At 41.8% G+C, this 57,671-nt stretch carries 52 protein-coding genes, 1 tRNA gene and 1 pseudogene (2 of these 54 running past the window's edge); 15 read left to right on the top strand and 39 right to left on the bottom strand.

Translation table 11 applies throughout. The annotated features are described in order from the left end of the window. The 8 genes from HUE98_RS04435 to HUE98_RS04405 all read right to left on the bottom strand — a co-directional run. Window positions 1–290: the 5' end (the start) of a putative ABC transporter permease subunit gene (locus tag HUE98_RS04435; RefSeq protein WP_241422659.1), read on the bottom strand. 1,378 nt of this gene lie to the left of the window's left edge; only the first 290 of its 1,668 coding nucleotides appear in the window; the start codon lies at window positions 288–290; the stop codon falls past the left edge of the window. Continuing rightward, complete coding sequence (locus HUE98_RS04430) at window positions 277–1,011, bottom strand: ABC transporter ATP-binding protein (protein WP_241422658.1); 735 nt, start codon at window positions 1,009–1,011, stop codon at window positions 277–279. The genes HUE98_RS04435 and HUE98_RS04430 overlap by 14 nt, the downstream gene beginning before the upstream one ends. Window positions 1,012–1,125: 114 nt before the next feature. Continuing rightward, window positions 1,126–2,565, bottom strand: a complete 1,440-nt coding sequence (locus HUE98_RS04425; protein WP_241423499.1) for a nicotinate phosphoribosyltransferase — start codon at window positions 2,563–2,565, stop codon at window positions 1,126–1,128. A gap of 153 nt (window positions 2,566–2,718) precedes the next feature. Further along, window positions 2,719–4,167, bottom strand: a complete 1,449-nt coding sequence (locus HUE98_RS04420) for a sensor histidine kinase (protein ID WP_241422657.1) — start codon at window positions 4,165–4,167, stop codon at window positions 2,719–2,721. Next, the gene (locus tag HUE98_RS04415) at window positions 4,167–4,865 is read right to left on the bottom strand and encodes a response regulator transcription factor (RefSeq protein WP_241422656.1); all 699 of its coding nucleotides are present in this window, start codon (window positions 4,863–4,865) and stop codon (window positions 4,167–4,169) included. Before HUE98_RS04415 ends, HUE98_RS04420 begins: the two co-directional genes overlap by 1 nt. A gap of 283 nt (window positions 4,866–5,148) precedes the next feature. Next, window positions 5,149–5,280, bottom strand: coding sequence for a hypothetical protein (locus HUE98_RS17570; RefSeq protein ID WP_277623705.1), 132 nt, complete (start codon window positions 5,278–5,280; stop codon window positions 5,149–5,151). Window positions 5,281–5,413: 133 nt separating this feature from the next. Then, window positions 5,414–6,196, bottom strand: coding sequence for an ABC transporter permease (locus tag HUE98_RS04410; RefSeq protein WP_241422655.1), 783 nt, complete (start codon window positions 6,194–6,196; stop codon window positions 5,414–5,416). Further along, complete coding sequence (locus HUE98_RS04405) at window positions 6,189–7,115, bottom strand: ABC transporter ATP-binding protein (protein ID WP_241422654.1); 927 nt, start codon at window positions 7,113–7,115, stop codon at window positions 6,189–6,191. The genes HUE98_RS04410 and HUE98_RS04405 overlap by 8 nt, the downstream gene beginning before the upstream one ends. Before the next feature lie 229 nt (window positions 7,116–7,344). Here HUE98_RS04405 and HUE98_RS04400 point away from each other — a divergent pair, with 229 nt between their 5' ends. Genes HUE98_RS04400 through HUE98_RS04390 form a run of 3 tightly spaced genes read left to right on the top strand, consistent with a single transcriptional unit; the run spans window position 7,345 to window position 9,779 of the window. Beyond that, window positions 7,345–7,851, top strand: coding sequence for an RNA polymerase sigma factor (locus tag HUE98_RS04400; RefSeq protein WP_241423498.1), 507 nt, complete (start codon window positions 7,345–7,347; stop codon window positions 7,849–7,851). Next, the gene (locus HUE98_RS04395; RefSeq protein ID WP_241422653.1) at window positions 7,852–8,313 is read left to right on the top strand and encodes an anti-sigma factor; all 462 of its coding nucleotides are present in this window, start codon (window positions 7,852–7,854) and stop codon (window positions 8,311–8,313) included. Window positions 8,314–8,318: 5 nt separating this feature from the next. Then, window positions 8,319–9,779, top strand: coding sequence for a polymer-forming cytoskeletal protein (locus HUE98_RS04390; RefSeq protein ID WP_241422652.1), 1,461 nt, complete (start codon window positions 8,319–8,321; stop codon window positions 9,777–9,779). A gap of 96 nt (window positions 9,780–9,875) precedes the next feature. Here the strand turns inward: HUE98_RS04390 and thiM are convergent, their stop codons facing one another. The 3 genes from thiM to HUE98_RS04375 all read right to left on the bottom strand — a co-directional run bounded on the left by thiM (window position 9,876) and on the right by HUE98_RS04375 (window position 12,780). Continuing rightward, complete coding sequence (thiM, locus tag HUE98_RS04385; RefSeq protein ID WP_318036542.1) at window positions 9,876–10,679, bottom strand: hydroxyethylthiazole kinase; 804 nt, start codon at window positions 10,677–10,679, stop codon at window positions 9,876–9,878. A gap of 576 nt (window positions 10,680–11,255) precedes the next feature. Continuing rightward, window positions 11,256–11,519, bottom strand: a complete 264-nt coding sequence (locus tag HUE98_RS04380) for a YkuS family protein (RefSeq protein ID WP_241422650.1) — start codon at window positions 11,517–11,519, stop codon at window positions 11,256–11,258. Window positions 11,520–11,607: 88 nt separating this feature from the next. Next, window positions 11,608–12,780: a M48 family metallopeptidase gene (locus HUE98_RS04375; RefSeq protein WP_241423497.1), complete on the bottom strand. Its 1,173-nt coding sequence runs from the start codon at window positions 12,778–12,780 to the stop codon at window positions 11,608–11,610. A gap of 227 nt (window positions 12,781–13,007) precedes the next feature. Here HUE98_RS04375 and HUE98_RS04370 point away from each other — a divergent pair, with 227 nt between their 5' ends. After that, window positions 13,008–13,448: a YaiI/YqxD family protein gene (locus tag HUE98_RS04370; protein ID WP_241422649.1), complete on the top strand. Its 441-nt coding sequence runs from the start codon at window positions 13,008–13,010 to the stop codon at window positions 13,446–13,448. A 76-nt stretch (window positions 13,449–13,524) separates the two neighbouring features. Here HUE98_RS04370 and HUE98_RS04365 read toward each other — a convergent pair whose 3' ends face one another. Beyond that, on the bottom strand, window positions 13,525–13,776 hold the full coding sequence (locus HUE98_RS04365; protein WP_241422648.1) for a hypothetical protein: 252 nt from the start codon (window positions 13,774–13,776) through the stop codon (window positions 13,525–13,527). A gap of 531 nt (window positions 13,777–14,307) precedes the next feature. Then, the gene (locus tag HUE98_RS04360; RefSeq protein ID WP_241422647.1) at window positions 14,308–15,681 is read right to left on the bottom strand and encodes a sodium/glutamate symporter; all 1,374 of its coding nucleotides are present in this window, start codon (window positions 15,679–15,681) and stop codon (window positions 14,308–14,310) included. A 342-nt stretch (window positions 15,682–16,023) separates the two neighbouring features. Here HUE98_RS04360 and HUE98_RS04355 point away from each other — a divergent pair, with 342 nt between their 5' ends. After that, entirely contained in the window at window positions 16,024–16,338 is a 315-nt protein-coding gene (locus HUE98_RS04355; RefSeq protein WP_241422646.1) for a hypothetical protein, read from the top strand. A 227-nt stretch (window positions 16,339–16,565) separates the two neighbouring features. Here HUE98_RS04355 and queC read toward each other — a convergent pair whose 3' ends face one another. Continuing rightward, window positions 16,566–17,240 (bottom strand): 7-cyano-7-deazaguanine synthase QueC, encoded by a 675-nt coding sequence (queC, locus tag HUE98_RS04350; RefSeq protein WP_241422645.1) that lies wholly within the window; start codon window positions 17,238–17,240, stop codon window positions 16,566–16,568. Window positions 17,241–17,463: 223 nt separating this feature from the next. Between queC and HUE98_RS04345 the strand changes: the two genes are divergently transcribed. Beyond that, window positions 17,464–18,315 carry a Gmad2 immunoglobulin-like domain-containing protein gene (locus HUE98_RS04345; protein WP_241422644.1) on the top strand — a complete coding sequence of 284 codons (852 nt, stop codon included), beginning with the start codon at window positions 17,464–17,466 and terminating at the stop codon, window positions 18,313–18,315. Window positions 18,316–18,474: 159 nt separating this feature from the next. On the opposite strand, the gene HUE98_RS04340 is transcribed toward HUE98_RS04345, so the two are convergent. The 12 genes from HUE98_RS04340 to HUE98_RS04285 form a co-directional block, all read right to left on the bottom strand. Continuing rightward, window positions 18,475–18,879 (bottom strand): HEPN domain-containing protein, encoded by a 405-nt coding sequence (locus HUE98_RS04340; protein WP_241422643.1) that lies wholly within the window; start codon window positions 18,877–18,879, stop codon window positions 18,475–18,477. After that, on the bottom strand, window positions 18,872–19,198 hold the full coding sequence (locus HUE98_RS04335) for a nucleotidyltransferase domain-containing protein (RefSeq protein WP_241422642.1): 327 nt from the start codon (window positions 19,196–19,198) through the stop codon (window positions 18,872–18,874). Before HUE98_RS04335 ends, HUE98_RS04340 begins: the two co-directional genes overlap by 8 nt. A 173-nt stretch (window positions 19,199–19,371) precedes the next feature. Beyond that, complete coding sequence (metA, locus tag HUE98_RS04330; RefSeq protein ID WP_241422641.1) at window positions 19,372–20,304, bottom strand: homoserine O-acetyltransferase MetA; 933 nt, start codon at window positions 20,302–20,304, stop codon at window positions 19,372–19,374. A gap of 54 nt (window positions 20,305–20,358) precedes the next feature. Beyond that, on the bottom strand, window positions 20,359–20,778 hold the full coding sequence (locus HUE98_RS04325; protein WP_241422640.1) for an RrF2 family transcriptional regulator: 420 nt from the start codon (window positions 20,776–20,778) through the stop codon (window positions 20,359–20,361). A 198-nt stretch (window positions 20,779–20,976) separates the two neighbouring features. After that, window positions 20,977–22,230: an ABC transporter permease gene (locus HUE98_RS04320; RefSeq protein ID WP_241422639.1), complete on the bottom strand. Its 1,254-nt coding sequence runs from the start codon at window positions 22,228–22,230 to the stop codon at window positions 20,977–20,979. A 413-nt stretch (window positions 22,231–22,643) separates the two neighbouring features. Then, window positions 22,644–23,948 (bottom strand): TRAP transporter large permease, encoded by a 1,305-nt coding sequence (locus HUE98_RS04315; protein WP_241422638.1) that lies wholly within the window; start codon window positions 23,946–23,948, stop codon window positions 22,644–22,646. Next, complete coding sequence (locus HUE98_RS04310) at window positions 23,936–24,505, bottom strand: TRAP transporter small permease (RefSeq protein ID WP_241422637.1); 570 nt, start codon at window positions 24,503–24,505, stop codon at window positions 23,936–23,938. The genes HUE98_RS04315 and HUE98_RS04310 overlap by 13 nt, the downstream gene beginning before the upstream one ends. Before the next feature lie 34 nt (window positions 24,506–24,539). Beyond that, window positions 24,540–25,613 (bottom strand): TRAP transporter substrate-binding protein, encoded by a 1,074-nt coding sequence (locus tag HUE98_RS04305; protein ID WP_241422636.1) that lies wholly within the window; start codon window positions 25,611–25,613, stop codon window positions 24,540–24,542. A 317-nt stretch (window positions 25,614–25,930) separates the two neighbouring features. Next, the gene (locus HUE98_RS04300) at window positions 25,931–27,424 is read right to left on the bottom strand and encodes a UDP-N-acetylmuramoyl-L-alanyl-D-glutamate--2,6-diaminopimelate ligase (RefSeq protein WP_241422635.1); all 1,494 of its coding nucleotides are present in this window, start codon (window positions 27,422–27,424) and stop codon (window positions 25,931–25,933) included. A gap of 92 nt (window positions 27,425–27,516) precedes the next feature. After that, window positions 27,517–28,611 carry a lipid II:glycine glycyltransferase FemX gene (locus HUE98_RS04295; RefSeq protein ID WP_241422634.1) on the bottom strand — a complete coding sequence of 365 codons (1,095 nt, stop codon included), beginning with the start codon at window positions 28,609–28,611 and terminating at the stop codon, window positions 27,517–27,519. A 3-nt stretch (window positions 28,612–28,614) separates the two neighbouring features. Then, the gene (locus tag HUE98_RS04290; RefSeq protein ID WP_241422633.1) at window positions 28,615–29,613 is read right to left on the bottom strand and encodes a spermidine synthase; all 999 of its coding nucleotides are present in this window, start codon (window positions 29,611–29,613) and stop codon (window positions 28,615–28,617) included. A 47-nt stretch (window positions 29,614–29,660) separates the two neighbouring features. After that, window positions 29,661–29,736 (bottom strand) — tRNA-OTHER (locus HUE98_RS04285). Window positions 29,737–30,106: 370 nt separating this feature from the next. On the opposite strand from HUE98_RS04285, the pseudogene HUE98_RS17960 reads away from it, so the two are divergent. From HUE98_RS17960 to HUE98_RS04255, 7 genes and pseudogenes are all read left to right on the top strand, one after another. Next, window positions 30,107–30,643 (top strand): annotated as a pseudogene (locus HUE98_RS17960) (pyruvate ferredoxin oxidoreductase subunit gamma); the annotation flags it as partial. A 90-nt stretch (window positions 30,644–30,733) separates the two neighbouring features. Then, window positions 30,734–30,991: a 4Fe-4S binding protein gene (locus HUE98_RS17955; protein WP_407080300.1), complete on the top strand. Its 258-nt coding sequence runs from the start codon at window positions 30,734–30,736 to the stop codon at window positions 30,989–30,991. Continuing rightward, window positions 30,991–32,178, top strand: a complete 1,188-nt coding sequence (locus tag HUE98_RS04275; protein WP_241422631.1) for a transketolase C-terminal domain-containing protein — start codon at window positions 30,991–30,993, stop codon at window positions 32,176–32,178. Before HUE98_RS17955 ends, HUE98_RS04275 begins: the two co-directional genes overlap by 1 nt. A gap of 124 nt (window positions 32,179–32,302) precedes the next feature. Then, a complete protein-coding gene (gene porB, locus HUE98_RS04270) occupies window positions 32,303–33,331 on the top strand; it encodes a pyruvate synthase subunit PorB (RefSeq protein WP_241422630.1) in 1,029 nt (342 codons plus the stop codon). Between the two features lie 124 nt (window positions 33,332–33,455). Continuing rightward, window positions 33,456–33,944 carry an NADH-quinone oxidoreductase subunit NuoE family protein gene (locus HUE98_RS04265; protein WP_241422629.1) on the top strand — a complete coding sequence of 163 codons (489 nt, stop codon included), beginning with the start codon at window positions 33,456–33,458 and terminating at the stop codon, window positions 33,942–33,944. Between the two features lie 36 nt (window positions 33,945–33,980). Then, on the top strand, window positions 33,981–35,834 hold the full coding sequence (locus tag HUE98_RS04260) for an NADH-quinone oxidoreductase subunit NuoF (protein ID WP_318036519.1): 1,854 nt from the start codon (window positions 33,981–33,983) through the stop codon (window positions 35,832–35,834). Window positions 35,835–35,865: 31 nt separating this feature from the next. Next, window positions 35,866–36,588: a 2Fe-2S iron-sulfur cluster-binding protein gene (locus tag HUE98_RS04255; protein ID WP_241422628.1), complete on the top strand. Its 723-nt coding sequence runs from the start codon at window positions 35,866–35,868 to the stop codon at window positions 36,586–36,588. Between the two features lie 181 nt (window positions 36,589–36,769). Here HUE98_RS04255 and HUE98_RS04250 read toward each other — a convergent pair whose 3' ends face one another. After that, on the bottom strand, window positions 36,770–38,422 hold the full coding sequence (locus tag HUE98_RS04250; RefSeq protein WP_241422627.1) for a carbon starvation CstA family protein: 1,653 nt from the start codon (window positions 38,420–38,422) through the stop codon (window positions 36,770–36,772). Window positions 38,423–38,677: 255 nt separating this feature from the next. Here HUE98_RS04250 and HUE98_RS04245 point away from each other — a divergent pair, with 255 nt between their 5' ends. Then, window positions 38,678–39,439: a hypothetical protein gene (locus HUE98_RS04245; RefSeq protein ID WP_241422626.1), complete on the top strand. Its 762-nt coding sequence runs from the start codon at window positions 38,678–38,680 to the stop codon at window positions 39,437–39,439. Window positions 39,440–39,510: 71 nt separating this feature from the next. Here HUE98_RS04245 and HUE98_RS04240 read toward each other — a convergent pair whose 3' ends face one another. From HUE98_RS04240 to HUE98_RS04215, 6 genes are all read right to left on the bottom strand, one after another. Continuing rightward, window positions 39,511–40,956 carry a LuxR family transcriptional regulator gene (locus HUE98_RS04240; protein WP_241422625.1) on the bottom strand — a complete coding sequence of 482 codons (1,446 nt, stop codon included), beginning with the start codon at window positions 40,954–40,956 and terminating at the stop codon, window positions 39,511–39,513. 168 nt (window positions 40,957–41,124) lie between these two features. Then, a complete protein-coding gene (msrA, locus tag HUE98_RS04235; RefSeq protein WP_241422624.1) occupies window positions 41,125–41,670 on the bottom strand; it encodes a peptide-methionine (S)-S-oxide reductase MsrA in 546 nt (181 codons plus the stop codon). 511 nt (window positions 41,671–42,181) lie between these two features. Further along, entirely contained in the window at window positions 42,182–44,371 is a 2,190-nt protein-coding gene (locus HUE98_RS04230) for a DNA topoisomerase III (protein ID WP_241422623.1), read from the bottom strand. A 97-nt stretch (window positions 44,372–44,468) separates the two neighbouring features. Next, window positions 44,469–45,758, bottom strand: coding sequence for a HAMP domain-containing sensor histidine kinase (locus HUE98_RS04225; RefSeq protein ID WP_241422622.1), 1,290 nt, complete (start codon window positions 45,756–45,758; stop codon window positions 44,469–44,471). Further along, window positions 45,755–46,429 (bottom strand): response regulator transcription factor, encoded by a 675-nt coding sequence (locus HUE98_RS04220; protein ID WP_241422621.1) that lies wholly within the window; start codon window positions 46,427–46,429, stop codon window positions 45,755–45,757. The genes HUE98_RS04225 and HUE98_RS04220 overlap by 4 nt, the downstream gene beginning before the upstream one ends. A gap of 36 nt (window positions 46,430–46,465) precedes the next feature. After that, window positions 46,466–50,242, bottom strand: coding sequence for an efflux RND transporter permease subunit (locus tag HUE98_RS04215; RefSeq protein ID WP_241422620.1), 3,777 nt, complete (start codon window positions 50,240–50,242; stop codon window positions 46,466–46,468). A gap of 386 nt (window positions 50,243–50,628) precedes the next feature. Here HUE98_RS04215 and HUE98_RS04210 point away from each other — a divergent pair, with 386 nt between their 5' ends. Continuing rightward, window positions 50,629–51,735 carry a GGDEF domain-containing protein gene (locus tag HUE98_RS04210; RefSeq protein WP_241422619.1) on the top strand — a complete coding sequence of 369 codons (1,107 nt, stop codon included), beginning with the start codon at window positions 50,629–50,631 and terminating at the stop codon, window positions 51,733–51,735. 80 nt (window positions 51,736–51,815) lie between these two features. Here the strand turns inward: HUE98_RS04210 and HUE98_RS04205 are convergent, their stop codons facing one another. From HUE98_RS04205 to HUE98_RS04180, 6 genes are all read right to left on the bottom strand, one after another. Next, window positions 51,816–52,346, bottom strand: coding sequence for an NUDIX domain-containing protein (locus HUE98_RS04205; RefSeq protein WP_241422618.1), 531 nt, complete (start codon window positions 52,344–52,346; stop codon window positions 51,816–51,818). Window positions 52,347–52,479: 133 nt separating this feature from the next. Then, window positions 52,480–53,277 (bottom strand): ATP-dependent sacrificial sulfur transferase LarE, encoded by a 798-nt coding sequence (larE, locus tag HUE98_RS04200; RefSeq protein WP_241422617.1) that lies wholly within the window; start codon window positions 53,275–53,277, stop codon window positions 52,480–52,482. 58 nt (window positions 53,278–53,335) lie between these two features. Continuing rightward, window positions 53,336–54,097, bottom strand: coding sequence for a nickel pincer cofactor biosynthesis protein LarB (gene larB, locus HUE98_RS04195; RefSeq protein ID WP_241422616.1), 762 nt, complete (start codon window positions 54,095–54,097; stop codon window positions 53,336–53,338). Window positions 54,098–54,119: 22 nt separating this feature from the next. Further along, complete coding sequence (larC, locus tag HUE98_RS04190) at window positions 54,120–54,839, bottom strand: nickel pincer cofactor biosynthesis protein LarC (protein ID WP_241422615.1); 720 nt, start codon at window positions 54,837–54,839, stop codon at window positions 54,120–54,122. A 232-nt stretch (window positions 54,840–55,071) separates the two neighbouring features. Continuing rightward, window positions 55,072–56,325 carry a nickel pincer cofactor biosynthesis protein LarC2 gene (larC2, locus tag HUE98_RS04185; protein ID WP_241422614.1) on the bottom strand — a complete coding sequence of 418 codons (1,254 nt, stop codon included), beginning with the start codon at window positions 56,323–56,325 and terminating at the stop codon, window positions 55,072–55,074. A gap of 118 nt (window positions 56,326–56,443) precedes the next feature. Then, window positions 56,444–57,671, bottom strand: the 3' portion of a protein-coding gene (locus HUE98_RS04180) for an FAD-dependent oxidoreductase (protein ID WP_241422613.1). The gene runs 326 nt beyond the window's last position; only the last 1,228 of its 1,554 coding nucleotides appear in the window; its start codon lies off the right edge, out of view; it ends in the stop codon at window positions 56,444–56,446.

Here is a 57,671-nt window from a genome sequence, read left to right as displayed (position 1 = left end):
TAAAAAGCAGACATTACATAAAAAATTCCCATAAATAAAACCAATATACTAGAAGCCACCAGACCTGAAGTCAGCACCACCTGGGTCTGACCCAACGGTACCGCAACCTCATACATCATTTGGAGAGCATTTAAATACAGATAAAAAAGCGGCGCTATACCCAGGATTACCACAAATATTATTCCTAAGCCCCCCCAAAATTTCTTTTTACCCTTCTGCCGATACCAGTTCATGGCCGATAAACCGAAGTTAACCTTTAACTGTATATTAATCAATTTAAACATGTTCATCGCTTGTCAACTCCAAAAAGATTTTCTCCAGTGATTCCCTGCTTTGTGACTGCTGCTTTAGTTCCTCTAAAGTCCCACAGGCGATAAGCCTGCCCTGATGTATTATTCCTATACGGTGACACAACTTCTCAGCCACCTCCAGCACATGAGTAGAGAAGAAAACAGTATTCCCCCGGCTGCAGTGTTCCCTCATATGCACTTTTAAGTTGTTGGAAGATTTTGGATCCAGTCCCACCATTGGCTCATCCAAAATGAAGACCTGGGGCTCATGCAGCAGCGCCCCGATCAGCACAATTTTCTGCCGCATTCCATGGGAGTAACTGCCGATTAAATCATTAACCACACCGGTCAACCCAAAAAGCTCCAGTAAATGTGAAACCCTTTCCTTTCTCTTCACCCCCGGCACCCGGTATATATCCCCTAAAAAGTTCAGATACTCCACCCCTGTTATCTTTTCATACACCTCTGGGTTATCCGGGACAAAGCTTATAGACTCCTTCACCTTCAGTGGATCACTTTCCAGATCAAATCCGTTGACTTTAATCGTGCCCTTATCAGGTTTTAGTAATCCCACCATCATCTTGATGGTGGTGGTTTTCCCCGCCCCGTTGGGACCTAGAAAACCAAAAATTTCTCCGGCATTAACCTTTATATTTAGATCATCTACTGCTTTGATTTTACCCCTGTTATAACTCTTTGAAAGTTGACTAATTTCTATCAATCTAAAAACCCCCTCACATATTACTTATAATTATACAAGGGTGCCGAGGAAACAGCTTTCTGGCACGCCTTTGCTTTCAATCCTTCTAATACCTAAGTCCCCTTGGCAGTGCGACTATAAAGAATAATATTTGATTAGTTCATTTTTTACAGCCCAAAGTCTGGGAGACAGGTTTACATGGTAACTTTGAGGGTTTTCCAGTTCCAGAAGCTCTTCCCTGAGGTTGTCTACCTGCTGCAGGCAGTAATCCCTGATAGAATTGATATGGGGACTTTTATAAATACATTTTCCTTGTTCTAATATTTTAACGGCTAATTTCTTGACATAGAAATCAGAAGAAATCTTTTTCATACAATTGTCTTTAGTAGAAAAATATTGATATGATTTGGAGTTATCTATTGTTTCTGTATTGAGAATTATTACATCGAAAATCGCTTTATTTGTTTTTCGATCAAACAACCTGTACACCTGCTTAGGGCAAGGAGTAATAATCTTTCCCTGATTTTCACTTAATTTAATTTTTGGAACAATATTCCCCTTTTTGTCTTCAACCGCAACTAATTTATAAACACCACCAAATACGGGATCCGACTTTGCTGTAATCAAATTTTCTCCTACACCCAATATATCCAGCCTGGCTCCCCGGGATATGAGATCACCAATAACCTCTTCATCCAGAGAATTTGAAGCCATAATAGCACAGTCTTGAAAGCCTGCCTCATCAAGCATAGTACGTGCCTCTTTAGAAAGATAAGCAATATCTCCACTATCAATTCTAATTCCTTTTGGCCTGAATCCCTTTGGAACAACTTCTTCTTTAAAAACCCTTATTGCATTTGGAACCCCGGACTTTAAAACATTATAAGTATCTACAAGAAATACACAATTAGCCGGATAAGTCCTGGCATAAGCTCTAAAAGCGTCAAGTTCATTAGTAAACAGCTGAACCCAACTGTGTGCCATAGTTCCATAGACAGGAATATCATATTCTTTTTCCACAAGAGTACATGCCGTCCCTATACAACCCCCTATATAAGAGGCTCTTGCTCCCAAAACTGCTCCAGCATAACCCTGCGCTCTTCTTGAACCAAATTCAATAACGGGTATCCCCTGTGCAGCTCTAGTTATTCGATTCGCTTTAGTAGCAATTAATGACTGGTGGTTAACAGTAAGAAGAAGCATGGTTTCAATGAGCTGCGCTTGAATAATGGGTCCGCTTACCATTACCAACGGTTCATTAGGAAAAACAGGAGTACCTTCTGGAACTGCCCACACATCACAAGAAAATTTAAAGTCCTTTAAATAGTTTAAAAAACTTTCTGAAAAATTTTTTCCCCTTAAATATTCAATGTCTTGGGAAGAAAAAGAAAGGTTTTTCAAATAATCAATTAGCTGTTCTGTCCCTGCAAATATGGCAAAAGCCCCATTATCGGGATTTTTCCGAAAAAACATGTCAAAATATCCTGTTTGGCTGTTTAAACCCTGTTCATGATATCCATTTGCCATAGTAAATTCATAAAAATCAGCAAGCATTGTAAAATTCATTTCTCTCATGCCTGGATATTCCATTTTCACAACACCTCATAGTCTTTAAAATAAAAATTCCCTTAAGGACTTTTTCAAACTTTTTCAAAAATTTTATCGAAAAAGCAGTATAATATTTAAGCGTAAATAAGCATTATTATCATTTTAGCATTTCAAAAAAAATCATTGTTTAATATCCATCACAAAAGGTAGGGTGAATATGAAAGCTGCTCCCTCTCCCAACCTGCTTTCCACCCAAATCTCCCCTCCATGTTCCTCCACAATGTGCTTACAGATGGCCAATCCCAGGCCGATTCCTCCATAATCCATAGATCGGGATTTCTCCCGCCGGTAGAACTGGTCAAATAGATTAGACAAATCATCCTGGGGGATTCCGGGTCCATTGTCCCTGATGGTAATTTTTATAAAATTATCCTTTATCACTGCATCCACTTCTACCCTTCCACCCTCTCCAACCACATATCTTCGGGCGTTTTGCAGTATATTATCTAATACCTGAGATATTCTGTGTTCATCGGCCAATAATTTCACTCGGGGCAGGGGCCTATTCACCATCAGGTCCACCGGGTGTCCAGCAAAATCAAACTCCGACACTTCCAGTATATTTTCCAGCATTAACCTACTGTCCAGCTCTTTCATTTCCATGGTCAGTTTACCCAACTCCAACTGAGAATACTGGAAAAGGTCATCAATTAAATGATCCAATTTACTGGTTTTATCCCGGATTACCGTCAGGTAGCGCTGAAACATTTCCGGGTCTTTAACAATGCCGTCCTGCAGTCCCTCTACATAGCCTTTAATGGAGGCGATGGGGGTCCGAAGGTCGTGGGAAATAACTGCCACCAGTTCTTTTCGGGAACGGTCATAAGCTTCCTGCTTTTCCAAGGATTTTTTAAGGTCCTTTCTCATGATATCAAAGGCCTGACAGAGACGGCCCAGCTCATCTTCTTTGCAGTAGTTAATTTCAAAATCCAGATTTCCCCGGGAAATACTATCGGTAGCATCCCCCAACTCCTTTAATGGCTCTAATATGCCTCCAGAAATAATTCTTGAAAAGTAATAAATCAAAAGCACCAGAAGTGCCAGACCAACCAGCAGTCCAAATACAATAGAGGACAATATTCTGGTTACTACCTTCTGAGATAACACTTCATTCAAGTCAAAGCTCATCACCGCGGTAGCCAGCACCTGGCCTTCTACCACTATAGGATAGCTGGACCTCTCTATGTTGGCTTCCCGGGTGGAGTCCTCCTCAAGGCCAACCAACCTGGCCAGATTTAACTGCTTATGACTGAGAGAATTTTCCAGGCTTTGAGAATCAAACAAGATTTTACCTTCATGGTCCAGCACCTGCAGCCGCTCATAATCCTCCAGCAGAGGACCAACAGCCCCGCCGAAACGATCATAATTACCTATATCACGAAAGTTTTCCCTAACTGCGTTCATCACCAGGGTCTGGTTGTCCTCCATCAAGGCAATTTTCTGCATTTCCGGGTTTCTCACCACCATAATGTTTAAAAAAATAAAAATTAGGGTGCCGGTAATCACCAGAGGAATTAAAAACACCAAAATAAATGACGTTATTAATTTTGAACGTATCCCCAATTTCATCATTTCCCTCCAGTAAATTTATAGCCTACTCCCCACACCGTTTTAATGAAAACAGGATTTGACGGATCCGGCTCCATTTTTTCCCGGATTCTCCGGATATGAACCGTAACGGTATTGATATCCCCGTAATCATTAAAGCTCCACACCTTATCAAAAATTTGCTCCCGGGTCAACACCTGGTTGGGGTTCTGAGCCAAGTAGCCCAGCAGCTCAAATTCTTTGGCCGACAAGAAAATACTCTTCCCAGCTAAAGTCACCCCATAACCCTTTAAATCGATTTCCAGGTCACCAAAAAAAAGCTTTTCTATTTGCTTAGAATTGGCTGACAAAGTGGTAAATCGACGCAGTTGAGCCTTTACTCGAGCTACCATCTCACCAGGGCTGAAGGGTTTGGTCATATAGTCGTCCGCTCCCAAACCCAAGGCCAGAATCTTATCCACATCACTCTTTTTAGCGCTGACCATCAGGATGGGAATGTTGGACTCCTCCCGTATAATACGGCACACTTCCGTACCATCCATTTTAGGGAGCATAATATCTAACACCACCAGATGGGGATTTTGCTCCCTGAAACAGTTCACCGCCTCTTCGCCATCAAAAGCCAAAAATACTTCAAAACCTTCTGCCCGAAGATAGTCTCGAATCAGCTGTGCAATTTCCTTTTCATCATCCACTACTAATATTTTTTCCTGTGTCAAACCTATTCACCTGCTTTACTTTTTTTAACTTGTGATCGTAACTGCTCAATGAAAGAATAAAATGATTATTTGTGAAAGCCATAAAAGACAAAGGAACGGTGTCTATTGGCTTACCTTGTTTTCTTTGATAAACGAAAGGCCGCAATTTAACCGTCCCATGCCTCACCAGTGCTGACCTAATAGTAATTACACTTATATTTTAACACAGGAGTAGTTCAATTTAATCATTTGAAATCTCAAAGCTTATAAGTTTTTCATAATATGATTGCTTTAGTTTACTCCTTTAGTTTTCTTCCATCAACCTGTTCACTTTCTCCTTCAGCACGTCTACTTCTTTTTTCAGTGCTCCTGCCTGCGCTAATGCCGCCATTGCAAAAACAAAAGCTATGGGTGCCAGTAGTCCAACAAATTCCATCTTCTTTCATCCTTTCACTCATTTATTTTTCAGTAGACAGCCTTTCCTTTAGCTATCTATTGAATACTCTAGTTTATTATATTAACGAATATAAATCCCTGCCAGATATACTAATTTTTTGCAACCTGACAATTTAATACAATATATCTTTTTTCTTAAAGGTTAAATAGTTTATCACTGTAAACACCAGGATGTAGACCCCGATTACTACTAAATTCCCTACCAATTCTTGAGTGTCCAGCACAGCCGTTAAGGCCAGTCCGCCCATATAGTAATAAGTATTTAATATGAACGGCTGCAGTTTCTCAAAAAAACCACCGGTGAACAAAAGCATAAAATGGATTCCTATAGCGGCTCCTATAGCCACCCCGCTGTTGGCAAACATCATGGAAAAAAACAGGATGATAAAAGCATAAGCAATGAAAGGGATCATGGTCAGAAAATAAAATCCCAAGACTTGGGTTACACTTTCCACCACAAACATCTGCTCCCCAATAATAACCTCCTGCTCCCAACCGAAGATCAGTGTCCCTGCGGCATATCCCCCCACCAGGGTAACGGCCATCAGGACTACCACCATCACCACTGCTGCTGCCATTTTCCCTACCAGCAGTTCATCCCGGCTGATGGGCCTTAAAAGGGGCAGTTTCAATGTCCCGTCTCTGTACTCATCGGCGATCAACCCAACCAGGAGCACTACCAGCATAATGGGAAGGATAGTGTCTGTGAGGTTAGTTAATAAAAAAACCGGGAAAATTTGACCATCCATGTGCAGCTTGTGGGCCTCCTCCATGCCATTCATGACATTGACTCCCACCGCCAGCATAACGCTGATTCCCATGAGCACCAGAAATGTCACTAACACTTTCCTGCTTGTAAACAATTTGTATAATTCGAATTTGATTGTTCTAAGCAATTTGTTCCCCTCCTTGAGTCAATTTAATGAAATACTTCTCCAGGCTTTGGTTTTCCGGTATAACATACTGAACTGGAACGCCTCCATGCACCAACCTTCGAATTAATTCTTCAGAATATCCCTTGTCTACTTTCATTCGAATTCCTCGCTCTGTGCTGCTGAAATCTCTGGCAAAACCCGTATTTTCCAGCACTTTAACCGCTTTCTCTCTGGAGGAGGTCAGCACTTCCACCGCTTCATAATCTTTCTTCAATAGTTCCTGCACTGTCCCTTCAGCCAGTTTTCTCCCCTCTTTTAAAATCCCCACCTTGTTGCATATCTGTTCCACCTCATGCAGCAGGTGAGAAGATATGAAAAAGGTGATGTCCTGTTCCAGGGAAAGCTGGACAATCATCTCTCGAATTTCTTTCATCCCCTGGGGATCCAGCCCATTGGTTGGCTCATCTAAGATTACCACCTCCGGTTGATTCAACAGTGCCATGGCAATTCCAAGCCTCTGCTTCATCCCCAGGGAATACCTGCTCACCTTATCCCTGCTCCGGTTTTTCAGACCTACCATTTCCAACACTTCATCCACTTTTCCCGGAGGTAAGTCGGAATAAAGCCCGGCCATCAATTTTAAGTTCTTATAACCACTATAGTTTTGGAAAAACTTAGGTGTTTCCACCACTGCGCCCACCTTGCGAATGGCCTTTTTAAAATCCTTATTAATGTCATACCCGTTTAAAGTAATGCTGCCCTGGTCCAGGCTGATTAAACCCAGAATCATCCGTATGGTGGTTGTTTTGCCGGAACCGTTTGGCCCCAGGAAACCGTAAATATCCCCTTTCCTAACAGATAATTCCACCCCATCAATAATTTTTTTCTCTCCGTACGATTTGTGAAGATTTTCAATTCTTAAAACTACGTCATTCTTCATACTGTATCGCCTCCTATATTTAATATTGCTCCTTAACTTTCTACGATCTATTATAAAATCCAATCCTTACATACCACTTATAAAGTTATTAACAAATTATTAACTAATATTGCCCATTTTTTCAACTCCTGTGTTAAACTAAGGCTTGCAGTGAAAGATTTTTCTAATTTTATCAGACTTTTTATAACCTTACGGGTATTACTATATGAGAAGGTAGAGGGTGAAAAATATGGCTCAGGATTCCCATAGTTTGCTGCAGCAGATGATACAAGAATATGGTGACAGGATCTTTCGCCTGGCACTGAGATATACCGGGGACTACTTTCAAGCAGAGGACATCGCCCAGGAAACCTTCCTGAGAGCTTTCACTCATCTGGAAAGTTACCGTCGAGATAAACCAGCAGGTCCCTGGCTCTTTACCATCACCGTAAATCTATGCCGCAGCCAGTTCCGCAGCCGGAGGGAAACGCCGGTGGCGGAAATCAGGGAATCCTCCAAAGAACCAGGGCCGGAACTGCAGTATCTGGAAAAAGAAGGGGAACAGGAACTGTTGCAGGCCTTACGTCTTCTGCCGGAAATGTACCGGCTGCCCCTTCTATTAAAACATGTTAGTGAATTGAGTTACGGGGAAATCTGTGAGGTGCTGGGCTGGGAACTGAGCCTTGTAAAAAACCGGCTCTACCGGGGTAGAATAATGCTGAAAAAATCATATGAATCTAGAAAGGAGACGGGTTAAATGAAGAAATGTCCCGACCAAATTACCTGGCAGTCAATATTAGACGGTGAGGAGAGTGGAATAGAATATTTTCAACACCTGGAACACTGTTCTCAGTGCCAAAAGATGTATCTAGAGATCCAAGAATCCATAGATCTGGCCATGGCACTATCCACCGATATCACTATGCCAAAAGATTTTCCTCAACGTATGATTGCAAAGACTAAACCATTTCCCGCAGGACTCTTGGCCGGCGCCCTCTTCATTCTACTCACCATATCAGTGATTATGTTGGATACGGGGATATTTTCCTGGTGGATTACGGTGGGCGTTACCGCCTACTGCGGACTTCTTATCGATATTTTGCTGGAAGTAATAAAAGCAGTACAAAGAATTAATCCCACCTGGTGGTTGATGCTGGCCGCTGTTATGGCCGTGATGGAAATATTTTTATTAATTAAATTACAAACAATAGAGGAGTGATTTAAATGAGGAAAAGTTACGGTAAGTGGGTATGTTTAGTGCTGCTGGCGGTACTGCTTCTAACTGGAACTGCCGCCGGGCAAGGAACGGTGATTAATGAGGACATAAACAAGACCACTGGAAGCCTGGAAATCCCTAGAAATACTACCGTCAATGGAGATGTCACTGTAAACATGGGAGAAATAGAAATTGACGGCATAGTCAACGGGGATGTAATCAACAATATGGGAAAGGTTTCTGTATTCGGGGACATTAACGGTAGTGTAACGGCTAATATGGGTGAGGTAGTTATCCCTGGCAGAGTTTCCGGAAACGTCGATGCCAAAATGGGTTCCGTTTCGGTGGATGGAGACGTGGGAGGAAATCTAAAAGCAGGCCTGGGCTCCATAAAAATCAGGGGAACTATAGCCGGTGACGTAGACCTGGAGTTGGGAGATTTGCAAATAATAGGCCATGTTCTGGGAAATGTAAACAGTCAAGGAAAAATAATCCGTATTACTGGGCAGGTAGACGGCGACGTTACTATGCCCCAGGGTATTGTAGAACTGGGACCAAATGCAGTAGTAGGCGGCCGTGTTTTAGTTGAACAAGGCTTAGTTCAAACCGATGCCGGGGCTCAAGTGGGTTCCATCATAGTAAATGAAGAATTGAGCCGAAGAGAAGTAGATAATATGTTCTCCGGAGGTTATAACTTCAGAGGCATAGACGACTTCATTAATATACTTCCCTTTACCGACGGTGAATTTTTCCGGAATTTTAATTTTAACCTCCGTCCCGGACACCACCGATTCTTTCCCTTCTATACCCCCTTTACCGGATGGACCGGACGGGCAGCATCTCGAATTTTGGGTATGGTGGTCATTTTTGCCCTGGCCGCCCTGGTACACACCCTGTTCCCCAGGAACACTAAAAACATTGTGCAGGCGGTGAACCAAAAGACCGGCCCTGCAATCCTCTGGGGAGTGCTGACGGTTATTTTGGCCATACCTTTAGTCATACTGCTGGCCATAACCATTATTGGTATACCCTTAATCCTGGTAGAGTTCCTACTGTTAGCCATAGCCTGGCTCATGGGCTACACCGGTGTCGCACTTTGGTTAGGCGGCCGGGTTCTGAAATCCTCCTCCACCGTTGGAGCCAATCCCTTAGGAGAATTAGCCCTGGGTGTGCTGCTTCTGGGTATCATTGGGTTCATCCCTGTACTGGGGGGCCTGGTTGGAATTGGTGTATTCATCCTGGCGGTGGGCGCTGCACTGTCTACCCGTTTTGGAACCGAAAATCTTAACAACGACGGTGAATTTCCAGTAAGCCCAACAAACCTTAACAAAAAACTGCCGGAACCAGAAACCGAAGAAAATACCCGGTTGGAAAACATTGAATTTATTGAGAATGAAGATAACCAAGGGAACTCTAATTCCATAGGGGCAGAAAGATCAGAGCAAAATGATAAGGAGAAATTTGATTAAATTGTTACACTCCAAAAAAAACCAATATAATATAGAAAGCATTACACTTAATTAACAAAGTAAGAGGCCGGGGCTTTTAACTAAAACCCCGGCCTTTTATACTTCTTCAACTGTGGCATATTTAATAATCTTTTCCCGATCCATAGCGTAAACCTCATCAAAAAGCGTCCTCTTAAATGAAGCAGGTAAGTTTTCTTTTTCCGCCGCCACCTCCGCTGCGATACCCAAACACACCAGCCCCGAAAGAGAAGCCAATAGAGAATCATTAACTACACTGGCAAAAGCTCCAATTATTGAACCCAAAATACAACCTGTTCCGGTGAGCTTAGAAAGCAGTATGTGTCCGTTTTTAACGCAAAAGGTTCTTTTCCCATCAGAAACCCAATCTACTGCACCGGTCATTACCACACAGCTTCCTGTCTGGTCAGCCAGCATTTTAACAACTTGCCGGGGCTCACCACCCACATCAACAGAATCTACCCCCCGCACTTGAGCCTTCAAGCCCGCCAAAACAGATATCTCCCCCGGGTTACCTTTAATGATATCTATTTTCAGTTCATTTAAAAGCCGTTGTGAGGCTTGAGTCCTCATAACTGTTGCTCCTGCACCTACCGGGTCAAAAAGCACTGGAATACCTTCTTGGTTAGCCCTTCGCCCGGCTTTTACCATAGATTCCACCAGGTCTTTGGTCAGGGTACCCACATTCAGGATCAAACAATCTGCCATGGAAACCATCTCCTCCACCTCCTGAATAGCATGGGCCATCACCGGAGAACCTCCTATGTGAAGAGAGATATTAGCACAATCATTCATAACCACCTGGTTGGTAATGTGGTGTACCAGCGGAACCTGGTTTCTTACTTGTTCCAATAAATCAGCAATAGTTTTATACATATTCAACATTTTCGTTCCTCCTTAAATTGGGTGGCTTAGTTAAGTGCTGCCTTTTTCCGACAGGCACCCCCTATATATTACCTTCCTTGTAATTAAATATTATGTATGATACCTCAGATGGCAAAAAATAAAACCGCATCCATCAGGAGAATGCAGCTTTTCTTAATCCACATCACCTTCCCTTCGCTGGAATTACCCAGTACAGCCCTGACTCAGACGGCATTCTCAGGTTCAAAGGGTCAGCAGGTCACACCTGCTTTCTCAGCTTCTTACAGAAGCTCCCCCAGTGCAAATATTTCTTTATTGTATGATTATTGTTTCTATTTTAACATAAATATTATTTTACGTTAATGATTATTTTACATATTCCTTATTATCACTACAGCGAAAGGTTGCTTATTTTGAACTACACCGCTAAGCCATGGATACGGTTCCATCGTCCAAGACTTCGGCCCTTCGCTCTTGCTCCGGTGACGCTGGAAACGTTCTCATGGCACCGCAAGAAAAAAAGCACCCGCTTTTTTGCGGGAGCCTTGACAACCTAATTATCCTGTTCAATAGCCCTTGGGACAATTTTTTAAATCACTTAATATTTTCCAGCATGGATAATATATCATTGTCCGATTTCTCATCAGCATTAATCATAACGACGAAACCGTTATTCCCACCGGGAAGCATCACATCACTGTGAAGAGAGCCAGCCTCATGGGCTTGAGAGGGAGAAAACACGATGGCATCTATTTTATCCCCCGTATCGTCAACATCCACCACTTTATAACCTTCCTGTTTTAATCTCCTGCCTACTTCATCCAACCCATCCTGCACCATTACTACCAGTTTAGTCATTTACATTGTTCCTTTCTTCAAATAGAGCTTGTATGTGATTCATATTAATTATACTAATTATTATTTCCAAAATAATTTAATATAAAAACTATTGTTTCGCAGCTTGAATTCTTTCAATTACTGGAGGATGAGAGTACAACACTAACTTAACCAAAGGATGAGGTTTTACAGTAGATATATTAGCCTCCGCCAACTTCTGTTTCAGGGTAACAAAAGATGCCGAATCATGGGTTAAAGATAAGGCCTCCTGATCCGCCTGACGCTCAAATACCCGGCTTATACCATTTTGAAAGGGCATGGATATCATTGACAACAGCAGAAAAAACAAAAGTGCCAGGGGAATTATACTCAACCCACCGGTTACCCCCATCAAATCCAGCAGCACCTTCAGCAGATAGAGGGAAAGGAATGTTCCAATGATACTCATTAAAATATTTTTAACAATATGGTTATAACGCCAGTGACCCATTTCATGGGCAATAACCACCATTACCTCCTCAGGAGTAAAACTTTTGACGAGAGTATCGTACAAAACAATTCTCTTGGTCCTTCCCAGCCCCGTAAAATAGGCGTTGGCTTTATGGGTGCGGCGGCTGGCATCTGCCACCAGGATTTCATCCACCTCAATTCCTGCCCGATCTGCCATATCCACTATTTCCACAGACATTGCTTCATCTTTCAGGGGAGTAAAATTATGGAAAAGGGGATCAACAATTACCGGGTATAAATAGGTCCCCAGCAGAAGAAATAAAGAAAAACCTATCCCCGCCAAAACCCACCAGCGCTGGGGCCAGTGAGTAAAAATAAGATATAAGGCGGTCAACCCAACGGTGTTAATGGATAAGGAAATTATCATGGACTTTATGTAGTCTCCAAACCAGGACCCCACGGTCTGGTTAGAAAGTAAAAAGCGATGTTCCACCACGAAACCCCGGTAGAAATCCAGGGGTAGAGTAATCAAGTTTAAAAATAATAAGAAAAGGAGAATATAACCGGCAGCTTCCTTCAAGGAGGGCCGATAGTCAGCACCTAAGTAACGCAAAAATAATAAAGAAGCTGCACCAAAAACGGCAGCATTCAATACCTGACCAGCCAGGTAACAGGTCAAGCTTACCCTTTCATATTCCAGGGCTCTCTGCAAAAAATCAGGACTAAAATAGTGCAGCGTCTCTGCGTCAGGCCTGACCCCAATCATAAGCCCCACCTGTACTGCTCCTAAAACCATAAGAGCCCCCGCCCCAAGTAAAATCCAGATGTACACTGCATTCAAAGGTATTTTCCCCCTCAATTTATCCCCGCCTTTTTTTATAATTTAACCACCAAAAGAAAAAAATATTTTACAGACATCCCGGAGTGTTCAATACTTTAGCCAAAATAATACTTTGCCGGCCCCAAAGGATTCGATATAATAATTATAATCTTAATTTAAATATAATAAAAATAACGAACAAAAATAACTATAAAAAAAATATTTTCTGGAGGATTGCTATGAAAATTCTGGTTGATGCTGATGCCTGCCCAAAAAAGGTTTTGGAAATCTGTATTAGGCTGGGGAAAAAATACTCAATACCGGTTTGGACTGTGGCCAGTTTCAACCATAACATAAACTTTGAAAATCATATCTTGGTAGGTAATGCCCCCGAGGAAACTGATGTCAAATTGATGAACATATCTCAGCCCGGCGACATAGCCATAACTCAAGACTGGGGACTGGCGGCCATGCTGCTGGGAAAATACGTCAGATGCCTCAGCCCTTCTGGGCAGGAATTTCTTAAGGAAAATATTGATTTTCTTTTGGAAGAAAGAGCGCTAAAAGCTAAATACCGGCGGGGAGGCGGTAGGACCAAAGGCCCTAAAAAACGAGCAGATATAAATGACGAAAAATTTGAACTCCGTCTGGAAAAACTGTTACAAAAAAAAAGCCCGTGATATTTTCCCGGGCTTTAATTACTCCCAAAAAAAAAACAGGTTATTAAAAACCTGTTTTTATAGACAAATTTTAGATTTATTCTTCTTCCTCTTCTTCTTCGTCAGCCTCTTCTTCCTCTTCTACTTCTTCTTCCTCTTCTTCTTCCTCTTCTACTTCCTCTTCCTCTTCGTCAACCTCTTCTACTTCATCCTCTACTTCTTCAATGTCATTAACTTGTTCTTCGACGTCCTCTTCTACATCGTCTTCCACGTTCCCACCACAACCAACAAATAGACATGCGAAAGCCAGCATTAAAACTAAACCGAGAACCAAAAGCTTTTTCTTCATTATAAACTCCTCCTATTTCTGTAGCAGCAGCCCATTTATGTATAAATTCCTAATTGGGTTTCTGCATATATTGTTCTGTACCACTTAACAAAGTAATACATTTTACTACTTGTTTTGATTTTAAAATATTTCTTGGAACCACTTCTAAGCTACAATTAATCAGAATTTAAACCCCTCGTTGCTAACAAATTAAGTACATTATCCCCCCAGTTTACGGCTATAGATTATATTGTCTTTGCTTAAACCAGGTAGGTTTTGTATGTCATTTTTCCCCTGGGCACCCCCTCCTTAACAACAGCTGTGTTTGGCAAAGATAAAACTTTAAAGAACCAAAAACAACTTACATTTTACATTATATTATTTTAACCGCAATTTGTCAAAAAATATTTTGGTAAATCTGTAAATAATACCAACTCGCTGCTTTCATCATACCACAATTCTTTAATATCTCCTTCTGTAAACAGCAATATTCTAAAACGGTATCAATAATTGATGCTTTGAAAAGTCCCAGGATTTAAAGTAAAGTAAGGACTATATTCGTTTTCGCAGCATAAAACCAACCACAAGCCAAAAAAGAAAAATAACGGCTACAAAAAACAGCATAGTATGAGCCCCTAACCTGGCAATCAAGGGCATGGAAGCCGCAGTAAAAAGACCTCCACCCACAATAGGTTCAAATAACAGTTGTTTATAGCCGAATGCCTCCAGGGCATTGCTCCGGTTATCGGGATCAGCCAGGCGAATGAGAAGCAAACCTGTGGCTGTCATCCCCATGGACTGCCCCAGGTCCCCAATCCCTCGCTCAAACCAATGATGTTTAATCAGCCGGGGAGCTAGAAACAGAAAAGCTGTGAGATTCCATGTAATTCCGATAAGCGAGAGTAAAACCATGGCTTCCCAGTAATCTACCAAAACCCCCAGGCTCAAACTCCCCAGAGAAGCAACGATTAAAAAATCTAAAGAAAGCCCCTGCAGCCGATTAATTTGCTGTCGATCAATTTCCAGGGTATTTTCAAAAAGACGGTGATATAATATTTGTACCAATATACCTCCAATCATAGCTAGAGGGAAAAGTGGAACAAATTCCATTATTCCCTCCCATCCAAAAGGAGAAAAAAGCAGGCCTTCCAGATAAATCAACAGTTCCAGCATAAGATACCCTATACCCACCGCCGCCCCCACCAGGGCCAGGTGCAGAGAAAGGGGTTCTATGGACTCAGGAAGAAAACCCTTTTCCTCATTTACCTCTTCCCTATCTTCAAATTCTGTGCAGGTATCCTCCCTCCGGAGAATTTCTACCGTCTCTCTCTCTTTTATTATATTTTTTCTAGAAGCCCAATTGACCAGCACAATTCCCGCCAAAACCCCAACCATTATACCCACAGTAGCCAGGCCCAAAGCTAAATCCTGCCCCTGTGGCCATCCCAGTGCTTCAAAGGTAGGTCCAAGGCCGGCAGCAGTGCCATGCCCCCCTTCAAAACCAATTTCAATTAAAGCCCCAGCAATAGGGGGAAGCCCCAGTAAAGGAGTTAACACAAAAATACCGGCAAGAATTCCGAATAAATACTGTCCCCAAGCCAGTGTCTGCCCAAAACAAACCTGAGGCCCAGACAGCCTCCAGATTTCCTTAAGGGGGGGAAGATCCTTTCCAATAAATAGAGAGGCAAAAATAATATTTATCAAATATGCAGGCAAAACGGAAAGAAGAGCCCACATACCTGTTAAATCCCGCAGTACTGGTAATGATAGGGCATAGGGACCGATAAAAAGAAGAAATAATCCCCCAATAACGGAACTAGGCAAAAATAGCTTTTGCAGCAGAACAATTTTTAATCGTAAATATTTTCCAATAACCAGGCTGACTGATAACACCAGAAGGGTTACGGCAAAGAGTTGTATATCCATTTTATTCCCTCCTCAAATTATTTAAAAAAGCAAAAGCCGGGCAAAGTTATTAATCAACCTGCCGGCCTTCTATACATTTTTTATAACTAATTTCTTTAGACCTTATACGAAATCATACCATAAAAAATGCAATCATGGAAAATTTTTTATGTATTTTTTTAAGAAAATAACTAAAAGCCTTTAGAACTGGGCACAATGATAATAAAGAAAACCATAAAATATTCGCTTTCCCGTAAAGGGAAATATACTGTTAATGTAGAAAATAAGTAAGGTGATTAAATAAAAATGTTTGTCAAAAATCTATCATATATCGTATTCTAACATTATAAAGGAGGGCTTAATATGTGTGAGTATTATTTCGATGAGGACCGGGCTTTAGCTTTCAAGATTAACTCCATTAACTCTGCATTTGTTTATGAAGAAGATCAAAACAACCCCAAGACCATTCTTGTCCACACCAATGTTAAAGTCACAAATTTTAAAAAAGAAAAAATTCGAAGAATTTTATCAGAAACATATCCCACCGATATGTACGACTTTGAATCTGCTGAAAAAGAATTTTCTAATAAACTTTTAGCAAAATTAATTGACGGGGCAAAAAAAATATCTGAACAGGAATACGAAACTATTAAAGCAAAAGTTGAAGCCAGTGCATAATTTATACATAATAACTAATGAACTTTAATTGGTTCCTGACAAAAACAAAACTTTTTTAAAACTATTATGATTAGAATTGACAAAACTAAAGGGTTTATAATTTTTTTGTAAAAGCACAGCTGCTGAGGTTGTGCTTTTTACTTAGGCTTAGCAGCTGGCATCAATATAAATTTTGCGCCTGCCAAATTCGCCCTCCCAAAGTAATAATAAACTGTAAAGAGTGAACACTAATCCCTCTGTTGATAAAAAATAGGATCATCAATTCCCGCTTGGGCAAAACCCCTTAGCCGCAGCCTGCAGCTGTCACAACGCCCACAGGCCTTGTCCTCTCCCTTATAACAGCTGTTAGTTAGATGCAGTGGGGCCCCATTTTCAAACGCCAGTTTGACGATATCCCCTTTGGTCAAATTAATTAACGGAGTTAATATCTTTATAGGACTGCCCTCCACACCGGATTTGGTGCCCACCTGGACTACTTTTTGAAAAGCTTGAATAAATTCTGGACGGCAATCGGGATAACCGCTGTAGTCAACAGCGTTCACTCCGATAAAAATAGATTGTGCTTCCACCACCTCACCATAACCCAGTGCATAACTCAAAAAAAGAATGTTCCGGGCGGGAACATAAGTAACAGGAATTTCTAAGTTCTCTTGAAAGTCCGGCACCTCTATGTTCAGATCCGTCAAAGCACTGCCTCCCACAGAAGCCAACTGTATAACCCGGTGCTCAGCGGCATGATAATAACTGGCAATCTGAGAAGCAAACTCCAACTCCCGCCGATGTCTCTGGCCATAATCATAGGATAGGGCATAAATTGTAAAACCCTCCTGTTGGGCTACGCTCATACAGGTAGTACTGTCTAGCCCTCCGGAGAGCAGCACCACCGCTTTTTTGTCAGTCATCTTTTAATGCTCCTTTATCTAAAAAATATTTATAGAATACACCTTTTTTCTACTTTTTCTTTCTAAAGTTATTATAACACGGAAAAAAAGATTATAAAAAAATCCTTTAGAAACTAAACAGTTAAAAACGAACATTAGGTCAAAGGGATATTTTTTTTCTAATAGTAAATGTTATAAAAAAGGCAAGTCATCTGGTTTATTTAATAATCTTACGAAAAAGGGTGTGAATAAAATCCCCAAGAAATATTTTACAGTAACAATCTTTGTGATACTCGCCCTGATTATTTCATTATTTTATGCCTTTGGCCGAGATTCAGACACCCCTCCCCGGACCACTCCTCCAGATCCAGTGAATGACCCCTATCAAAATGATAGGTCGGCTGCAGTGGATGAAAATTCTTTCGTGCGGGTAAGTTTTGAGGTCCTTCCGAAAAACCTGCAGGAATGGGTGGAAAACTCTAAGGAAATGAACCTGACCGGCCAGGAAAAGGAACAAGAAGGAAATCGATACATCCTAATCACCTATGGGATGAAACAAGAGGGGTATGAGGTGAAATTCAAAGAAGTGGGAGTAAACCGTGACATAATTGAAGCCGTTGTAGAATTCACCCATCCCAAACCTGGACAGGAAATTACCGACAACATCAATTATCCTTTCGACATCGTCTATACCAAACCCACAAACCTTCCTCTGGTATTTGTCCCCACCGGCGATGAGGAGCATATCATGTCCCTGGTGGGAATTAATGAATTGCGAAGAATTGCAGCTTCCTCCCCCGGCATCAAAGTATTTACACCGGCTCCTCAAGAACAGGTAGAGAGTACCTTTTTGGTTCAGGGTGTGGCCAACGTTTTTGAAGGAACAGTGCAGTACCGAATAAAAACTGCCAAAGGTGATGCTGCTTATAATAACTTTACCACCGCCGGTATGGGAGACTGGTATTTCTTTGAGATTCCCATAGACGTTCCGTCATCCATAATAAACGGTTCTGATTTCACTATAGAGCTTTTTTCGGAAAGTGCCAAAGACGGTTCAGAAGAAAATCTGGTGAGCCTTCCCTTAAATCTTAAGTGAACTCGTTTCAGCAAGCTAAAAACATCGGTGAATCAGTTGGAGACTCTACTCCACCTGATTAAAAACCCCACCTACGCTAACGCTTAGAGGTGGGGGCCTTATACCCTAAAAAAAAGAGATAAAAACGGAAGGTTTACCTGTCTTATAAAAAGTCGAATACTAATTTTTCTTTGTATTCTTCTGTATTTTTTCTTCTACCTTTTGCAGTATTTGCTCAGCTATGAATACAAATTCCTTGGCCTGATCCTCACTGACCTGAAGTGGAAAATCTGCCGGGTACCGTGTTTTCATGTAGTATTTATTCAAAGTAATACTATCTGCCCTGAAGGCCGAAAAATCCCTGTCCAACTGAGAGCACACCTTGTTTAGATATACCAGGGAATGTCCCTCCTTGAGACGGCCGCTCTTAAAAAGTATAAAGGCTTTATAAGCTTTTTCCACCGTTTGCTGAGCATGAAAGGACGCCAGGTTACAGGGGCCCCGATGCTTTACTAATATTTTCGCCGCTTCCAGATCCTGTCGAGACTGTTCCAGCCAATCGCAATATTTTCTGCTATCACCCATGTATAACCAACCCTTTCCGAAGGATCAAGCTGGCGAAAGTCCCTGAATCCTTGATACTCTCCTCCCATTCCAGGTGAGTATAAACGATAACATCTACAGAACAGGAAAAGTCCAGGCCTTCTTCGTCATATATATAGGAGTAAATGCTGTCTTCAATCTCATCTTTACTATTGTGAACATCCAACACCACACAGATATCAATGTCGCTATCCTCCGTGGCAGCGCCCAACGCTCGGGAACCGAAAAGCAAAATTTTAGCCGGGTTAAACTTATGTACTAGACCACTACTCAGCCTTTCCACCTCTTTGTCAACGACCATAATAACACCCCCCTGGCAATTTTTTAAGTTATACCTGGGATTTCAAAAGGCCTTCAGGAATCCCACCGTGTTATCTATAAACCGTTTCAACTACTGTCTTTTCAACCTCGACAAATGTATGTTCCTATTATAGCATATTTAAGTTATTTTTTCTATTTTTTAGGAAGTATTTTTTATTTAATATGGATTTTATGCAGTTGGTCTAGATTATAAGGGGTTTCCTGATAAACATGATAGTTCAACCAGTTTGCAAACAAGAGATTAGCATGGCTTCTCCAGTACACCACCGGAGTTTTTTGAGGATTATCCCCGGGAAAATAGTTTTTTGGTATATCAATTTTTAATCCTTTACTGCAATCCCTTATGTACTCATCCTTCAACGTCATTGGGTCATATTCCGAGTGTCCTGTAACAAAAACCTGACGCCCATCCCCCGCGGCCACAATATATACTCCAGCCTCTGGGGATTCTGCCAATATTTCAAGCTTCGGCACATTTTCGATGTCCTGTCTCCTCACCTCGGTATATCGAGAGTGGGGGGCATAAAACACGTCGTCGAAGCCCCGAAGTAGAGGCACCTTTTCCCGACAGGCAGAGTGGGGAAAAACCCCAAACATCTTGGCATCCAGAGGATACTTAGGAATGCCATAATGATGATACAATCCTGCCTGGGCCCCCATACAGATATGTAAAGTGGAATATACATTGGTTAAAGTCCAATCCATTATTTCCTGAAGTTCTCTCCAGTAGTCAATCTCCTCATATTTTAGATGTTCCACAGGAGCCCCGGTAATCACCATACCGTCAAACTTTTGTCCCTTCAGCTGGTCAAAGGTTTTATAGAACCTAAAAAGATGCTCCTGAGGAGTATTTTTAGAAATATGCCCCTCTATCATGAGAAAATAAATATCCATCTGCAGCGGGGAGTTTCCCAATAGACGCAAGATTTGTGTCTCAGTAACCATTTTCACAGGCATCAAGTTTAAGATTATAATATGAAGCTCTCTAATATCCTGGTTGAAAGCCCGTTTTTCCGTCATTACGAAAATGTTTTCCTTTTGCAGTATTTCCACAGCAGGAAGATTATCGGGTACTTTGATGGGCATAGTAACACCCCTTTCCAGATAGTTTTTGAAGCATAAATATTATTGACAACCTTCTTATAACTTCCGGGACTCCTGAACCAGATCCGCCAGAGTATAAGAATCTAAAACACTGGAAACAGAATCCCTTACCTCGGTCCAAATTTTACGAGTCACACAGAGTTCCCATCGACTGCATGCCTCCGGGTCCAACTCACTTACACAATCCACAGGAGCAATGGGCCCCTCCAATACCCGGATAATATCCCCTACAGTAATATCTTCCGGAGCTCTCTTTAATATATATCCCCCTTGAGAACCCCTGACACTCTTAATCATCCCCGTCCTTTTCAGAGGAATCAAAAGCTGTTCCAGGTAACGCTCAGAAATCCCTTGTTTCTCAGCTATGATATGCATGGCTAACGGACCGTACCCCATGTGAGCAGCTATCTCCAACATGGCTCGAAGTCCATACCTTCCCTTGGTCGACAGTTTCATAAATTTCCACCCTTCAAAAATAATAATCTTAACAAACTTTTGCTTGACAAGTGAACTCGTTTCAGCAAGCTGAAACATCGGGGAATCAGGTGGAGACTCTACTCCACCTGATTATAAGCCCCACCTACGCTAACGCTTAGAGGTGAGGGTCTTATACCCTAAAAAAAAGAGATAAAGTTAGCGAGTATATCTCTCACCTCACTGGCTTCTCAGTGCTTCCATAGGGTCTAAGGACGAGGCCCGAATTGCCGGGTATAATGCAGCTAGCACTCCTACCAAAAGGGGAAAACCTATGGATACTCCCAAAATATACCATGATACTTGCGCTGTCCAATGGGAGGGCACAACAGACACAAATTGATCCAATATAAAATTGCCCATAAGTGATATTACCCATCCTGCTGCTGCTCCCAATATTCCGCCGGCCAGACATATCAAAACTCCCTCTAAAATAAACATTTGAAAAATCTTACTTCCAGAAGCTCCTACCGCCTTCATCATCCCTATTTCCCGGGTACGTTCAAACACCGACATCAGCATAATATTCATAGTGCCCAGGCCCCCCACAAATAGGGCTACCAGCATCACCATAAAAAACATGTTCTGTCCTGTTTCAATCAGATTCTGAAGGGTTCCCATTACCTGTGCGGAGGTTACCGCCTGCACATCAGGAATAGCCTGCACATTCTCAATGGTCTCAGGAATCAAACCTGTATCCTCCACCTGGATATTTACCATAGCCACACGATCCTCTAAATGTAAAAGCTTTTGGACTGTCTCCATGGTAGTGAATGTAGAAAAATCGTCTTTAGATCCGGTTTTTTCTAAAATACCTACTACCGTTAGTGTCAACGGTTCTCCTGCCACCGAAACCTGCAGGGTTTCCCCTAAGGCCATTTCCTTTCCAGGAGATTCAACATCCCATTCAGGAGATAAACCAAAACAGCAGGGGGACCACCATCTCCAAAAATCATTTTCCTCCCCTCTACGGGCATAAAAATCCACCATCCCGCTGCCCAAAACTGCTTCTCCAAATTGTTCAGGAAATCGTCCCTCTATAATCCACCCGGGTTTTAACTCCAGTTCCTCTGAAGTAACTCCCAATAGAGGGAGAGAAGAATCCTCATACCGGTAAGTACCATGAAGGCCGGGAGATACAACTTTAATATTAGGAAGACTGCGTATCTGTTCTACCACTTCTTCCGGTAGGGTAGCTGAAACCTGACTGCCGCTCATAATTACCGCTACTGCTTCGTAAGGACAACCTTTGGCTACCGCCACTACCTGAGAACCCATGAAATCCAGTTCCGATCTCATCCCCAATTCATAATTTTCCCGTAGAGACAACATGCTAAATAGAGCTGCTGCAGCTATGGCTATACCCAAAATAGATAAAGCAGAACGAATTTTTCGCCTTTGTATACCGTCCCACACAATTACCATAATGTTCATAATGTATTACCTCAACATCCTTTAATTCAGGGAAAATACCCAAACCCTGGTCATTGGAATATCCCACTGTCTCCATTACAATAAAAAATATAAAATTATTATAATCCAACCCGGAGCCCTTCAAAGGGTGATAAGGACACCCAGGGGCGGACAGCCGGACTCCGGATTGGAAATTTTTTTACTATTGCAGTAAAAATATATACTTAACTATTCCTATGATATTAATAGGGTTTTGATTCATAAAAAATCCGGACATCCGGACTATAAACAGTATATCATAAGCTTTGCTATTTTTATAGTTTTTTCCCATACCATCTACTTCAAACACTTCCATCAAGATTTAAAGGTTTAGTAAAAAAAAAAGGGGCCGCAAAAAACCTGCGGTTTTAAACGGCCCCAGCCCTTGACATTCTTTATATAAAACCAGGAAGAAAGGTGGCTAGAGATGGAAAGATAATCAATAGGGCAATACATATAATTAAAGCCAAAAGGAAAGGCCAAATCCCCTTAAAAATAACCTCCAGGGGAACATCCTTGGCAACCCCCTTGATTATATAAACATTCATCCCCACCGGCGGAGTAATAACACCCATGGCCACTACCATTACAATAATCACCCCAAACCACAGTGGGTCATACCCCAGGGTGGTTACCGCTACCGGATAGAAGATGGGGATAGTCAACAATATCAAAGCCAGAGCATCAATAAAAAATCCCAACACCAGGTATATCAGTAAAATGATAGCCATTACCAATGAAGGGGGCAGAGGTAATGCTCCGGCCCAACTGGCCAGTTCAAAGGGGATCCTGCTCATGGCCATAAAACGACCAAAAATAACAGCTCCAGCCACCAGCAGCATAATCATAGCAGTGGTGCGGGTAGAATCAGCCAATGCTTTTTGAAAGCCCTCGAGCTTTAATTTTCTGCTCAGAACAGTAAGGGCCAATACACCAAAAGCTCCTACCGCCCCCGCTTCCGTGGGAGTAAACCATCCTTTAAAGAGGCCCCCCAAAGAAATTAAAAATATTACCATAACCTCCCACAAGCCCCCCTTAAGAGCACCAAACCTTTCACTCCAGCTAAACCGAGGACCGACAGGGGCCAGCTGGGGATTTCGAAGGGCCAGCAGGAAAATGGTCAGCATATACAAACACATCAGCATAAGACCGGGGATGATACCAGCAATAAAAAGCTGACCGATGGACTGTTCCGTAGATATTCCATAGATAATAAAGATTACGCTGGGAGGAATTAATACCCCCAGGGCCCCACCAGCGGCCACGCTGGCAGTGGACAGAGAAGGATCATAATTATATTTTTTCATTTCTGGTAAGGCTATTGCCCCAATGGTAGCGGCAGTTGCCGTATTGGAACCACACACCGCACCAAAAAGAGCACAGGTTGCCTGGGTAGCTATGGCCAATCCCCCGGACAGGTGTCCTACCATTTTATAAGCGAATGCATAAAGCCTGGACCCAATACCTGAGTGAAAAGCCAGAAAACCCATAAAAACAAACATAGGTATAACACTCAGAGAATAAGAAGCAAAGGTGGAATAGATATCTTTGGCCACCACTCGAAATGCTGCCGAAGGAGAGACCAGATATCCCAACCCCACAAATCCTACCAGGGACATAGCATAAGAAATGGGCATCTTTAATATCAAAAGTACAAAAAAAGCCAATATTCCAATTAATCCTATAGTTATTGGTTCCATTCCTTAACTACCTTTCTTATAGATTCTGTCAATTTTAGAAGGACCACCAGACACAAGGCCACAAAACCAACGGCCACCACGTAAATAAAGGGATAAAAAGGAGTTCTGGTAGTAGGGGACACTTCTCCACTGGCAATCATGCTTCCAGCGTAATCCATGATGTGCCAGGAGGAAAATAATAAAAAAATAAAAGAAATAAATCCTATAAATACTTCCACTAACTGTTGAATGCCTGGTGATAATTTTTCCAACATAAATCCTACAGAAATGTGAAAATCCTTCAAAGCACAGTAAGCTATAGCCAGTCCAATTAAAGAAGCCGTGAAAAAACCCACATACTCATAGGTGCCCAATATAGGACTTTTGAATAATTCTCTTAGAATTACATTAGCTACCACCAGAAACATAACTGAAACCAGTACCAACCCGGCAATCTTATCCAAAAAACTGCTGAGCTTTGTCACAAAACCGCTGAAATGCTCCATTTGGTAAAATCCTTTCTTCGTTATATAAAGGGCACAGGATACGGGCCGGTCATAGACCGGCCCGGTAAACAACCAATATTTTTCCTGCTGCCTTTTTTAAAAAAATCTACTTATAAACTTCGTTATATTGATCCGCCAGCCTCTTCACAATCTCCAGTGCCTCGCTGCCTGACAGGCCCTTTTCCTCCATCTCCTTTAGAAAGTCCTCCAGCACAGGTTCCGCCTTCTGTTTCCAACGGGCAGTCTCCTCATCAGAAAGAGTAATGACCTCCAGCCCTTCCTCTTCCACAGCATATTTTAGGCCAGATTCATTCTGTACATCCCAAAGGCTCATGGCTACCTCTTCAAAGAACTTTTCGTTGACTTCTTCAATAGCCTCCTGCAGATGGGGAGGTATAGAATCCCATGTATCCTGATTCATGGTCATGAAGAACAGAGTGTTGTACAAAAATGGAGTCAGTGTCAAATAATCGGTAACCTCTGCATGTTTCCATCCCTGCAGCACTTCCAGGGGTGAAAGATTTCCCTGCACCACACCTCTTTGCAATGACTCATAAGCTTCAGCCTGGGACATGGCTACGGGAGTAGCCCCCAAAACCTCTAACGTCTTAGCACTTAAACCGGTAGCCCGAATCTCCATTCCCTGAAGATCCTCTAATGTACGAACCGGCGTCTTGGTAAACAAATCTCCCGGTCCGGTGGCCAGTACCATCATCAGCTTAGTATCCTGTACTTCGTCGGGGTTTAGTTCCTGAATTCCCTCCCAGGCCACTTTGCTGGCAACTCTTGAATTGTTATACACGATTACCGGAAGTTCAAAGGCCTCCAGCAGGGGAAAACGACCTCTTGTATAAGAAAAGCAAGAGACCCCGATATGTGCAATTTCACTAACTACCCCGTCATAAATGGCTTCTGCAGCCAAAAGGGTTCCCTGCGGATAGCTGATAACCTTTATTTGCCCGTCGGTGGCCTCCTCAATGGCAGCGGCCCAACCCTGTACTAACTCTGTCTCTGCCGGATGAGTGGCAGGGAAAAAGTGAGCCAGATTTAAAGTAAGATCTATTCGATCCCCATCTTCAACTACCTGAGGCTGTGAATCATCAGCAGAACAGCCCACAACCGAAACTAATAAAACAATAATCAAAAGCATACTGATGCGCCATATTATATTCTTCCGCAAAAAACATACCCCCACATATTTTATTCACCCGGCTTATTAGGTGCCGGCATTATATACCACACATAAACTTTTTCTACAACAACCAATAATATTCGGGCCTTTTAGAATTAATTAGCTTAAATTAATCAATCCTCCTTCCAAAGTAATAATATATAAAGATCCACCACATTTATAAAAATTTTTACCTTATTAGCTTCAACATTCCTACAATAAATCCTTTTATTTAACAAAAAAAATGCTGTAATCTCACAGCATCCTCTAATCTTTTATTTTATTGATATCTCTAAGATAAGCTCCAGAGATTACTGCTAGTTTTCTTAAACCCAATGAGTAGTAGTTAACAAATCTTTAACCACCTCCTGATCACAAAAAGGAATCTCCTGACCGGCAATTACCTGTTTAGTCTCGTGGCCTTTTCCTGCTATAATAACGATATCCCCGGAACAAGCCAACTCTAAAGCATATTCTATAGCTTTTTGGCGATCTAAAATGATTCGATAACAAGTTGAGTTCATCCCCCCCTCCAAAATACCTTCCTCAATTTCCCCTGCTATTTTTATAGGATCTTCGTGGTTCACATTGTCACAGGTAATTATGCAGTAATCTGCATTCCGGGCAGCAATAACACCCATTAATTTTCGTTTTCCCTGATCTTTGCCACCTTCACACCCAAATACTAATATTTTTTTGGTAAGGTTATTACCTCCATCAAAAGTTAATAACTTTAAAAGAGCATCAGGATTGTGAGCAAAATCCACAATTACCCGAAAATCCTGCCCACACTCTATTGACTGGAAACGGCCTGGGATGCCCTGTACCTCTGAGAGGGCTTTAATCATAATTTCAAAATCAAAATCATAGCACAAACCTACAGATAAGGAGGCCAGAGCATTATAGATATTAAACAGTCCGGGAAGCTTAAGCTCAACAGTAAATATTTTGCCCCCCAGGCTTACCTTGAAAACTGACCCAATGTCATTTAAAAAGAAGCCCTCTACCCGTATCCGGGCCCAGGGATTAAACCCATAGGTAATAACTTTGACTTTTTGGGGAACCGCCGCCAGCATAGAAGAACTGTGAGGATCATCAATGTTAATTACCGCATAACGCTGTTCTGTGGAGTCATGCCCCCATCTTGACTGATACTGAAAAAGTTTTTTCTTCGCATTAACATAATTGCTGAGATTTTGATGTAAATCAAAATGATCCCGAGTAAGATTTGAGAATACCGAAACATTAAAATCACAACCGGTTACCCTGTGCATTTCCAGTGCATGAGATGAAACCTCTAAAACAGCAGTATCTATTTTCTGCTCCAACATCTGACAGAAAAGCCTTCCCAGGTCAATAGAATCGGGAGTAGTGTTTACTGCTGGAAGTATAAGGTCATGAATCTTATAATTTATGGTCCCGATTAGTCCAGTCTTATGCCCGGCCTGGCGAAAAATAGCTTCGGTTAAATAAGAAATAGTAGTCTTCCCGTTGGTGCCGGTAATCCCTACCAGATTTAACCGGCTGGAAGGATAATGAAAATACTTCTGCACAGCTAAAGCCTGGGCTAAACGGGAATCTTTAACCAGCAGCTGAGTAACCGGAAGATTAAGTTTTCTCTCCGTAATTACGGCGGCTGCACCTTTTTTAACCGCCTGTTCTGCATACAAATGTCCATCCTCTGTGTATCCGGATACGCAAATAAATAAAGCCCCCGGCTTAACCCGGGCGGAATGGTTGGTTATATCAGTCACTTCAATGTCCTTGTAACCAAGGACTTTTACCGGTTTAACTTCATTAACAATTTCCCTTACCCTCATAACCATCACCTTTTCCATTCAAATGATGTAAATCTAAAAATCGTTTTTATCTATGAATTCTTTTGTTTTAAATGTCTCACCTAAAACCCAACTTAAATCTGTAAAAATATTCGACAACGCTTCAAAAAATTGTAACCTTTTTGACCCCAGTTCCAAAATCTATAAGCTGAAGAATTAAAAACCAGGTCGTACTCTCCCAAAAATTCTATCTCCTTGCCCCCAAAACGGCTTTTAAATATTTTTAAGCCATTAAGAGAACCTTCTGCTTGGGCCTGGTTTATAATACCCCCCAGGTCATAAAAACCCAGTCCCTTTTGAACTGCCGAGGATATCAGCTGCCATGTTATCAAGTAAGAAGCACCTGAATCCATACCGACCCTACTGCTGCCTGCGTAAAGGTCCCAAACCCCCCGACGGAATACTACTGCCAATGCCGTTGACACCGGTTCTCCCTCCAGGTATGCCATGGAGAGTAAAAGATTACCTGTAGGATACAGAAGCCTCCAAAGATTCTCATAATATTTTTGGCCCCGAAGTAAAAAACCATTTCGGCTGGCGGTAGCCTGAAGTAAACCATAAAACTCAGATAAATGTTCCCTCCCCCCCCATCTTACTTCCACCCCATTTTTTTCAGCCTTTTTTATCTGACGCCTGCAGCTTTTTTTTAATAGTTTCCACTGCTCCCCTGAGGTTTTTTGTAACGGGATCCGCCAAACCCATTTGGGCTGTATTCCCCCAAAGTTATTGGTCATTGGAACCCGTTGAAAATTAGCCCTTTGAAAAGCGTCTGTTACAAAATCTCCCGGAAGTTCAGGGTCGATCCGCCAGAAAGCAGCCTTCTCCCGTTGAGCTATGGGTTTAATGCCCCGAGAGAAAAGAGCAAGAACATCAGGATTTCTATAGTCTAGAACCGGGCCCCGGGGAGAATAAAAAAATGACAGGCCTCCAGCTCTCCGCTTCAGAAGGGACACCGCTCCTAAAGCTTTCCCTCTGCTTTCCAATAAGAAATGGAAGGGCTGCCACCCCCCCATTTCCTTTAGTTGAGCCCATTCAAAAGTTTGGAATATATTTCCTAACTCCGAATTTTCTAAAAATCGTTGAAAATCCATCTTTTCATCAGCGGTTACTTGCCGCATCCAATAATGCTCTTTATCGTGCAGCAGCTTAGTTTCCAAAGGTAAGGTCATTTTTCATCCTTCTCCCGTTTCAGGTATTAATTTTCCGATTCTACTATTATACAAATTTATCATCCCTCCCGGAGGGCTTAAAGCATCTCGAATCAATTCCGCTTCTTCCAGTTCAACAGGACCTTCATAAAGCTGCCTGGCTTTAAAAATAAAACCTGACACGGTTACTTTTTCTTCAGCTAAACCTCTTGCCAAATCAATAATTTCAGGCCTCCCAAGGTTTTGTAAATTCTTACATGCAAAAATGATAATATTCTGCATACTGTTTGGGGAATTTTTACGGCTGGCAAAAACATATATCTGTTGAAAAATAGTCCTTAAACTTTTCAAAACCGAAGAAAAAAGAAAACTGTTTGTACCGGCCAGGGAACCATTAAAATTGATAGCAAGAAGTCCCTCTTCATTCAGTTTGTTTTTAATTTCTTGAAAAAATTCTACCGTAAACAGATGGTGAGGTATTGTACGGGAATAAAATGCATCCAGCAGAACCAAATCTGCAGGGTCCACAGTATTTTTTATGTACTCCCTACCATCTCCAATGATTATTTTATGCCGGTCATCTTGGGAAAGAAAAAAATACTTATAAGCTATATTCACCACTTCTGGATCTATTTCCACGGTTCTAAAAAATATTTCCGGATAGTCTTTTAAAAAAACCTTGGGAACTGCTGCCCCCCCCAACCCAATCATAATAATATCTTTAATCTGAGGATTAAAAATCCAGGCTAAATGAAAATAATCTGCATAAGGAACCCCAGTATCAAGAGTGTCATCAAGAGACATACGGCTCTGATAAATGTCCTCCGGCCGTTGAAGATGAAGAGGACAGGAGGGATCTTTAAAAACAAGATACCGATACCCTTTCTTATCGATCACCTGTATATAACTGTAACTACTTTCTTTCTTGTACACAATCCGCCCTTGTTCCCGCCAGCCTTTAATCCAGTAGGCCGGTTTTTTAAAACATTGTGGCAGCCGTCTCCAGATATTTTTAAGGAGCAACTTTTTTAGCCCTCCTTAGGCAAGTTAAAAAAGACATGTTAAAAAAATGGTGCGCCCGGTCAGGAATCAAACCTGCGTCATCCGGCTAAGATACCGGTGCTCTTTCCACTGAGCTACGGGCGCCTTTAAAACTTCATTACTATTATGTGATAAAATGTTTCAAATTATCGCAATAAATAAATACCAGTTATGGACTTTAATTTTACGTTTGCTATTTTTGAAAACCTTTTTCACCACTTGACATAATACAGTGCCTGATGTACAATTTGGATGGTGTAATAATAAGCAATGCAATGATTTTTAGAGATATCTGGAATATTTAAGTCATATTTTTGTTTTTCTAGGTTTTTACAGTGAATCATGTAGCAATTTCACCAAATATAAGAACTATCTTCAAAACTAAAGCAGAACATCAAAGAATGAACAGAGCAGGGTAAAAAAACTAAGTTTGGCATTTACTCTCCCACTTAAACACAGAAGGGGGTGTGACACATTGTTAGAAATAAGATTTCACGGTAGGGGTGGACAAGGAGCTGTTACTTCCGCAGAGCTGTTGGCTCAGGCAGCCATTGAAGAAGGGAAATTTGCCCGGGCTTTTCCCAGTTTTGGACCGGAACGCCGGGGTGCACCAGTATCTGCCTTTTGCCGAATCGATGACAAGCCCGTAACCCTGCGGACCAGCATTGACAATCCTAATGTGGTGATTGTTCTAGATCCCTCTCTTTTCAGTGCCGTAGACGTAACCCGGGGCTTACAAGAAGACGGATATCTAGTAATAAACACCAAAAAAGAGCCGCAGCAGTTTATGTTTAAGGGTTTAAAACAGCTGGCCTCTGTAAATGCGACTCAGATTGCCCAGGAGATTCTGAATCGGCCCATCACCAATACGGTACTTCTGGGGGCTCTGTTAAGGATGCTGCCTGTAGTAAAGATTGAATCTCTTATTTCCGCTGTACAAAACCGATTTAGCGGAAAAGTTGCCATTTTGAACGTACAAGCCCTGGAACGGGCTTACGAAGAAACTCAAATTATATCCGGCAGTGACAGAGAAAGCTTTGAACAAACTGCACCATGCCAGGGAAAAACCTCTAAAGAGGATCTCGATTACCTGTGGACTGAATTGGCCCCAGGCCTTGTAGTCCCTCCCGGCAGTTCTAAAAATAACCTTACCGGCGACTGGAGGTCCTCTCTTCCGGTGATGATGAAAGAACGATGTATTCAGTGCGGACTCTGCTGGGCCTTCTGCCCCGATGCTGCACAGAAACAAGACTCTGAGGGTTATTTCTTTGTAGACTTAGACTATTGTAAAGGTTGTGGCATTTGCGCCAAAGAATGTCCCACAGGTGCAATTCATATGGAAAAGGAGCTTGAACTGTAATGGCAAAACGCGTTGGAATGGAAGTATCCATTGCCGCGGCAGAAGCGGTAAAGCAGGCTGATGTGGATGTAGTCGCAGCTTATCCCATTACACCTCAGACGCATATTGTAGAAAAATTATCAGAATTCGTAGCCAACGGCCAGTTGGATGCAGAATATGTCACCGTTGAATCGGAACATTCCGCCATGAGCGTAGCCATAGGTAGCCAGGCCTCAGGAGCCCGAACCTTTACCTCAACCAGCTCTCAAGGACTGGCTCTGATGAGCGAACTGGTTCCCATAGCTTCTGCACTAAGACTGCCCATGGTCATGCTTTTGGTCAACCGTTCCCTCTCCGGGCCCCTCTCTATCTGGAACGACCACAGCGACGTAATGTCCATCAGGGACAGCGGGTGCATTCAACTGTTTGTTAAAAACGGCCAGGAGGTTTATGACCACGTATTTATCGCCTACCGGATTGCAGAAAAGCATAATGTCCTGCTGCCGGTAATCATCAATATGGACGGGTTCATTCTTTCCCATACCTTTGAATCCGTGGAATTGATGGAGGACCATGAACTAAAAGGGTATATCCCTCCCTATGTACCTGCAGCTACCCTCCATCCCGACAAACCCTTAACCATGGGGGCTTATGCCACCCCGGCATTGTATACGGAGGCTAAAAAAGCTCATGATGAGGTTTTAAAAGCTTCCCAACCTGCTATTGTGGAGGCCTGGGAGGCCTGGACACGACTCACCGGACGCCATTACCATCCGGTGGAAGAACTCTACTGTCAGGATGCGGATACGATATTAGTCAGCATGGGAAGCCTCAGCGAAACTGCTGCGGAGGCTGTTAAATTAATGCGTAAGCAGGGACAAAAAGTTGGACTTTTAGAACTCAGGATGTGGCGCCCGTTCCCCTTTGAAGAGTTTTCCCGGGCAGCTGCCGGAGCGAAAAAACTGGTAGTCATGGACCGGGCCGTTTCCTCTGGAGGGCCCGGAGGTCCAGTGGCATCAGAAATCCGTTCCGCCCTATACGGCATAAAAAACCCTCCCCAGGTAGACAGCTATATCATCGGCCTGGGAGGCAGAAACGTCACCATAGAGGACTATGTCCAAATGATTAAAGGGAAAAAGACAGATTGTATTCCGGGAATATACCCGGGTTCAGGTTCAAATTATGAAATCTTCGGAGCCAGGGGATAAACATGATGTAATGTGGCTCCATGCCGCCGGTTAGGCATCGGCGGCACCAGAAATATAAAAATAAGACAACAGGACCAATCCCCTTGTCTTATTACAAAAGTCAAGTAAGGAAAGGGTTAATGCCATGAGCGATGCAAATGTATATGCAGTAAAAACACTGACTTCAAAAGAATACTTTGCTCCAGGACATCGGGCCTGCTCCGGATGCGGGCAGGCCGTGGCCGTGCGCATGGTCCAGAAAGCCTTAGGCCGCAATGTAATTATGGCCAGCGCTACGGGATGCATGGAAGTAGTTTCCTCTCCTTTCCCCCAGAGTTCTTGGGAAATACCCTGGATCCACGTGGCTTTTGAAAATGCCGCCGCTGTGGCCAGCGGTATTGAAGCAGGACTAAAAGCCCAGAGACGCAAAGGTAAAATTGACGGGAGAAAAATCACTGTAGCAGCCATGGCCGGGGACGGCGGGACGGCTGACATCGGCCTGCAGGCCCTATCCGGGGCCCTGGAGCGGGGGCATGACTTCCTCTATGTCTGCTACGACAATGAAGCCTATATGAACACCGGTGTGCAGAGATCTTCTGCCACACCCTTTGGCGCTGCCACTACCACCTCTCCCGCCGGCAGTGTCAACAGCGGACAGCTGACCTGGAAGAAAAACATGATGCGCATCACTGCCGCCCACGATATCCCCTATGCCGCTACCGCCTCCCCCAGCCATCCTCTGGATCTGGTGGAGAAGATTAAAAAGGGTATGGAAACAAAAGGCCCTGCATACATTCATGTCCTGAGCCCCTGCCCCCCGGGATGGGGAATTTCTGCCGAGGACAGCATACAGCTGGCCCGGCTGGCTATTGAAACAGGAATATTCCCCCTGTTTGAGATTGAAAAAGGGAGACACAAAATAACTGTGGAGGTTGAAACCCTGGTACCTGTGGAGCAGTATTTGAAAAAACAGGGAAGGTTTAAACGCCTCAGTTCGGAAATGGTGGAAATGATTCAGCAGCGGGTTTGTAAACAATGGCAGGAACTTAAAAGTAATTCTCAAGACAAAAGCTGCATCAAACCAAATAATGATGCAGAAACAGTTCTCCCAGAATCCGAAGGAGAAATGGAGGCAGGAAAAATATTCAGGATTAAAGCGGGAGCAACAGCGTAACCGATCTGTTCATTTAAACAATAATTATCATAAACCGTCTTGATTACAAAATAAGACAACAATGGAAAGCTGGTAATCAATTTTTGTTTGGCTGTTTTGATTAAAAAGCAAAGGATGAGTTCCTATGGATAATAAAACCCTTGTTGACAAGGTAATAGAAAAATATCAGGGTGATTCCCGAGAAGTCCTGGAAATTCTTCTAGATATCCAGGGAGAAAAAAGATATCTCCCCAAAGAGGCTTTGAACTACGTAGCTGAAAAACTGGATATCCCGGTGACCAGGCTTTACCGAATCGCTAAGTTTTACGAGGCCCTCAGCCTAAAGCCCATGGGTGAATGCCAGGTCCACGTGTGCACTGGAACCGCCTGCCACGTAAGGGGAGCCTCCCGAATCCTGGATGAACTGGAACACCAACTGGGAATTGACCCTGGCGAAGTCACTGAAGATCAGAGCTTCGGCTTGAAGACGGTGAACTGTGTGGGAGCCTGCGCCCTGGGCCCAGTGGTGGTGGTAAACGGAGAACACTATGGGAATATGTCCGCCTTAAAAGTAGGTAAACTGGTGAAGGAATATTCAAAAGAACAAAAAGATAAAGAAAAAAAACAGGCTTAAAATATTTCCCTCAACAAGAGAAAGAGGTGAATCCTTTTGAACAGGTTGACTTCCGTAACAGACCTGGAAAGGCTTCAAAGAGAACTGGTTTCCCAAAACAGTCCGGAGAAACCTACCATAACGGTCTGCCAGGGCACCGGCTGTAAAGCCTATGCCAGTGGAAAAATTCATAAGGCCTTTGAAAAAGAACTGGCTTCCCGGGGCCTCACGCAAAAGGTTAGTTTAAAATCCACCGGCTGCCACGGCTTTTGTGAACAGGGGCCCATCGTGGTCATCCTTCCGGAAGAAATTTGTTACTGCCGGGTAAAACCGGAAGACATTGCAGAAATCGTGGAAACTACCGTGGTGAAGAAAAAAACAGTGGATCGACTGATCTTTACTGACCCCGTCAGCGGGGAAAAATATGCCCATGAACAGGAGATTCCCTTTTACAAATACCAAAGGAGGGCCATCTTCGGCAAAAACCGTCTGGTGGACCCCAAAAATATTGAAGACTATATCACCCTGGAGGGCTACAGTGCCCTGGCCCATGCCCTGACCCGAATGAACCCGGAGAAGGTAATGCTGGAGGTAAAGAAAGCTAATTTAAGAGGCCGAGGTGGTGCCGGTTTCCCCACCGGCATTAAATGGGAAACTACTCAAAAGGCCCCAGGAGAAACAAAATATGTGGTGGTAAATGCCGATGAGGGCGACCCCGGAGCATACATGGACCGAAGCCTACTGGAGGGAAACCCCCACCTGGTCTTAGAGGGGCTGGCCATCGGAGCCTATGCCATAGGTGCCCGGGAGGGATATGTATTTGTGCGTCAGGAGTATCCCCTGGCCTTGGAAAATATAAATGCAGCCGTCCAGCAGGCCAGAGATTACGGACTGTTGGGAAAAAATATCCTGGGAACAGGTTTTGATTTTGATGTCAAAGTGAAGCGGGGAGCGGGGGCTTTTGTCTCAGGAGAATCCAGTGCCCTGATTTCTGCCATTGAAGGCAGGGCAGGGGAACCTCGACCCAAACACGTCAACGCTGCTGTCAGTGGGCTTTTTGGGAAACCCACCAGCCTGAACAACGTGGAAACCTGGGCTAACGTCCCACTGATTATGAACAAGGGAGCCCAGTGGTACAGCTCCATTGGCAGCGAAAAGAACTCAGGGACCAAAATATTCTCATTGGTGGGGAAGGTTAACAATACCGGACTAATTGAAGTTCCCATGGGAACCCCCTTAAGAACTATTATTTATAATATCGGCGGAGGCATTAAAGAAGGTAAGAGATTTAAAGCAGTCCAGACTGGAGGTCCCTCCGGTGGCTGCATTCCGGAACAGCATCTGGATATTCCCGTAGATTTTGACTGCTTAAGCCAAATGGGCTCCATGATGGGTTCCGGCGGAATGATTGTCATGGACGAAGACAGCTGTATGGTGGATGTTGCCAAGTATTTCATGCAGTTCTTAAAAGAAGAATCCTGCGGCAAATGCATCAGCTGCCGAGAGGGTATCAGTAAAATGTATGATATTTTGGAAAAAATAACTCTGGGGGAAGGCTGTGAAAGAGACCTGGAACAGCTGGAAAACCTGGCCTGGATTACGGACCATGCTTCCCTCTGTGCCCTGGGCCGCACCGCTTCCAACCCGGTGCTCAGCACTCTGAAATATTTCCGGGAGGAATATGACGCCCATATCCAGGATAAACGATGTCCAGCCGGTGTCTGTAAATCACTGATTAGCTATACCATCGACCCGGACCGGTGCAACGGCTGCGGACGCTGTCAGAAAGTATGCTCTGTCAACGCAGTAGAAGGGGAAAAAGGTTCCCCCATGTCTATTAATAAAGAGTTCTGCATCCGCTGCGGTATATGCCAGGAGGCCTGCCGATTCAAGGCGGTGTCCGTAGAATAGTTAAAAAATATTAGACTTGTGAGGGTTGAAAATGATCAATTTAACCATTAACGGAAAGCAGTATACAGCCCCAAAAGGCCAAAACCTGCTGCAGGCGGCCCTGGACAACGGGATCGAAATCCCCCACCTCTGCTACCACGAAAACCTTTCCTCCTATGGAGGCTGCCGCCTCTGCCTGGTGGAGGTGACCAAGGGAGGAAAAGTTGAGCTGACCACCTCCTGCACCTATCCTGCAGACCAGGGAATTCAGGTAGAGACGAACACACCAAAGGTCAGAAAAGCCCGCCGTCTCATGATGGAGCTGATTTTGCCCATGGCTTTAAACTCCCCGAAAATTCAGGCCCTGGCCAGGGAACTGGGAGCAGAATGCCTCCCCTCCCCCAGCAGTAAAAAAGCAGACGGCTGCATCAAATGCGGCCTCTGTGTTAGAGCCTGTGAAGAGCTGGTGGGTGCCAACTCCATCACCTTTTCCTCCAAAGGTTCGGAACGGAAAATAGTTCCCCCCTTTGAAGAGGAATCCGAGAAATGCATCGGGTGCGGCACCTGTGTCCATGTATGTCCCACCGGCTGCATAACTATGGAGGACCTGGGCAGGAAGAGAAAACTTAAACGATGGAACAGAGTATTAAACATGAAAACCTGCACAAAATGCAGCAATGCTTATATCCCAACAGCCCAGGTAGACTTCTACCTTAACAGGACCGGAGATGCCGCCCTAGAAGATTGGTTCAAAGTATGCCCCGACTGTCGGTAAAGATAAAAAACCTCTTTTATTATAATGAAATAGATGACTTGATTTTATTTCTCCCTGGGAAAAGTGAACTCGTTTCAGCAAGCTGAAACATCGGGGAATCAGGTGGAGACTCTACTCCACCTGATTAAGAGCCCCACCTGCGCTAACGCTTAGAGGTGGGGCTCTTAATAAACATTGACCATCAGGCATCTTTTACCTTAACGGCCTGCTCTTTTTTGGCTGACCAGGTTTGCAGGGCTATAATTACAACCCCTGTGCCGCAGATAAAAACAACGGCACCGATAAAAACCAGGAGCCAATCTCCATTAGGAATAAAGTCAAACAAGATACTGTAAGCCATGGACAGCATTGAGGTAACAATCATGACCACAAAAGGTACGATATAGTATACTGTAGACCTCCCCATACTTAAGAGGAATACTGCTGCAGCCAGGAGAGCCAGTGACGCTAGAATTTGATTACTTGCACCAAAGAGGGGCCACAATCTCATACCATAACCGGAAAAAGCTAAGATAACTATTGCCACCCAGCCTGGTAAAATAGAAAAGGTTTTATTGGCCAGAGCTTTAGGCAGGCCAAAGGTAATTACACTTTCAGCAAATGCAATACGAGTAAACCGCATGGAGGAGTCCAGAGTAGTCATGGCAAAACTTTTTGCAACTACAGCCATAAAAGCTGCTGCCGCTGCTGTTGGAATCCCTAGAGCCGCCACAAAAGTTGAACCTCCTTCAGCCCAAACTGCCGGCCAGGAGGCCTGCTCCCATGCAGAATAAACTTCCGAATAACCGGCAACGCCTAAACCTACTACAGCTGTTAATAGTGCGATTACAGCCAGGTAACCTTCCGCCAGCATAGAACCATAACCTACTACCTTCGCATCTGTTTCCCTTCTTAACTGCTTGGGAGTAGTTCCACTTCCTACTATGGAATGCCAGCCGGAGATAGCACCACAGGCTATGGTAACCATTATAAAAGGCCAGATAGGAGGCGCTCCCTCCGGTGCTAATCTAATCGCAGGAGCAGCTAATTGTCCACCTCCGCTGGCAGCTAAAATAATAACGCCAGCCGTGGTTACGACAAGGGCAATAATTAGTTGTAGACCGTTTATAAAGTCCCGGGGCTGAACCAGGAGCCAGACGGGAAGTCGAGCAGATATAAACATATAAACCAGCAGGATAACAACCCAGGTATAGTAACTTAACTGTAAGGGGTAGGAAAGGCCAAGAGCTATTACCCCATACATGATGGCAACGGAAATTATGGATGCAAAATATATATTGAATTTAACTTTGTAGCGAATCATGAGGCCGATAATAATTGCCAGGGGTATCTCCACCCAAATGGAATATACGGCTGCCGGGAAAGCCTGAGCCATAACAGCTGTTATATGAACAAAAACAGCACTAACCAGGATTAACAAAAAGAATATGAGAATATACATCAGCTGCATTGCCCTTTTCCCCAATAAATCCTGTAAAAAGTCTGCAATACCTCTACCTTCATGCCTTAAGGATGTGGCCAGAGCCCCCAGGTCATGTACCGCGCCAAAAAAAATGGTTCCAATAATAATCCATAACAGGCCGGGCAGCCAGCCCCAGATAGCCGCAACAACAGGTCCAACTATAGGAGCAGCTCCGGCAATAGAAGTAAAATGATGGCCGGCAACTACATCGGTTCGGGTAGGCACAAACTCAAAACCATCTTCGTACTTAAAGGCAGGTGTTTTACGCTTAGGATCTAACATCCAGATTTTTTCCGATAAGAATTTGGCATAAAAACGGTAGGACAGTATATAAAGGATAACAGCAACTACTACAAACACCAAAGCAGCCAATTAATGATTCTCCTCTTCCTAAAAGTTATGGGGGAATTTCCCCTTTCGGGTAAATGTAAATTCACCTTCCCATTTTACCATATAGAAGACTTTAATGGGACATTAGTTCTTTAAAATCCAATTCGTCAGCAAGGAACCTCATAGAAAATATAATAATCTATAATTCAGTGTCATATTAAAACATATATCATATTATATATTAAATAGAATATGGTCAATCCATGTTTTAATATGCCAAAAAAAGGAGGTATTTAGATGTCTGAAGAAAAAGAAATGATTCAAAAGGAAAAAAATGAAGCCCTGGGGTTAGGCAAACTACCATTTCCACCCTTTGATAAAGCTAAACCCATCGACCTCTGCGTTCAAGTAGCTTATGCCAGATTTATTAAAGACTTTTTTTCAGTCTTTAAATTTATTGAGATACCTGCACCAATCTGCCGTTGTGAATGTGAAAATGTAGAAATCACCAACCGAACAGTTACCTTTACCTGTGACAGTGTAATTATATGTATCGAATTCATTATCTGCCTCAAGTTTTTCCCTCTGACCGGGAACCCTTACTGTCAAACCTTCCCGGCCTGTTTCCGAAGAACTATTCCTTTCTTCAAATTCAATAGTTTTCCTAAAGGATTTCCCATTTCATTGGAGGAATTTCAACAGGCAGAAGGAGTCTGCCTGGAGGTAGATTTCATCGACTGTTTCTGCAATGCTTTCCCCGCTGACTGCGCTACCTTTATTTTCGTCAACCTCTTCTTTAATCTTCGGTTAAAACTGTTCCAGGAGCGTAATGTTATTGTGAGAGGGGATTTCTTCGGCGGCCCTGTGGTTAAACTACCTAAAAAAGTAAACCCCTGCTTACCACGAAGTTTTGGAGATGGTAGTCCATCCCTTGAAGATGATATGCCCGCCGGCGAAGACAATTTTAAAAACTCTCTTGATAAACTGCCCCCGGAAGCAAAAGAACAGTATGAGAAAAAACTGACTGAATATATGAAAAAAATCAAAAATAAAATGTAAAAATTTAAAATAACCAACCCCATTTTAAAGCTCTTTTCCAGCAAAACGGAAAAGAGCTTTTTTTATAAAGTTTACAATTTTATCTGGAGCTCCTTATCTTCTCCTCTAATAACCATAGACAGAAGTTCTCTTTTATTGGATACCCCAAGTTTTTTATAAATGTTCTTTAAATGGGTTTTAAGAGTGTTCTCACTAATAAACAGCTGTTCTGCCAAAACCTTATTGGTTTCTCCTTTAAACAGCAGAGTTAAAATTTCCCTTTCCCGAGGGGTTAGCTGTTTTTCCTCCAAAAATCTATCCATATTAAAAGCATCTACCTTTTTTTCATATACCTTCTTCCCTACATCTTTTGTATTTTCCAACAGTTCCCTGTCCATCTGATCATTTAACCAGGGAACAATAATAAAAGTTAAAAATATGGTGGAAGCAGCAAAAATTGCCGTAATCATAGGATACTGCTCTCCTACCAGCATAAGCCGAACTCCCATAACCTCTCCCAAGAATATAGCAAAAACATTGGCAGAGAGACCATATCCAAACATTCTATAGGGAGTACCATAAAGCAGAGATATTACTCCTAAAAATGTCCAAATAAATAAATCCAACAGCCCAAAGGCAGACTCTATTAAAATCTCCGTAATTATATAACCCGACAGAGAATCACTGAGCAAAGCAAAAGAAATAAACGCCAGCCCTAACATAGAAGCACCCAGGTAAACAGGTAATTTACGGTGTACCTTGCCGCCAAATTTCCACATGACCAGAAGTACAGCCAGATAAGGGACCACTCGAAAGAAATGGGTATACCTGCTGAACTCCGCAAAGGTTGGGTAAATAACACTGTACATAAAACCGCCGTTAATATATAGTCCAAAAATAAAAAGGGTTAAAATAATCATTAATGCATTAGGAAATTCTTTTAATTGATCCATAACTTTAAGACACTGCTTCTCACCTTGACCATCCAATTTTATGTCCTTACAGCTTTCAATATCTTCCCGCTCCAACGCTGCAGCAAAGCAAAGGGAGGCCGTCAAAAGCGTCATAGACAATATGTAAACTAAATATGCTGGAGCCTGAGCAGAAACTATATTAATAATCACATAAAACAGATTAGACAAGATAATGACTACAGCCATAAATTTCAGACGCTCTTCATTCGTAACCAGGTATGTAAAACGATAGCCCCATCCTATAATATAAAAAGAGGATGCGGCGCCAAGGAAAGACAACCAAAAGGGCCACCATCCTACCGAAGAAAACCACAGGATTACAGTCAGTATAAGACATAGGGCCCCGCTTAAGACCATTAATCCTTTTACCAATTTTCTCCCTCGGAACAAAAAAGCCGCAGCAAAAAGTCCCAGAGCATGGAAAAAAGTAAAATACAGGCCCAGAGCCCCATCCAAAGCCCTATTAAAAATAACAGCTTGAAACACAGGTCCATTAAAGGGAAAAGAAAGCAGCCAACCAAAAAAAACAGCCAGAGACCACATAGTTAAGCTTTTTGCTTTCACTCCTCTCCCCCCCCCGCCTATTAAGATTTACATATTATATCATTATAACATATGTGTTTTTATCATGTGCTATAATAAATTTGCCTGTTTACTATTTAACTTCCATCACCAGCCATTAAATGATTTCTACTTCTTACATCAACTATTTTAATGAAATTATGGCCTAATTCACTTTCCCTTAAGACTGGAAAAATGTTTACGGGTAAAACTTGTTAGCTTTGGCTCAATAACAATACGACAGTATCCCTTTTCAGGATTATTTCGATAGTAACCATGGTGGTAATCTTCAGCCGGATAAAAAACAGTAAAGGGTTTAACCTGCGTTACCACAGGATTATTCCATTGATCCTGTCCATTTAATTTTTGAATAAAATCTTCAGCAACTCTCCACTGCTCCTGGTTATGAAAAAAAATGGCTGAACGATATTGAGTGCCCACATCAGCCCCTTGACGGTTCAACGTAGTAGGATCATGGACAGAAAAAAAAATTTCCAGCAGTCTTTCAAAGGAAATCTCATTAGGATCAAAGACTATTTGTACTGCTTCAGCATGTCCTGTAGTCCCGGTACATATCTTATCATAGGTAGGATCGTCAATCTCGCCCCCCGTATAACCAGGCACTACCTGTATTACGCCTTTTATTTGATCAAAAACCGGTTCCAGGCACCAAAAACAACCCCCGGCCAACGTTGCCGTTTCCCTCTGCTTTTCCATTTCTAAATTTTCACATACCTTTCAATAATAATTTCTACGCCTATTTTATTATGCCTCAAAATTAATATTTTCACCAGCATATAAAAATTATTTGCCCAGAAAATAAACAGAAACAATTACTCCCATAATAAGTGTTACTGTTACAATTAATATTTTTTTTGTCTGTCCGTCCACATTTTTTCCTCCTAAGTTTATTTTTTAAACAAACATATTTTAAAGCAGAAAAAAAATTACAACATTTTCCTTTCTCCTGTTCATTATAGTTTGCTTTAACCCTTTTAGGATATCACCCTTTATTATGATTTTTGCGAAAAACTTATAAAACTAACTATTTTGCCAATTACCAGTCTATCACCCTAAAGAATGATAAACGGTTTTTTTTATAATTCTTGTCTTTACACTCTTGGGTTGAAAAATTAATATATAATACTGCTGTTTTTCATGCAAAAAAAACACCTCCAAACATTAGATTATTATCTAACATTTGGGGTGCATAATAATTAGGTAGTACTTATTTCTTCTTCTTAAGTTGGGATAGCGCATCGGCAAAAGCAGAATTTAACGGTTGCTCTGCTTTTTTTTGCTGTTTTAAATATTGGGAGGTCTCTTTCTTGGAAACTTTGCTGCCTTCCGTTTTTTTTCTTTTATTAAAAGCAGAAAGCTTTTCCCTGTGACCGCACCTGCATATAAAAATTTGACCTTCCCCCTCGCCCCGCATTTCTAACTTTTTATGACAGTTGGGGCACCGGGCGTTGGTAGTTCTTGAAACCCCTTTTCTATAGCCGCACTCCCGATCCTGACAGACAAGCATTTTACCTTTCTTACCCTTAACGTCCAACATATGTTTGCCACACTGAGGACATCTATTACCGGTAAGATTATCATGTTTAAAGGTCTTAACGCTGGCTTTAATCTCACTTACCACCGTTTTGGCATAAGACTTCATTTCATCTACAAACTTATCCTTATTGAGGGAACCCTTGGCAATAGCACTGAGTTTTTGTTCCCACTGGGCAGTTAACGCCGGGGATTTTAAATCCTCAGGAACCAGTTCTAAAAGCTGCCTGCCCTTGGAAGTAACGAAGATATTCTTGCCCTGTTTTTCAATCAAAAAACTGTTGAAGAGCTTTTCAATAATATCGGCCCTGGTGGCCACAGTGCCCAGCCCTCCCGCCTCCCCAATGGTTTTAAGCAGCTGCTTACTTTCATCAGCCATATATTTTGCCGGATTTTCCATAGCTGAAAGTAAACTCCCCTCATTAAAGGGGGCCGGGGGCCTTGTCTCACCCTCTGTTTGAACCACTCTGGATATTTTCAAGATATCCTTTTTACTAACCTTAGGGAGTATCTGTTCAGACAGCTCCTCTTCTTCCTCTTCCTCCTCAAACCTATTCTCATAGACTTCCTTCCAACCCTGCGAAATCACCGTTTTCCCCTTAGCGATAAAAAGTTCCTCTCCAATTTTTGCCTTTATGGTGGTCTGCTCATATTCAAAAGGGGGGTACAGAACTGCTAAAAAGCGCTTGACCACCAGATCATATATTTTTCTCTCACTATCACTTAATTCACTTAAAGAAACCGGCTGTTCCGTAGGTATAATGGCATGGTGATCCGATACCTTGCTGTTATCCACAAAGGACTTATTTGGTTTTATGGGCTTATTGGCGATTTTTTTAGCCATAGCAGCATAAGGCCCATATAAAGCTTTAATTCTGTCCCGTAAGGTGTCCACCACATCTGTAGTTATATACCTGGAATCAGTTCTGGGATATGTTAAGGCCTTGTGACTTTCATATAATCTCTGCATAATGGAAGTAGTTTCCTTGGCTGAAAAATCAAATAACCTATTGGCATCCCTTTGAAGTTCCGTTAAGTCATATAATAAGGGGGGCATTTTTTTCTTGTACGCCTTATTTACATCTATAACCTCAGCATTTTTTTCACTTTCTATTTTCCTCAGCACTTTATCACACTTATTTTTATCGAAGGTTCTAAGATTACTGGTAAGACTGTCCTGCCAGACCAGTTTTAAACTATTGGCATGCGCCGTTATGCCGTAAAAAACTCTGGGTTTAAAACTATTAATCTCCTCTTCCCTTTTTAAAATGATCGCCACAGTGGGGGTTTGAACTCTCCCACAGGAAAGCTGAGCATTATATTTACAGGTTAATGCCCGGGTAGCATTAATCCCTACCAACCAGTCGGCTTCGGAACGGGCAGCGGCAGAAGCGTAAAGATTATCATACTCCTTACCATTTTTTAAATTATTAAACCCATCCTTAATAGCCTTATCGGTAACCGAAGAAATCCACAGGCGTTTTATGGGCTTATTAACATTAGCTTTCTCAATAATCCACCGGGCTACCAGTTCCCCTTCCCTACCGGCATCCGTGGCAATAACAATCTGATTAACTTCTTTTTTATTCATCAGGCTTTTAACAACATTAAACTGCTTTCCGCTCTGCTTAATAACCACCAATTTTAACTTGGGCGGAAGCATGGGCAGTGTTTCTATGCTCCATTCTTTGTATTTCTCATCATAGGCTTCCGGATCTGCCAATGTAACCAAATGACCCAAAGCCCAGGTAACAATATATCGGCTGCCTTCAAAATAACCGTTTCCTTTTTTTTTGCAATCTAACACCCTGGCTAAATCCCTTCCCACAGAAGGCTTTTCAGCCAAAACCACTATTTTATTCAAAACTAACCATCCTTTCAAAGAATACATCAATAATACATAATTCCCTTTAAATATACATTTTAACATATACAGAGCATTCTGTCCGATGTCCCTCCCCTTATAATGGCAGCTCCACGGTGAAAGTAGATCCTTCCTGCAGCTTACTTTCTACATAGATTTTACCACCTAATAAATCTAGAATACGCTTTACGAGAGGTAATCCTAACCCATTACCTTCGTGAGAATGAGTTTTGTCTCCCTGATAAAATTTTTCAAAAATACGCATCATGTTTTCTTCCCGCATGCCAATACCATTATCTTTGATTATTACTTTTACAGCGGAAATAGTTTTACTTAACCTTATACCGATAATACCGTTTACATCTGAAAACTTAATCGCATTACTTAAAAGATTTAACCAAATCTGTTCAAGCAGCCCCTCATCACCAACATAATTAACTTTTTCAAGATTAATATCAAGTTCAATATTCTTTTTACTCCATGCATGCTCAAGTAGTAAAATACTTTTTCTGATTTGTTCGTCCAGTGAAAAAAGAGTCATTTTCTCTACAATCTCTTGATTTTCAATCTTCGAAAGTTTCAGGATGTTGGAAGAAAGATTAGATAATCTCGCTGTTTCTTCAACAATAATATTGGTGTACTCCTGTTTCTCATCATCGGACAGGTTACCCTGCTGCAAGAGCTTGGCAAATCCCTGGATTGATGCAATAGGCGTTTTAAATTCATGAGATACATTTGTGATAAAATCCTTCCGAAGAAGTTCTATATTATTTAGCTCTTTTGTCATCTTGTTGAAATTTTCCATAAGCTGGCCAATCTCATCTTCACTTTTATGTTCAAGCTGTACATTAAAATTACCCTTTGCCACTTCCTGGGTAGCCCAGGTCAGGTTTACTACTGGCCTTACTATTCTTTTTACTAACAAAATAATTAACATCGCGGCAATAAAAACAAAGGATAGCAGAGTAAACCATACCCGGGAGCCAACAATTTTAAAAACAGTATTATGAGGGTAAAGATTAATTTGAATATAAGAATCATCTACCATTAGCAGCGTTGCGTGCCCTTGAAATTTTAAACGAGATAAAAAAATAATTTCATGGTTCTGAAGTTTTTTTAGCTCCTCAGCCGTCAACTGGATTTCCTCAATGTTTTCAATTGTGCGAACTTCATACATAGAAGACGATATGATACTTATTATTTCCTCCAGTCTTAAATCTGTTTTTTGACGTAAATCTAATATAGCAATCGCTATTGTTTCCTGGTTGAATTTAATTTCCTCTTTTAAACCACTTGTGAAAAAAATTGTTACAATAAATGATAATATAGAGGAAACACATATAATAGTAATAAAAAACAGAGCAAGTTTTACACTTATTTTTTTCATAGGCTTCTCTCCGCTTTATATCCCAGCCCCCGTACTGTCACAATCTTAAATTCCGTAAAGTCAGCAAATTTTTCTCTTAACCGCTTAATATGAACGTCTACTGTTCGTTCCTCCGCTTCAGAATCCATTCCCCATATTTCACCCATTAGCTGCTGTCTTGTAAATATTTGTTTCGGATAACTTAGCAGCTTGAATAAGAGATAGAATTCCTTTTTGGGAAGAAGTATAGACTTCCCACTTCTGCTGACAGTCAATGTGTCGTAATCAAGCTGGACTTCACCTATTGTCAGGCGGTGCTCATTGGCGATGCGAGAACGACGCAGTAATGAAGCTACCCGTAAAACCATCTCATCCATATCAACCGGTTTCACCATGTAGTCGTCGGTGCCAACAAGAAATCCGGTTCTTTTATCATTAATATCTTCTTTTGCGGTTACCATCAGAATTGGCAGATTATTATTTAATTTTCTGAGGGTATCGGTTAATGTATAACCGTCCATATTTGGCATCATAATATCACAAATAATTAAATCTACATGTAATACATCTAATACTTCTAAAGCCTGCAGCCCATCCATAGCGCTTAAAACAGAGTAGCCATTTTGGTTTAATACAGCAGTCATTAATTTTTGGAGGTTTTTATCATCCTCTACCACCAAAATTTTGAACATGCATCTCACCCTCTGCCTCTCAGTTATACTAAAAAACTAATTTACGGTATCAATTTGCTGATCCTGAATATCAATTTTAATCATAGGTTTTTGATGAAGTATATCATACATGATAGGCACAACCAGCAGGGTCAAAAGAGTGGCATAAGTTAAGCCGCCGATGGTGACCACCGCCATGGCCTGAGTCATTTCCGCACCACTGCCTATACCTAACGCCATAGCGCTCATGGCCAATATGGTAGTAAGAGCAGTCATAAGAATGGGGCGGATCCGGATGATACCGGTACTAATTAACGCTTCCCGTTTTTCTTTGCCCTCCAGTCGAAGTTGGTTTACGTAATCCACAAACACAATACCGTTATTTACTACGATACCGGCCAAAACCAGGAAACCCAGCATAGCCGTAACCGACAGTTCCATACCGCTCACCCACAAGAGCAGCAGGCCACCGGTAAATGCCAGCGGCAGGGTAAACAAAATAATAAACGGGGAAAGCAGGCTTTGAAACTGAGCTACCATAATAAGGTATATGAAGATAACTGCCAGGGCGATCATCAATATTAAATCAGATATGGCACTGTTAATCATCTCATTCTCACCGGCAGTATCCAAGGTGACTCCCACAGGAGGCGTGTAATCAACCAGCTTTCTTTCAAAGTCCCGGCTGACAAGGCCAATATTATAGCCCTCCTGGATAGAAGCCGAAACAGTGACGTAACGGGACTGGCTATCGCGGCTTATGGAGGAAGGAGTGTCCGCTTCAGTAATCCGGGCAATGTCCCCCAGTCGTACTACTTTGTCTTCCCCGTCTTCTCCTTTTACGGTAAAGGTATAATCACTAATGTTATCCCGAGTAATAATGCTTTCTGCACCGACTACAATGACCTGATATTCTTGTTGTGCTGTGGTCAAAGTAGTAGCCTGCGTCTCCCCTGACAGCACAGCGGCAATCTCCTGATAAACCTGCGCTACAGTCAGCCCTTCTTTCATGGCGGCATCTTTATCCACCGAAATACGGGTCTCAATGCCCGCATCTTCATTCCCGGAAACAACATCTGCTGTGCCCTCTGTCCCTCTTAGAAGTTCTGCTACCTCCTCTGCGGCAGTGGAAAGAACGTCCAAATCATTACCCTTGATGATAACCTCTACACCACTGCCTCCTAAAACTGACATATCCATGTTGGAGGCAGAAACTGATACTTCGCCCTCCAAGTCCTGCAGTTTTTCAAAAATCAACCTTTCCACATCCAGGTTGGTAATGCTGCGGTCATCTTTTAAAAGAATATAGAAGGAGGAACTCTCGGAGGAAGATCCCGTCAGTCCACCGCCTAACCCGGCCAAAGCGCCGGATGAACCGGCGCTGGCACCGACGTTTTCCACGGCATCAATTTCTAAAATCCGCGTCATTACTTCGTCACTCATTTCATAAAGTTCTTCCGTAGTACTGCCCTCCGGCATGGTAAAAGTGGCGCTCATTTGAGGCGAATCCACTGCAGGCATAAAACTGGTTCCCATAACAGTGACGCCGTAGATGCTGAGGCCAAGCAGCATTACCACTAGAGTAAGCACCACGGCTTTATAATTAAGGGAGAAATGGAGAAGTTTTTCGTAACTATTAACGATGATGTCGAACCATCTCTGTTTTCTCTCCTGTCTAGTCTTTAGTAAAGTAGAGGCCATGGTAGGAATTAAAGTTAACGCAACAATCAGGCTGGCTACCAAACTATAAGCAATAGTCAAACCCATATCCGAAAAGATCTGGCGGGAGATACCATGGGTGAAGACGATGGGCAGAAAGACACAGACAGTGGTGAGAGTAGATGCAAAGATAGCACCCGTCACCTGTTTAGCACCCTGCACCGCTGCTTCATAAATATAAATGCCCTCGTTGCGCATCCGATAAATATTTTCAATGACAACGATACTATTATCCACCAGCATACCCACCCCCAGCGCAAGACCGGATAGGGAAATGATGTTAAGAGTAACATTGCTGAAATACATTAGAGTTACAGCAAACAACAAGCTTACAGGAATGCTGCAGGCGATAATCAAAGTTGGGCGGATATCCTTCAGAAAGAAAAACAGCACGATGATTGCCAGGAGGCTGCCCAAGAGAAGGTTCTGCAGCACACTGTCAATGCTCATGTTAATATATTCACCCTGATCCATCAGAGGTAAGATCCGAAGCCCTGGGTATTCTTTAGAAAGCTCGTCTATGGTTTCATTAATTCTACCGGCCACATCAGCTGTGGAGGCAGTGCTCTGTTTCTGAAAAGTCATCATAACACTATCATTGCCGTTGACCTTAGCATAAGTCTCAGCTGAATTATCAGTCACCACAACCTCCGCAATATCCGACAGGCCAATATCTCCCACACTGTCAAGGGAAAAAAGAATAGTATTCTTCAGGGAATCCTTTGAATCATACTGATCACCTACCTTAACCAGGTGCCCTTCTCCCCCCTGGATATACCCGGCCGGCATGCTAAAATTCTGAGCTTTCAATATGTTACTCACCATTTCAACAGTAACAAAACTGTTCAAATCCACTTTTTTTCGTAGCTCATCCCGGGCATCCTGGAATTCTTGCAGGCCTTCCTTTAGTTCTTTCTCACCGTTTTCCAGCTGCATCTGTGCCTTAGCAAGCTCAATGGATAGAGTCATCTTCCCGGACTCAATCTGCTGATAACCTGACGTAGCCTCCGCCAACCCCTGCTCCAACTGGGGTTTCATAGCTGAAATAGTCATGAGGCGAACAGAGATATTCTGAAGTTCTGTTTCTATAGCAGCAATACGCCCAGGGGCAGCGGCGGCCATTTTTTCCATCTCCACCATTTCACTTTGGGAGAGTCCTGTTAACTGATCAGGTAAAATTGATGAAAGCTGTATTATTACCAACTCATACATTTCAGGCGGGATAGCGGAAACACCCCCCGGAAAAGCCTGACTGAATAATTCATTTAAGGGAACCAGCTGAGAAAGTCCCTGTTTTTCCTGTTCAAATGCAAACTGCTGGGAGTTCAAAAGGGTCTCCTCAGCCAGCAGGGCATTAAGATTAGCAATGACGCCATCCACCTGTGCGCTGGCTTCAGCCAGCTGATTTTTCTGGTTATCTGTCTCTGCCTCCAACTGCTTCCGGGCAGCAGCCAGTTCCCTCTGCGCCTCATCCAGTTGTGCCTTTGTCTCGTCCAACGTCTGGTCTAGATCCTCCATAATCTTTTCATTTAGAGCATCAATCTTCTCCTGGTTAAGAGAAACTCGAATCGCTTCTTCCAGAAGACCTGAAGCAGAAACTGAAGCTACACCGTTAATACGTTCGAAGGAGGGAAGGAGAACATCTTTGACAAAATCGGAGACCTCTCCAACTTCTTTCCCTTCTATATCTGCAGTAGCAATCATTATAGGCATCATGTCCGGGTTGATTCTCATCAGCATTGACTTTCCCACAGCACTGTCCAGCTGTGCAGATACCATGTCCAGGTTATTCGAAAGTTCAATCATGGCGCTGTCCATATTAATACTTTGGGAGAATTCCAGAATAATTATGCTGGAATTCTCATTAGATATCGAACTGATATTGTTTAAGCCGCCGGCAGTGCCCAAAGCAGACTCCAGCGGCCTGGTCACCATAAGTTCCACTTGTTCGGGACTGGCGCCCGGATAAGCAGTAATGACTACTATATAAGGCAGTTCCATCTCCGGTAAGAGATCGGTAGTCATCCCGGTGAAAGAGACGATTCCCAAAACCATTACTAAAACCACAGCCACGAGGACTGTGTACGGTCTTTTAACACTGTATTTCGAAAACATAAGTTCCCCCCTGCAAAAATTAAGTTTGTTCCATATGTCTGGCTTTTCCTCTGTATGCCAATGCCATTTACTTACGTTATTAATTCTACGCCCTGTTGAAGAGCTTTTATACTATTTTATTACAACTAAACTGTTTGTCTTCCTTTATTTTATATATTAAAAGCAGTACCTTTTTTAAATAACAATATCACCGATTGTATTATAAACTGCTAATGTGAACTCAATGTGAACTCTCAACAGGAAAAACCTGAAGATATAATGAGAACCTTCCAAATAATTAAAGGTTTTCACAAAAATTTACTTAATCATTTTGGAATTGAAGAGGAATTGTCTATCTTTTGTTGAATAATCTAACTTTAACATGTAAGGCGTAAAGGCGGAGGCTTATGATAAAAATTAAAAATCCTAATAAATCAGGTATCTTTCTTGGACAGTTTCAAGACAAAACTTTGGAAAAAGAATACTTTTCTGATGAAGTAAACGGAGCTTTGGTGTATATTAGGCCAGTATTATTTGCTTTAGGGTTACTTTACCTGCTTTTTATAATTCCTGACTATTTTTTAATTAGTGACCCTAAAACATTTAAGATTATTTTATTAAACAGAACCGCATTCTTTGCTTTAGTTATACTGTTGCCCGTAAGGATAAAATATTTAAAAAGGCCAGACTATTTTGCATACTGGCTTACTTCAGCTCAATTACTAGTTTCTATTTCTTTTTTATATATCTGTTATCAATATGAAAATCCCAATTTTCTCATACAGTCCTTTGGTGTCATGGTAATTATAACAGGGATATTTATGGTGCCAAACCGTTGGAAATTTAAAGTATTTGTGTCAATCTTTATAAGTACTATGTTCTTTTTCCTTTCAATTATATACCTGGAGAAAATTGAAACCAATGAGTTTGCTGCATCTTTAGTTTACATCTTTATTGTAATATTACTTAACAGCATTTCCTCTCACAGAGTCAATTATTTTAAACGAATGAAATATTTATACAGCAAAAACCTTCATCACCAATCCATCACCGATCCTCTTTCAGGTATATTCAACAGACAAAAATTAAACCAGGAATTACCCCATTTCATTCAAATTTCAAAAGATGACAAAACACCATTTTCTCTCGTTTTATTTGATATTGATAATTTTAAAGAAATAAACGACCATTACGGTCATCTTGCCGGGGACGATATTATTATCAAGCTTACTGAAATAGTTCAGAAAAATATTAGAAAGAATGATATATTTGCCAGATGGGGAGGAGATGAATTTATTATCCTACTCCCTAACACTAAAGAAAAAGAAGCCGTTGAATTAATAATCAGAATTCAAGAAGCAATCAAAAAGTTCGATGCAGAACCAAAGCTCATAAGCTGCAGCTTTGGTATCGTTTCTCTTAGGCCTCAGGATGATATGGATTCAATTCTTCATCGTGCTGATGAAAAATTATATGAAGCAAAAGCAGACGGTAAAAATACAATCGTTTCATAAGTAAGAACAAGCTGTTGGACCAATTACTCATCATTTATGGATTCAATTTTAAGGGATATTGGGAAACTATTATTCCAGATTTAAGTCAGACAGCGGGCAGCCAGCAGAAGTCCGGAAACGGTTTTGCCGTCGGTAATCTCACCCTGCTGAATCATGGTGAGAGCCTCCTGGAAGTGATATTTTTCCACCTTTAAAAACTCGTCCTGGTCCAATTTACCCGGATTTGGGAAAAGCTGTGTTGCTAAAAAAATATGAATCACCTCGTTACAAAATCCTGGGGCGGTACTGAGAGATGCCAGCAGGTTTAGTTTTCCCGCTCCCAGACCAACTTCTTCAGATAATTCCCGCTGCACGCAGGACCGGGGTTCTTCACCGGGTTCCAGGGTACCTGCAGGGATTTCTAATAAATGTTTCTCCAGAGGCTTTCGATACTGCCTAACCAGGTATACATAATTATCATCGTCTAAGGGAATTACCGCTGCAGCTCCGGGATGCTCTACAATTTCCCGGGTGCTTTGCCTGCCATCAGGAAGAATCACCCGATCCACCCTTAGTTTTATCAATCTACCTGAAAAAATTTTTTGGGTATATACCGTTTTCTCCTCAAACATAATTAATTTTCCTCCCCTATATAAAAGTTCTTCTATTGTCTTAGAAAAGTTCCCATCCCCCTGGTCACTTCTCAAGAGGTATTATCCTTAGGTTGCCCTATTTTCCACCGGTTCAGCGATAGAAAGCTCTTACTTACATTTCATCCATACTACCACTCCGGAAACCCTGCAGGTCCAGGGTAATGTTAGTGTACCCAATATTTTTAAAGATTTGAATAAGTTCTTTCCTGTTTTTTAATATTATCTCAGACTTTTCCCAAGGAACTTCGATGCGGGCTAAAGAGTCGTGGTGTCTGACTCTAAATATTAAAAGGCCTAGAGAGTAAAGGTAATCTTCAGCTTTTTCGATTCTTTGAAGGGCTGGAAGAGTAATTTTTTCCCCGTAGGGTATACGGGTTGCCAGGCAGGTATAAGAAATTCTGTTCCAGGTGGGTATTTTCATTTCCTTAGATAACTGTCGTATTTCATTTTTTGTTAGTTTTGCTTCCTTGAGAGGACTCCTTATACTCATTTCTTCTGCTGCCTTTGATCCCGGGCGGTATTTTAGCCTGTCATCATAGTTAGTACCGTCAAAAACCTGTAAATATCCCTCTATTTCCGCCAGCTGCCGGAGTTTTTCAAAGAGCACTTTTTTACAATGATAGCATCGTTTGGGGGTATTGTGTAAAAATAATTTGTTCTTAGTTTGATCTATGGTAATTGACTGGTAATTTAACTGCAGAATATCGGCCATTTTTAGAGCATGGTTTAACTCCCTTGAAGGGCTGGTATCTAAAAAGGCCATAACGGCCAGTGATTTGTCCTTTAAGGTATCACAGGCAACTTTGGCCAAAAAGGTGCTGTCTACCCCACCGGAATAGGCAACTATAACCTTTTCACAGCTTTTTATAATATCTATTAAATTAGACATTTTTTCTCGTACATTAGTCATATTTCATTCTCCTTGATAGAAGAATTCTCAGTAAAGATTATGTGAAAGGAAGAAAAATCTACTCTTTTTTTAGGCTCACTCTAATAATGGTGTCTGCCAGAGCTGCAGCCCCATACCCGTTATCTATATTTACAACACCTATTCCAGTGGCACAGCTGTTCAGCATGGACAAAAGTGGAGCCAATCCGTTAAAGTGAGCGCCATACCCTACACTGGTGGGAACAGCAATTACCGGCACATCCACCAGCCCTCCTACTACACTGGCCAGAGCACCTTCCATTCCTGCCACTACTATAATTACAGAGGCTGATTCTATTTTATCATAGCTATTGAATAAACGGTGAATTCCTGCTACTCCGGCATCATATACCCGTTCTACCCTGTGACCCATAACTTCAGCTGTTATAGCTGCCTCCTCAGCTACAGGCATATCAGCAGTCCCGGCAGTAAGAATTAAAAGCTTTTTGTCGGAAATATATTTTTCCTTGTGTATCATGCTTATTATTCCGGCCATTTCATGGTATTTGGCCTGGGGAAACTCCTTTATTATTTTTTCCGACATTTCTTTGTTGGCCCGGGTGCCCAATATATTTTTATTGTGTTCAGCCAAAGTTTTAAAAATTTTAGCTACCTGGTCTACTGTTTTTCCCTGACAGAATATTACTTCGGGAAAACCATTTCTCATAGCTCTATGGTGATCTATTTTAGCAAAACCTAGATCTTCATAGGGCAGTTTTTTAAGTTCTTTTAGGGCTTCCGTCAGGCTCAAATGTCCTTCTTTGTAGTTATTCAGTAAGCTGCGCATAAAATCTTCAGTCATTATTGCCACCTCCGGTATTTTGTCATTTTGATGTTCCTAAAAGCAGTCTGAGCATATTAGGTAATTCTAAATCCATTTTTCCTGCACCATATCCTATCTTAGATACCACAAATTCAGGAAGACCGCTAAAACTGCTGCAGATAGTACTGATAATGGCAGCTCCAGTTGGTGTAACCAGTTCTTTATCCGCTAAAAAAGAATAAATGGGGATATTTGTTAATAATTCCTGAGTGGCTGGTGCAGGGACCGGCATAATACCGTGCTGACACCTGACGTAGCCTGACCCAACGTTTATCTTTGAGCAATAAATTTTTTCTATTTTAAATTTTTGCAAGCATATGCAGGCTCCTACAATGTCAATAATTGTGTCAATACCGCCGACTTCATGAAAGTGAACTCTTTCTATGGTAGTACCGTGTATTTTTGCTTCTGCCTGAGCTAATTTTTGAAAAATTTTTAGGCTTAAATCCTTAATGTTTTGTTCCAGTTGAGATTTGCCGATAATATTGTTAATGTCTGAAAAATGTCTGTGTTTAGTCTGTTTTTCTTTTATTACTACGTCAAATTTTGTTCCGGAAATGCCGGTTTTTTTGACTTTTTTTGCTTCTAATTCGTACCCAACCAGATTAAGCTTTTCTAACTCCCGTTTAAGTTCTTCCAAGTCCAGTCCTAAATCTAAGAAAGCCCCCAATATCATGTCGCCACTTATTCCGGAAAAGCATTGAAAATATAAACTGTTCATATTTGTACCTCATTAATATTTTTCTTTGTTAGATCACACTTATATCGGCTGCTTCATTTTTATTTTAATTAACTTTTGTCTTTTGAGCAAACATTTCTACGATAATCATGTATTCATCCTTATCGTGGCAAACAAAACGTTCGGCTGCAATGTGAGTTTTACCAACATTAAAATGATGCAACTATTGTTGGCATAAAAAAAAGACGATAAAAGATACGCCTCCAGCAGTTCATTATATTGATCTTTTGCTGTTGAACAAAATAGATTTTACAGTATCATATACTTCTTTAAGGGGTATTTTATAATTTCTAGCCACTTGAAGACAATCTTCATACTCCGGTGACTGGTTTACAATTTCATTGTCTAATAGGCATGTTTTTACCCGAATGCTCCCCCACTTTGTTTCTACTTTTTCAATTTTTCGTGTTAAATACCATTTGTTAACTAAAGTTTCCCTTATCCCTATGCTGGAGGTTTCTTTAAAAATTATATCTCTCATCAAAGATGTTTTTTCTGTTGTAGTTAAGATAGATAATTTAATGGCAGGTCGGTTTTTTTTCATCTGAATGGAAGTCATATAAACATCTAAAGCTCCGTTTACCAGCAGCTGTTCCAATAGATACTCATAATATTCCGGGTTCATATCGTCAATGTTAGTTTCCAGGAAAACATTCCTTTCAAAACCATATTTTGTATGCTCGTTTTGATCCGTGCTGTCTGCCCATATGATTCTCATAAGGGGAGAATTGTTTTCACAGCTTTTAGTTCCATACCCAGTTTCTTTTATTTCCAAAACCTGGGGAGTCCCAAATCTGTCAACAATTACTCCGAGAAAGGCAGCAAAGAGAGGCGTTGTACTGCATGTTAACACTGATTCGGGGGAATAAAGAAGAATTTTTTTTAGTTTACATATTTCCATTACTTCAGAAGAAAGTAAAAGATCCACTGCCTGTTTGCTGCTGCCTGTATCTATATAAAAAGGTAGGGGCGAGGCAGTTACTGTATTAATCTTAATATGATTTATCAGTTCTAGAGAAGCTGCTAAAAAAAATATTTCTTTCAAGTAATCCTCATTACAAAAGATCAACTCTTCTGGTCTCATATGGTTTAGTTTTGCCTTTGCTTTTGCCCATAAATCTATAATCTCTATCCCTCTGATTTTTGATTCTTGAGAGATTTTAAGCATCCCCCACAAATTTTTTAGCTCTTTTAATGTTTTCATATTCCCATTTAATGGTTTATAGCCTTTTATTTTAGGAACAAAAGCTTTTACAGAATTTCTTTGATTTATTTCTGCATCTATTGATAATTTTAAATCATTGTTTCCTATTATCAAGTTATCTGCCAGCGTTATTTCTTGTATATTATGATTAAGGTTATAGCTTAAGTTCATAAGAGCTCCTGTCATCATTTCTCCACATATTCCTGCACTACAGTCAATATAAAGAACATCCATCTTTTGATTCCCTCTTTCATTGTAAGTCATCTACCCCCCTATTATAAGGTAGATTATCTAAGACCGTCAAACAAAAGATGATTGATAACAGTAGTAAAAATATCATTTTTTCATAAGTAAAAACAAACTGCTGGACCAAAACTCACATTCATGGATTAAATTTTAAAGGATCATCAGTTCTAAGAGTTTTTAATGCCGGGCCTTCTATAATATCTCCCTCGTATGTGAATCTTGAACCATGACATGGGCAGTCCCAGGAAAGTTCCGCTGTATTCCAGGCAAGGTCACACCCCATATGAGTACAGGTAACATTTACGGCATGAATCTTGTTCTTTTCATCCTTATATATTCCCACTTTCTCATCATCATGTACAACAATTTTTGCTTCTCCTGGTTTTATATCCATATCTTTTGAAACAGCCTTCAGTTTATCCCCGATTAAATGCTTTACTACATCAAAGTTGGCAGATGCAAAGTTCTTTATCATTGGGTCTCCTTCAAATCTAGAAGGATTATAAACAGGAGCCCAGGGACTTTCTCCTTTTACAATTAAATCTTTTAACAATATTGCAGAAACTGTGCCATTGGTCATTCCCCATTTTTTAAAACCTGTAGCAACGTAAACGTCCGGACTTTTTGAAGTAATATTTCCTACATAAGGCACATCATCTAAAGTTGTGTAATCCTGCGTAGACCACCTGTAAGGTATTCCTGTGACTTCATATGTTTCTTTAGCAAATTTCATTAGATTTTTATAGTGAATATCTGTGTTGGGCCCCTGTCCTGTTTTATGGTGTTCCCCCCCCATCAGCACAAGCTGTCCATTTTCATAAGGGGTAAAACGAAGAGACCTTCCGGGATCTTCCGCGGTAATATACATACCTCCGGGAAATTTTTCTTTTATAGTTAAACCCAGGACATAAGATCTTTCCGGGTACATCCTGGCAAAATAGTAGCCGCTGCTTCCATAGGCCGGGAAATGAGAAGCAATAATCACTTTTCCTGCAGTAACTGTTTGCCCTCCTTCAATAATTACCTTGCAAGGATTCCCTTCGTGGAAATCAACTGCTCTAGATTGTTCAAATATATAACTGCCATCTCCTGGTATATCCCTGGCAAGGGCAGCTATATACTTACGGGGATGAAACTGAGCCTGATTGTCAAAACGCTCAGCTGCCTTAATTTTAAAGGGAAGAGGAAGTTCTTCTTCATAATAAGCTTTAATCCCCAGACTTGAAGCTGCTTCTACCTCACTTTGTATCTGTTTTATGTATTTTTCAGAGTGAGTATATACATAAGCATCCTGCCTGGAAAAATCACAATCAATCTGCTTTTCATTAATCAATCCCTCTATAAACGCTATGGCGTATTCATTG

Origin of the sequence: Candidatus Contubernalis alkalaceticus (assembly GCF_022558445.1) — a bacterium.
Lineage (GTDB): Bacteria > Bacillota > Dethiobacteria > SKNC01 > SKNC01 > Contubernalis > Contubernalis alkaliaceticus.
The sequence above is the reverse complement of the archived record's forward strand: the minus strand, read 5'-3'. Positions and strand labels throughout refer to the sequence as shown.

Bases quoted from the DNA above. Each gene is read 5' to 3' on its own strand.
- HUE98_RS04425 (WP_241423499.1), bottom strand. From the start codon at position 2,565: ATGAGAGAAATGAATTTTACAATGCTTGCTGATTTTTATGAATTTACT.
- HUE98_RS04420 (WP_241422657.1), bottom strand. From the start codon at position 4,167: ATGAAATTGGGGATACGTTCAAAATTAATAACGTCATTTATTTTGGTG.
- HUE98_RS17570 (WP_277623705.1), bottom strand. From the start codon at position 5,280: ATGGAATTTGTTGGACTACTGGCACCCATAGCTTTTGTTTTTGCAATG.
- HUE98_RS04405 (WP_241422654.1), bottom strand. From the start codon at position 7,115: ATGAAGAATGACGTAGTTTTAAGAATTGAAAATCTTCACAAATCGTAC.
- HUE98_RS04400 (WP_241423498.1), top strand. From the start codon at position 7,345: ATGGCTCAGGATTCCCATAGTTTGCTGCAGCAGATGATACAAGAATAT.
- HUE98_RS04395 (WP_241422653.1), top strand. From the start codon at position 7,852: ATGAAGAAATGTCCCGACCAAATTACCTGGCAGTCAATATTAGACGGT.
- HUE98_RS04390 (WP_241422652.1), top strand. From the start codon at position 8,319: ATGAGGAAAAGTTACGGTAAGTGGGTATGTTTAGTGCTGCTGGCGGTA.
- HUE98_RS04380 (WP_241422650.1), bottom strand. From the start codon at position 11,519: ATGACTAAACTGGTAGTAATGGTGCAGGATGGGTTGGATGAAGTAGGC.
- HUE98_RS04370 (WP_241422649.1), top strand. From the start codon at position 13,008: ATGAAAATTCTGGTTGATGCTGATGCCTGCCCAAAAAAGGTTTTGGAA.
- HUE98_RS04365 (WP_241422648.1), bottom strand. From the start codon at position 13,776: ATGAAGAAAAAGCTTTTGGTTCTCGGTTTAGTTTTAATGCTGGCTTTC.
- HUE98_RS04360 (WP_241422647.1), bottom strand. From the start codon at position 15,681: ATGGATATACAACTCTTTGCCGTAACCCTTCTGGTGTTATCAGTCAGC.
- HUE98_RS04355 (WP_241422646.1), top strand. From the start codon at position 16,024: ATGTGTGAGTATTATTTCGATGAGGACCGGGCTTTAGCTTTCAAGATT.
- queC (WP_241422645.1), bottom strand. From the start codon at position 17,240: ATGACTGACAAAAAAGCGGTGGTGCTGCTCTCCGGAGGGCTAGACAGT.
- HUE98_RS04340 (WP_241422643.1), bottom strand. From the start codon at position 18,879: ATGGGTGATAGCAGAAAATATTGCGATTGGCTGGAACAGTCTCGACAG.
- HUE98_RS04335 (WP_241422642.1), bottom strand. From the start codon at position 19,198: ATGGTCGTTGACAAAGAGGTGGAAAGGCTGAGTAGTGGTCTAGTACAT.
- metA (WP_241422641.1), bottom strand. From the start codon at position 20,304: ATGCCCATCAAAGTACCCGATAATCTTCCTGCTGTGGAAATACTGCAA.
- HUE98_RS04325 (WP_241422640.1), bottom strand. From the start codon at position 20,778: ATGAAACTGTCGACCAAGGGAAGGTATGGACTTCGAGCCATGTTGGAG.
- HUE98_RS04320 (WP_241422639.1), bottom strand. From the start codon at position 22,230: ATGAACATTATGGTAATTGTGTGGGACGGTATACAAAGGCGAAAAATT.
- HUE98_RS04315 (WP_241422638.1), bottom strand. From the start codon at position 23,948: ATGGAACCAATAACTATAGGATTAATTGGAATATTGGCTTTTTTTGTA.
- HUE98_RS04300 (WP_241422635.1), bottom strand. From the start codon at position 27,424: ATGAGGGTAAGGGAAATTGTTAATGAAGTTAAACCGGTAAAAGTCCTT.
- HUE98_RS04295 (WP_241422634.1), bottom strand. From the start codon at position 28,611: ATGACCTTACCTTTGGAAACTAAGCTGCTGCACGATAAAGAGCATTAT.
- HUE98_RS04275 (WP_241422631.1), top strand. From the start codon at position 30,991: ATGGCAAAACGCGTTGGAATGGAAGTATCCATTGCCGCGGCAGAAGCG.
- porB (WP_241422630.1), top strand. From the start codon at position 32,303: ATGAGCGATGCAAATGTATATGCAGTAAAAACACTGACTTCAAAAGAA.
- HUE98_RS04265 (WP_241422629.1), top strand. From the start codon at position 33,456: ATGGATAATAAAACCCTTGTTGACAAGGTAATAGAAAAATATCAGGGT.
- HUE98_RS04255 (WP_241422628.1), top strand. From the start codon at position 35,866: ATGATCAATTTAACCATTAACGGAAAGCAGTATACAGCCCCAAAAGGC.
- HUE98_RS04245 (WP_241422626.1), top strand. From the start codon at position 38,678: ATGTCTGAAGAAAAAGAAATGATTCAAAAGGAAAAAAATGAAGCCCTG.
- msrA (WP_241422624.1), bottom strand. From the start codon at position 41,670: ATGGAAAAGCAGAGGGAAACGGCAACGTTGGCCGGGGGTTGTTTTTGG.
- HUE98_RS04225 (WP_241422622.1), bottom strand. From the start codon at position 45,758: ATGAAAAAAATAAGTGTAAAACTTGCTCTGTTTTTTATTACTATTATA.
- HUE98_RS04220 (WP_241422621.1), bottom strand. From the start codon at position 46,429: ATGTTCAAAATTTTGGTGGTAGAGGATGATAAAAACCTCCAAAAATTA.
- HUE98_RS04215 (WP_241422620.1), bottom strand. From the start codon at position 50,242: ATGTTTTCGAAATACAGTGTTAAAAGACCGTACACAGTCCTCGTGGCT.
- HUE98_RS04210 (WP_241422619.1), top strand. From the start codon at position 50,629: ATGATAAAAATTAAAAATCCTAATAAATCAGGTATCTTTCTTGGACAG.
- HUE98_RS04205 (WP_241422618.1), bottom strand. From the start codon at position 52,346: ATGTTTGAGGAGAAAACGGTATATACCCAAAAAATTTTTTCAGGTAGA.
- larE (WP_241422617.1), bottom strand. From the start codon at position 53,277: ATGACTAATGTACGAGAAAAAATGTCTAATTTAATAGATATTATAAAA.
- larB (WP_241422616.1), bottom strand. From the start codon at position 54,097: ATGACTGAAGATTTTATGCGCAGCTTACTGAATAACTACAAAGAAGGA.
- larC (WP_241422615.1), bottom strand. From the start codon at position 54,839: ATGAACAGTTTATATTTTCAATGCTTTTCCGGAATAAGTGGCGACATG.
- larC2 (WP_241422614.1), bottom strand. From the start codon at position 56,325: ATGACTTACAATGAAAGAGGGAATCAAAAGATGGATGTTCTTTATATT.